The following is a 57671-nucleotide window of genomic DNA, read 5'->3' as shown; positions in this document are numbered from 1 at the left end:
GGGCATCCAGATTGACAGGCATCCCGCTGGCCTGCTCGGGCGCGTGCAACCCGATCGGCGCGCGGGTAAGCGGCGCGTCGGGAATGATCGGCGGGTCCCAGTCCCAACTGATCTCGCCGTCCTTCACGTGCAGATCGGTCGCCAGCGGAATCATCAGCCCCAGCGACAGCGCGTCGATGAAGGGGGGGCAGTGTTTCAGCGTCCGGATCGGCGCGCCGCCCAGCGTTTCGGCCTCGACCTGTCCTGGCATGGCGCGCAGCCAGCCGGGCAGGGCCTGAGCCGCGGGCACGGGCCGGGGCAGCAGCGGTTCGAGCTGCGGGTGACAGCGGGCGATGATCTTCATGCGGGCGACATTAGCCGCGCGTGTCCTTCCTGAGAAGGAAGGTATGCGCCAATGTCGCCGAGACCGTCAGCACGATGATGACCGTTCCCACCGCGTTGATCACCGGCGGATGGCCGTTGGCGTTGCGCGACATGGCGCCAATCTCCGTCGCGAAGGTGCAGGCGCCGCCCTTGGCGAACATGGTGGTGTTGTAATTCTCCATCGACGCCAGAAACGAGATGACGGCGGCCGAGGCCAGCGCCGGCAACAGATAGGGCAAGGTGATGCGGGTGAATACGCGAAACGGGGTGGCGCCCAGATCAAGCGCGGCCTCTTCCATCTCCACCGGCTGGCGCTGCAGGCGCGCCATCAGGATCAGCATCGGAAACCCTGCCACAAACGTCAGCTGCGCCATGACGATGGTAAAAAGGCCCGCATCCACGCCCAGCCGGCTCCAGAATACCAGCGCCGACAGGCCCAGCACGATGCCCGGCGCCAGCATCGGCGAAAGCAGCACCCACCACAGAAACCCGTTTGCGCGGCTGCGCCAGCGGGTCAGGAACACCGCCCCCGCCAGCCCCAGCAGCAGCGCCAGCGGCACCACCGCCCCCGCCACCTTCAGCGAATTGCCGAAACAGCCCACGAACCGGTCACGGTCCAGCGCGCGCAGCACCGGATCGGCGCGCAGCTGATCCTGATCGGCCCAGAAGAACGCATACCACTTGCCCGTCAGCCCCTGCCAGTCGGTGACCGAAGGCGGCGAGACATCGTTGAACGAGGTGACGATCATCAGCACCAGCGGCGCGAACATGAACAGCAGGAAGGCGCCGGTGTAAAGGTTGAGCAGCCGTTGAGAGGTCATTGTACCCTCGCGAAATCTTTCAGGCGGGTGCGCATGGCCCACATGAACAGCCCGACCAATCCGAAACAGACCAGCGTATAGGCAAAGGAATAGGCGGCCCCCACGTTGGAATTCTCGCTCTCGAAGAACTTGTTGTAGATCGTCTGACTGAACCATTCCGCCTGCAGGCCCCGGCTGATGATCCGCGGCACCGAAAACGCGCCCGCCGCCAGCATGAAGGTCGAGATGCAGCCAACGGCGATGCCCGGCTTGGAATGGGGGATGATCACGCGCCAATGCACCCGCCACGGTCGCGCGCCCAGATCCTTCGCCGCCTCGATCTGGTTGCGGTCGAGCGTCGACATCACGTTGTAGATCGGGAACACCATGAACAGTACGTAGGTATAGACGATCACCACGAAGATCGTGCCGGGCATCCGCTTGAACTGGATGGCCTCGCCCGCCTGCATGTCGATCACCCCGATCAGGTCGAAAAACGCGTTCAGCAGGCCCTGATTGTCGATGATCGCGGTCCACGCGTAGATCCGCATCAGCTCGACGATCGCATAGGGGATGACAAGGCCCAGAAACAGCCAGGTTGCGCGCTCGGGCGGGGTGGCCAGCGCCACCTTGAAGGCCATCGGGTAACACATCACCAACGCCAGCGCGGTGGCCATGATCGCAAAGCTCAGCGTGCGGGTCAGGGTGATCAGGCCAAGGCGCTTGTAGACCTCGCCCCCGCGCTCGAACCTCAGCCCCAGAAGCGTGAAGAGACGGTTGGAAAGCTGCCGCGCCTCGATTTCGCGCTGCGCCGGCGACAGCGGGATCAGCGTCGCCCCGGCCAGCGCCCCGAAATTCGAAAGCGTCAGGTTGGAAGAGCGCGCCTCCTCCTCCAGCAACCGCTTGTAAAGCGCGTCGGCAAGGTCGGCGATCTGCCCGGCCGCCGCCATCTGTTCGCGCAGCGGCAGGCTGTCGTCCACCGACAGCAGGGGCAGGTCGTAAAGCGCGTCCAGATAGACGCGCGCACCGGCCCCGCGCACCATCGAGGTATGTGTAGTGGCCCTGTCGCACTGAAGGATATAGGGCCGCGTCGCTCCGCCGGCCGCGCCCCCCGCCGAAGGCACCGCCATCCCGCCCGCCGACGGCACCGACATGCCCGAAGCGGATGGGATCGCAAGGCCGCCGCCGGCCGGGGCCACCGCCGCCGCGTCTGCCTCATAGGTCTCCAGAACGCTGATACAGGTCCGCGCGTCGCGCCCCAGCGCCCCGGCGATGGAACTGTCCAGCTGTCGCTTGGGCGATGTGACGGCGCGCTCCAGCATGGTCAGCTGCGGCAGCACGATCAGCACCAGCACCCAGCCCAGAATGGCGGCGACGAACAGCGCCACCAGCCCGCGCCCGTATCCCCGCAAGAGCGCTTTCATCGCGCGGCCAGATCTTCGCGCCCGGTGCGGGCCAGCGGCCCCTCGGGCAGGATCAGCGCGGCGGTACAGGTAAACCCGATCCGCAGGTCGGTTTCGGCGCTGATCGCCGGACCCTCTCCGCTATTGGTCAGATGCATCGCCACCGGCTGCTCCGCGCCCGCCGCCCGCATCTGCAGATTGATGAAAGCCCCCTCCAGATCGCGCCGTTCCAGCCGGGCGGTCAGATGATTGCCAAAGGGCTCGGGCCGGTCGCCCCGTTCAAAACCCATGTTCTCCGGTCGTACGAACAGAATCGCGCTGTCGCCCGGTGCCAGCCCCGCCGGATTTCGGGCGAACATCCGGCCGACGCCGGTGTCGATATAGGCCATGCCATCCTCCAGCGCGACGACGCGGCCGCGAAACTGATTGACCTCGCCCACGAAAGAGGCGGCAAAGGCTGTGGCCGGTGCGGAATATATCTCGTCCCCCGTGCCCACCTGCTCAATCCGGCCCTCGTTCATCACCGCGATCCGGTCCGACATGGTCAGCGCCTCGCCCTGGTCATGGGTGATATAGATGAAGGTCACGCCGGTCTGCTTCTGGATCGCCCGAAGTTCGGCGCGCATATGCTGGCGCAGCTTCAGATCCAGCGCCGAAAGCGGTTCGTCCAGCAACAGCACCGCCGGCTCCACCGCCAGCGCCCGCGCAATCGCGACCCTCTGCCGCTGCCCGCCGGAAAGCTCGGTGGGCTTCTTGCCGCCCTGGTCCTGCAATGCGACCAGCGCCAGCAACTCATCGGCCCGGTCAAGGCGCGCGCGGCGGGGCACACCGCGCGCCTCAAGCCCGAAGGCCACATTCTCGCGCACGCTCATCAGCGGAAAAAGCGCGAGGTTCTGGAATATCAGCGCCGTGGGCCGCGCATTCGGCGCCCGCCCGCTCTGATCCTCGCCGCCGATCAGGATGCGCCCGGCGCTGGGCTCCACGAACCCCGATACCGCGCGCAGGATGGTCGTCTTGCCACAGCCGGACGGGCCGAGGATCGAAAAGAACTCGCCCGCGCCAACGGTCAGATCGGTCGGATGCACGGCGGTAAACCCGTTGGGATAGGTGATGGAAACCCCGTCCAGCGTAACGTCCCTGCCATGCATGTCTTTCATCTTTCCCTAAATATCCCCGCCGGAGGCTCCCGCGCGCGCCACAGGCGGGCCGGCACCAAGAATGCGGGGCCCCCGGCAACAGGGGCCCCCGTTTCTCGCAGAAAAATCGCGGATCAGGCGTTGGTGATGATCTCGACGAACTCGTTGCGGATCGGGGCGAAGAACGGCGTATCGGCCTGCCACCACCACATGTTGCCCAGAACCTCCGGGGTATAAACCTCGTTGAACTGCGCCTTGAACTCCGCGCTGGCGAAATCGGCGGCGCCGGCCACGGCCGAGTTGTAGCCGGTGTTGTTGGCGAACATGCCGCCCACTTCGGGCTGCAGCATGAAGTTCATGAAGGCCACCGCCTGTTCGGGGTTCTCGGCCTGCTTCAGCATGCCGAAGCTGTCGAGCCAGGTGATGATGCCCTCTTTCGGCGCACGGTAGACGAAGTTCTTGTCCTCGCGATTCAGCAGCAGCCCGGTGGTGTCCCAGGTCTGGCCGATCACACAGCCGGCTTCCTTGAAGGCGGCGGTGGCTTCGGTCGCGTTGTTCCAGAAGGCGCCGATGTTTTCCTTGTGCTCCAGGATCCACTTGGTCACGGCGCCCCAGACGCGGCGCGCGTCGTCTTCGGATTTGTACACGTCCAGCATCCGGTTCGACGGCACTTCGCCGACGGCGTCCAGATAAAGGCCCACGCCCATGATCGCCGATTTCTGGCGGAACGCGGCGGCGCCCTTGGCGGCCTCCTGCAGGAACAGGTCGCCGAAAGAGATATCGGCATCGGCGATCGGCAGCTTGCCGCGGTTCAGGGTGATGCCTTCGGTGCCCCAGTCGAACGGCAGCAGGATCTGCTCGCCCTTGAACTGGCCGCCCAGGCTGGCGCTGTCACGCAGGAAAGAGGGGATCACGTTGCCGGTGTTCACGGCTGCCGGAACGGTCGCGAAATAGGTTTCGCCATTGTCATCGAGATAACCGGCGGAGTTGGTGATCGACGGGAAGACCACGTCGAAGCCCTTGCCGCCGTTGGCGCGCACGGTCGATTCGGCCTCGTCGTTCGAACCATAGGTGGTCAGTTCCAGCTTGATGCCGGTGTCGGCCTCGAATTTCTCGGCGATGTTCGGCTGGATATAGTCCTGCCAGGCAAAGACCTTGACCGAGCCGGACGAGGCCAGCGCGTCGGTGGCTTTCAGGACCGCGGGCGCGGCCAGCGCGGCGCCGGTCAGCTGCAATGCGGTACGACGAGTGAAGTTCATGGATGTGTCCCCTGTGTCAGTATGCGCCTCTCGCGCAGACGGAACCGCCCATAGTGCGGCGAGGTGACAGTGGCTCGACGCTTTTGTTGCGCTTTTGTAAAGCCGTCATTCTTTCCGGCCGCTCCGGCGCGATCGGGCTGGCACTTTCGTGGCGGCGGGCTAGGGTTGACAGGCTTGGGGGGTGTGAATGCTGCTTGACGTGCGAGAAGTCGCTAAAGGGTATGAAGCCGGCGCGGGCCGGTTGCAGGTCTTTTCCGATGTCTCCTTCCGCCTGGATGCGGGCGAGGCCGTGGCCCTGACTGGCGAATCCGGCAGCGGCAAAAGCACGCTCCTGCATCTGTGCGCCGGTCTGGACCGGCCCGATGAAGGCCAGGTGCGCCTGGCCGGCCAGGATCTGGCCCCGCTCGACGATCGCGCCCGGGCCGCACTGCGCCGCGAAAGCGTGGGCCTGGTGTTTCAGCAGTTCAACCTGATCCCGTCGCTGAACGTGTCGGCCAACCTGTCGTTTCAGGCCCGCCTGGCCGGGCGCGCGGATGCGGCCTGGCTGGAGCAGTTGGCCGCACGGCTTGGCCTCTCGCCGCTGATGGATCGCTATCCCGAACAGCTTTCGGGCGGTCAGCAACAGCGGGTGGCGATCGGCCGGGCGCTTGCCGGGCGGCCCCGGCTCATTCTGGCCGATGAACCCACCGGCAATCTCGACGCGGCGACAGGCGACGCGGTGATGGCGCTGTTGCTTGGGCTGGTCGCGGAAACCGGCGCCGGGTTGCTGATGGTCACCCATTCCGAACGGCTGGCCGCGCGGCTGGAGCGGCGCCTGCATCTGGCCGGCGGCGGGCTGGCCTGATGTATCGCGCGGCGCTTCTGGCGCTCTTGTCGCATTGGCGCCGCCAGCCGCTGCAGCTCGCCAGTGTTCTTGTCGGGCTGGCACTGGCCACCGCGCTCTGGTCCGGGGTGCAGGCGATCAACGGGCAGGCGCGGGCCAGCTATGACAGGGCGGCGGGGATGCTGGGGCAGGACCGTCTGCCGCAGCTTGTGGCCGAAGACGGGCAGCGGTTTTCACAGGACGTCTACGTTGCGCTGCGGCGCGGGGGCTGGCGCATCTCTCCGGTGCTCGAGGGGCAGTGGCGGCAGGGCGAAACCCGCCTGCGCGTGATCGGGATCGACCCGGTGACAGCCCCGCAGACCCCCGGGGGTGGCGGCGCGGCGCAGGCCGACGGCGATCTGCGCGCGTTCCTGACCCCGCCGGGCATCGCCTTCGGTGCGGCCGAAACCATCGCCGCGCTGCAAGATGTGCCGGGCCTGCCTGCGCTGCGGGTGGCGGATGACAGCCTGCCCGGCACGCTGATCATGGATATCGGCATCGCCCAGACACTTCTGGCCGCGCCGGGGCAGGTGTCGCGGCTGATCGTGCTGCCGGATCAGCCGCTTCGGCAAACGCCCCTGCAAGACGTCGCCCCCGGCCTGACCCGACGCGCGCCGCAGGCCGAGGCCGACATCGCGCGGCTGACCGACAGTTTTCACCTGAACCTGACCGCCTTTGGCCTGCTGTCCTTTGCCGTCGGGCTGTTCATCGTCCACGCGGCCATCGGCCTCGCGTTTGAACAGCGCCGGGCGATGTTTCGCACCCTGCGCGCGCTGGGCCTGCCGCTGGTCGCGCTCACAAGGCTTCTGGTGGCGGAGGTGCTGATCCTGTCCATCCTTGCGGGGTTGGCGGGCATGGCGCTTGGCTATCTTGTCGCGGCGGCGTTGCTGCCGGATGTGGCGGCAACCCTGCGCGGCCTTTACGGGGCCGAGGTGCCGGGCACACTGATCCTGCGCCCCGGCTGGTGGGCCGGGGGCATGGCGATGGCGGTGCTGGGGGCGGGGGCGGCCGCGGCGCAAAGCCTTTGGCGCGTCTGGCGCCTGCCGCTTCTGGCGCCCGCGCAGCCCCGGGCCTGGGTCCGCGCCACCACCCGTTCGCTCTGGCGGCAGGTGGCGATCGCGGGCGCGCTGGCGCTTGTCGCACTGGGGGCGGCGCGGTTCGGCACCGGGCTGCTGGCCGGGTTCATCCTGCTGGGGGCGCTGCTGATGGCGGCGGCGCTGGCGCTTCCCGCTGTGCTGGCGGCGCTGCTCGCCGGGGCCGCGCGGGCGGGCAGGGGCGTTCTGGCGCGGTGGTTCTGGGCAGACACGCGGCAGCAACTGCCGGGGCTGTCGCTGGCGCTGATGGCGCTGTTGCTGGCGCTGGCGGCGAATATCGGCGTGGGCACCATGGTGGCCAGCTTCCGGCTGACCTTCGCCGGCTGGCTGGATCAGCGCCTGTCGGCCGAGCTCTACGTCAGTGCCGAGACCGAGGAACAGGCCGCCCGGCTGCGCGCCTGGCTGGCAACCCGGCCCGGCGATCTTCTTCCACTCTGGTCGGTCGAGGTGCCGCTGTTCGGCGCGCCGGCCACGGTGCAGGGCATCGCCGATCACCCGACCTATCGCCGGAACTGGCCGATGCTGTCGGCCCTGCCGGATGTCTGGGGCAGGGTCGCTTCGGGTGAGGGCGCGTTGATAAACGAGCAACTCGCCCGCCGTGAAGGGCTTGTGCCGGGGGATCCGCTGATCCTGCCCGACGGGGGGCGGATGATCATTGCCGGGGTCTATTCCGATTATGGCAACCCGCGCGGGCAGGTGATGATCGCGGTAGACCGGCTGACCGCGCTGTTCCCCGATGTGGCGCGGCTGCGCCATGCCGTCAGCATCGCGCCAGAGTCCGCACCCGTGCTGGCCCACGCCTTGATCGACGATTTCGGGCTGCCGGAAGACAATGTCAGCGATCAGGCCGCGATCAAGGTGTTTTCCATGGGGATCTTCGAACAGACCTTCGCCGTGACCGCCGCGCTGAATATCCTGACGCTTGGCGTCGCGGGCTTCGCGATCCTCACCAGCCTGCTGACCCTGTCGGCCATGCGCCTGCCGCAGCTCGCGCCGGTCTGGGCTCTGGGTCTGACGCGGGCGCGGCTGGCCTGGCTGGAGCTTGCGCGCGCGCTGATGCTGACGGCGCTGACGATGTTGGTGGCGCTGCCGGTCGGGCTGCTTCTGGCCTGGGCGCTGCTGGCGGTGGTCAACGTTGCGGCCTTCGGGTGGCGCCTTCCGATGCATGTGTTTCCGGCCGACTGGCTGCGCCTTGGCGCGCTGGCGCTGCTGGCGGGGGGGCTGGCGGCCGCCTGGCCCGCCTGGCGCCTGGCGCGGACAGCCCCGGCGGACCTGTTGAAAGTCTTCGCGCATGAACGTTAGGGCACTGCTTATATTCTTGCTCTGGCTGGCCACGCCCGTCTTCGGGCAGGGCTTTGCGGGGCTGGGCGCGGGGGGCGAGGGGTTTGCCCATCCGCAGCGCGGCGCCGAACTGAGCTTTCCCGCCGATCATGGCGCGCATCCCGATTTTCGCATCGAATGGTGGTACCTCACCGCCAACCTGACAGGCGAAGACGGCCGCGACTACGGCGTGCAATGGACGCTGTTCCGCTCGGCCCTGGCGCCGGGCGGCGGCACCGGCTGGGCGACGCCGCAGGTCTGGCTCGGCCACGCCGGGCTGACCACGCCCGACCGGCATTTTGTCGCCGAGCGGATGGCGCGCGGCGGGATCGGGCAGGCCGGTGTCACCGCCGCCCCGTTCGCCGCATGGATCGACGATTGGGAAATGGCGGGCACCACGCCCGACCGGCTGCGCCTTGCCGCCACCGGCGCGGAATTCGCCTATGACCTGCGGCTTGCCGCGACCGGGCCGATCGTGTTGCAGGGCGAGGCCGGTTATTCGGTGAAATCGGCAAGCGGGCAGGCGAGCCATTATTACTCGCAGCCGTTCTACACCGTGAACGGCGTTCTGGATCTGCCCGAAGGCCCCCTTCGCGTGTCCGGGCAAGCCTGGTTGGACAGGGAATGGTCGTCACAGCCGCTGGACGCGGATCAGAGCGGATGGGATTGGGTCTCGCTCCATTTCGACAGTGGTGAAAAGCTGATGGGGTTCCGGCTGCGCGGGGCAGAGGGCGGCTATACCTCGGGCACCTGGATCGGGGCCGATGGCGGGGCGATGCCGTTTGGCGATGGCGTGCTGCGGATGTCGCCGCTGAACCAAACGCGGGTGGCCGGGCGCAAGCTGCCGACGCGCTGGCGGCTGGAACTGCCCGCGCGCGGGCTCGACATCACCGTGAACGCGCTGAACCCGCAGGCGTGGATGGGCACGCGCTTTGCCTATTGGGAAGGCCCGGTGCGGTTCTCGGGCAGCCACGCCGGGCGCGGCTATCTGGAAATGACCGGCTATGACTAGGCGCGGCGCGGCGTCCCCTTTCATGACGCGGCCCGGACCGCTAAGTCTTGGCGGGTAACATCCAGCGGACGCCAACCCCATGCACAGCCCCCTTCCCCTGACCCGAGACCTGGTGCTGATCGGCGGCGGGCATTCCCACGCGCTGGTCCTGCGCAAATGGGGGATGAAGCCGCTGCCCGGCACGCGGCTGACGCTGATCAATCCCGGCCCGACCGCGCCCTATTCGGGGATGCTGCCGGGGCTGGTGGCAGGGCATTATGCGCGGGATGAGCTGGAGATTGATCTGGTGAAGCTGGCGCGTTTCGCCGGGGCGCGGCTGGTGCTGGGCCGGGCCACCGGCATCAACCGCGACGCCCGGCTGATCGAGGTCGAGGGGCGCGCACCGGTATTCTATGATCTTGCCTCGGTCGATATCGGCATCAGCTCCGACCTGCCCGCGCTGGAGGGGTTCACCGAACACGCCGTGCCCGCCAAACCGCTCGGCCCCTTCGCCGAAAGCTGGGAGAGGTACGTGACACAGGTCAGGGCCGGCGATGCCGCCCCTTGCGTTCTGGTCATCGGGGCCGGCGTCGCGGGGGTGGAACTGGCGCTGGCCTGCGCGCATCGCCTGACACAGGAAGGCGTGGCCGGAAAGGTGACGCTGCTGGAGGCTGCAGACACCGCCCTGCGCGGCATCGGCGACGGTGCGCGCCGGGCGCTGCTGGCGCAGATGGGCGAACAGGGTGTCGATCTGCGCACCGGTATCCGCATCGCGCGGGTCACGGCGGAGGGGGTGGAGCTGGAGGGCGGCGAGGTGCTGACCGGCGGCATCACCATTGGCGCGGCGGGCGCGCGGCCGCAGGGCTGGGTGGCGGACACCGGGCTGCAGCTGACCGACGGGTTCATCGACATCGGCCCCGATCTGCGCACGCTGAACGATCCGCTGATCTATGCGGCGGGCGATTGCGCCCATATGACCCATGCACCCCGCCCCAAGGCGGGGGTGTTCGCGGTGCGGCAGGCGCCGGTGCTGGCCCATAACCTGCGCGCCGATCTGACCGGGGGCGCCCGGCGCGGCTACCATCCGCAAAAGGATTACCTGAAACTGATCTCGACCGGGCGCAAACATGCGGTGGCCGACAAGCTGGGCCTGCGGCTGGAAGGTGATGCGCTGTGGCGCTGGAAAGACCGGATCGATCGCAAGTTCATGGGGAAGTTTCATGATCTACCGAAGATGAACGCCGTTCAAGACATCCCGGCAGAGGCGGCGGCGGGCGTCGGCGAGATGCTGGCCGGGGGCGTGCCGCCCTGCGGCGGCTGCGCGGCGAAGCCGGGGGCAGGCGTGCTGCGGGGCGGGCTGGCCGGGCTGCCGGCACCAACGCGGCCGGACGTGCTGCATGGCGCGGGCGATGACGCGGCGGTTTTGCGCCATGGCGACGGGGTGCAGGTGATCACCTCGGATCACTTCCGGGCCTTCATCGAAGACCCTTACATGATGGCCCGCATCGCGGCGGTGCATGCTCTGGGCGATATCTGGGCGATGGGCGCGCGCCCGCAGGCCGCCCTTGCCACGCTGATCCTGCCCCGCATGCGCGACCGGATGCAGGAGCATACGCTGCGCGAGATCATGGCGGCGGCCAGCGCGGTTTTCGGCGCTGCTGGGGCCGATCTGGTGGGCGGGCATACCTCTGTCGGACCCGAGCTGACGGTGGGGTTCACCGTGACCGGCCTGCATGATGGCACCCCCGTCGGGCTGGCGGGCGCGCGGCCGGGCGATGCGCTGATCCTGACCAAGCCGATCGGCAGCGGTACGCTGTTCGCGGCCGAGATGCAGGGCAGGGCCCGTGGCGCCGACATCGCCGCCGCGCTGGCGCAGATGGCCGCGCCGCTTGGCCCCGCGGCGGGCGTGCTGGCGCCGGTGGCCCGTGCGATGACCGACGTGACAGGCTATGGACTGGCGGGGCATCTGCTGACCATCCTGCGGGCCTCTGGCGCGGGGGCGGATCTGCGGCTGGCGGATGTGCCGCTGATGGACGGGGCGCTGGCGCTGGCCGAGGCCGGGGTGCGCTCCAGCCTCTATCCGCAGAACGCGGTGATGCTGTCGGAAGTGGCGGGGGCGGATGCGGGCGACGCCCGCTGCGCCCTGCTGTGCGATCCGCAGACGGCGGGCGGGCTGCTGGCCGCGGTGCCGGGCGATGATCTGGCCCGCATTCTGGACGATCTGAGGGCCGCGGGTGCGCACGCGGCCTGTATCGGCGAAATCGTGGACGGCCCGCCGCTTATCGCCCTGCGCTGAGCATATGCGCGGCGCGGGCCAGCTCTGGCGCGGCGGCGGCGAGCGCGGCGGGGTCCAGCGTTTCAAGTGCCACCGTGTATGATGGCAGATCGTCGAACCGGCCGCGCTGTTTTTCATAGCGCGGGTCGTAATGCGTGGCCATCAGCGATGCGGCAAGCTGTGCGAACGCGCCCTGCGCCACCAGCGCCAGCCAGCCTTCGACCCGTTCGCGCGGGTGTAGCGGGGCCAGCAGCCGCAGCGTGGCGTCCAGCCGGGCGCGATCCTCTATCATGTCGCCATAGGCGCGGGTCAGATAGGCCGCGCGTGCGGCCAGCGGTGCCTGAACCACCAGCCGTGGCGCGGTTTTCATCGCGGCCCACAGCCCGGCGGGAATGTTGATCTGGCCGATCCTGCTCGATTCCCCCTCGACCACCAGCGGGCGCGACGGGTCCAGCCCGGCGGCGGCCATGGCCAGCGCGGTTTCGAACCCCTTCTGCGCAGGCTGCCCGGCGGTCATCGCCCCGAACAGCGAGCCGCGATGGTTCGCCAGCCCCTCCAGATCGATCACCTGCAGGCCCTCGGCGGCCAGCAGCGGCAAGAGTTCGGTCTTGGCCGTGCCGGTATTGCCATCGAGCACCACGACGGGGCAGGGCCAGGGCTTTTCATAAAGATCCGCCTGCACCAGCCGCCGAAAGCTGCGATAGCCGCCCTCGATCGTGTCGGCCTGCCAGCCCACCTGCCGCAGGATAAGTGTGAACGAGCCCGACCGCTGCCCGCCGCGCCAGCAATAGACCAACGGGCGATAACCGCCGGGCTTGTCGGCCAGGGTGGTTTCAAGATGCCGTGCGGCATTGCGCGCCACCAGCGCCGCGCCCAGCTTGCGCGCCAGAAACGGGCTTTGCTGGGTGTAGATCGTGCCGACGCGGGCGCGTTCCTCATTGCTGAGAACCGGCAGGTTGATCGCGCCGGGAATGCGATCTTCCGCGAATTCGGCGGGGGTGCGCACGTCGATCACCTCGTCGAAGGGCAGGCGGGGCAGATCGGAGAGGGAATGGAGCGTTACAGGCATGCGCCTTGATAGGCCCTGCGCGGGGAAACCGGAAGAGACAGCCGCAAAACGATGCGCGGGCCGCGGCATTCCGCGGCACCCCGCCTGAAACGCTTGGGGGCCGGTCACGAAAGGGTTACGTTCAGCCCACAGGCTGGCGCCTGATCCCGGCAAGGAGGCTGCTCTGATGACGTTGCACACCAATATCCCCTGGACCGATCTGGAGATCGGCATGGAGGCGGAAACCACCCACACCTGCCGGGCCGAGGATTTCTACGTTTTCGCCAATTCCTCGGGCAATTTGAACCCGATGCATCTTCCCAAGGAAGACGGTGACGGGGATGGCAAGCCCGAGGCGGTGGCGCCCTCGATGTGGATGGGGGCGCTGATCTCCGGGGTGCTGGGAAATTTCCTGCCCGGCCCGGGAACGCTTTACAAAAGCCAGATGCTCACCTTTCTGGGCCGCGCCCACGCAGGCGATGAAATCACCGCCAAGGTGCGCCTGCTGTCAAAGGGCGAGGGCAATCTCGCCACCTTCGAGACCTGGGTGGAACAGGCCGACGGCACCCGCATCGCCGAGGGCGAGGCGGTTGTGCTTGCCCCGGAACGCAAGGTGGCCATCGACATCCGCGATGTTCCGGGCCTGACAGTGCAGACCCATGCGCATTTCGACCGTATCCTGGCCCGCGCCGAACCGCTGGAGCCGATGCCGACGGCGGTTGTCGCGCCAGAGGATGACGCCTCGCTCGGCGGTGCGCTTCTGGCCTATCGGCACACGCTGCTGCACCCCATCCTGGTGGGCTGTGCGAAGAAGATCGCCGCCGCCGCCGAAGAGATCGGCGCCGACCTGTCGGGGCTGGAGATCGTGGATATCCCCGATCATTCCGCCGCCTCGGCGCAGGCGGTGAAGATGGTGCATGAGGGCCGCGCCAAGGCGCTGATGAAGGGCAATCTTCATACCGACGATCTTCTGCGTCAGGTGCTCAAGAAGGTCGGCGGGCTGCGCACCAACCGCCGCCTGTCGCATGTTTTCGTGATGGATGTGCCGGGGCTTGATCACCTGCTGATGGTCACCGACGCGGCCATCAACATCGCCCCCGATCTGGAAGAGAAGGTCGATATCGTTCAGAACGCCATCTACCTGGCGCATGCGCTGGGGATCGAGATGCCGAAGGTCGGCATCCTGTCGGCGGTGGAAACGGTCAACCCGCGCATCCCCTCGACCATCGACGCGGCGGTGCTGTCGAAAATGGCCGATCGCGGGCAGATCAAGGGCGGGCTGGTGGACGGGCCGCTGGCCATGGACAACGCCATCGATCTGGAAGCCGCGCGCACCAAGGGCATATCCTCGGCGGTGGCGGGCCACGCGGAAATCCTTGTCGTGCCCAACCTCGAGGCGGGCAACATGCTGGCCAAAGAGCTGACCTTCATCGCCCATGCCCAGGCAGGCGGCATCGTGCTTGGCGCATCCTGCCCGATCATCCTGACCAGCCGGGCCGATGACGAACAGGCGCGGCTGGCCTCTTGCGCGGTGGCGGTGATGATGCGCGAATGGGGGCGCAGCCGGGGCTAGGGCGCGGGCACCAGCCGCCGGGCGGGCGGTTTCGGCGCGGCCGACAAAAGCTCTTGCGTATAGGGGTGGGCAGGCGATGCCATCACCTGCTCCGCCGGTCCCTGTTCGACGATCTCGCCGCCCTTCATGACGATCACATGGTCGCACAGCAGGCGCACCACATGCAGGTCGTGGCTGACGAACAGATAGCTCATCCCCAGTGCCGCGCGCAGATCGGCCAGCAGGTTCAGCACCACCGCCTGGATCGAGACGTCAAGCGCGGCGGTGGGTTCGTCGAGGATCAGAAACCGGGGGTTCAGCGCGATTGCCCGCGCGATGCCTACCCGCGCCTTCTGCCCGCCCGAAAGCTGATGTGGAAACCGGTCGAGCAGCGTTCGCGGCAGGCCGGTCAGATCGGCAAGCTCGTCCACACGCGCGGCCAGTTTCGCCCCTCCCATCCCGCCAAGCCGGCGCAGCGGGTCGGCGATGGTCTGACGGGCGCTGTGGCGGGGGTTCAGGCTGTCGGTCGCATCCTGAAACACCATCTGAATGTCGCCCCGGCGCGGGTTGCGGGCAAAGCGCCCGGCCGGAATACCCGCGATATCCTGCCCGTCGAACAGGATCTCGCCGCTGGTCGGATCGAGCAGCCGCACCAGCATTTCCGAGGTCGTGGATTTGCCGCAGCCGGATTCCCCGACCAGCCCCACGCTTTGCCCCTCTTTCACCTCGAAGGATATGCCACGAACCGCATGAACCGGCCCGGATTTTCCGCGATAGGTTTTGGTCAGGTCGCGCACCGCCAGAATCGGGCGCTCATGCACCTTGTGGGGCAGGTCGGGCGTGCGGATCTCGGCGGGCAGCAGGCTTCGGATGCTCTCGCCCGCGCGCGGGGTCGCGTCGACCAGCTTGCGGGTATAGGCGTGCCGGGGCCGGGCAAACAGCGCCTCCGGATCGCCGGTCTCGACGATCTGCCCATCTTTCATCACCACGATCCGGTCGCAATATTGCGCGGCCAGCCCAAGGTCATGGGTGATCACGATCGCGCCCATGCCGCGTGCCCGGATCAGCGCGCTGACCAGTTCCATCACCGCCTTCTGGGTGGTGATGTCCAGCCCCGTTGTCGGCTCGTCGGCGATCAACAGGCGCGGATCGCAGGCCAGTGCGATGGCGATCACGACCCGCTGGCACATGCCCCCCGAAAGCTCGAACGGATAGGCGTCATAGCGGGCCTCGGCATCGGTGATCCGCACGGCCTCCAGCGCCGCGATCGCCTTTTGCCGCGCGTCCTGCCGGGTGGCCTTTGCGTGGCGGCGCAGCACATCCTCGATCTGATGGCCAACCTTGCGGATCGGGTTGAGCGCGGCGCGCGGGTTCTGGAAGATCATCGAAATCTCGCGCCCGCGAATATCGCGCATGTCGGCTTCGGAGGCGCGGCGCAGGTCGAGCCCGGAATAGCTGACATCGCCCGCCGTGATCGCCCCGCCCGCATCGAGGATGCGCATCAGCGCATAAGAGGTGACCGATTTGCCGGACCCGCTTTCGCCGACGATACCCAGAACCTCCCCCGTGGCCACATCGAAGCTGACCCCGCGCACGGCGTTCACCGCGCCCCGGCGGGTCTGGAAGGAAACGGCAAGATCGCGGATCGACAGCATCGCGTTCACGTCCTTTTGCGCGGATCGACGATGTCGCGCAACCCGTCGCCCAGCAGGTTGAAGGTGAAGACCGCGAACATCAGCCACAGGCCCGGAAACACCGCCAGCCACCATTCGCCCGACACGATGAAATTGGCGCCTTCGGCCACCATGATCCCCCATTCCGGCGTCGGCGGGCGCACGCCCAGCCCGATGAAGCTGAGCCCGGCCGCATTCAGGATCGCCCAGCCCAGATTGAGCGAAACCTGCACCATCATCGGCGGCAGCGCGTTCGGGAAGATATGCAGCGCCAGCACGCGCAGGTCTGAATTGCCCGACAGGCGCGCCGCCAGCGCGAAGCCCGCCCCGCGCCGGATGTTGACCTCGGCCCGCACCAGCCGCGCGTAAAACGGCACGTTGATGATGGCGGTGGCGTAGATGATATTCTCGATCGTGTTGCCCATGGCCGCGACGATCCCCATCGCCAGCACGAACAGCGGGAAAGCCATGATCGTGTCGAGGATGCGGTTCAGCACCACGTCGATCCAGCCGCCCCAATAGCCAGCGACAGCCCCCAGAACCGACCCCAGCACGAACGACAGCGCCACCGCCGCGACCGAGATCACCAGATCCAGCCGTGTGGCCACGATCACCCGGCTGAAGACGTCGCGGCCCAGGCTGTCGGTGCCGAACCAATGCGCCGCAGAGGGGGCCTGGAGCGCGTTGGCCGCATCCGATTGCAGCGGGTCATAGGGAACGAGTGCCGGGCCGAACAGCGCCGAGATCACGATCAGCGCGAACATCACGAAGGCCAGCAGCGTGACCGGATTGGCCTTCAGCACATAGATCAGGTGGTCAAGCGCGCCGCTCGAACGGGGCCGTTCCGCGCTGTCTGGCGATACCTGTGTCATTTCGCGGCAAACCCGATGCGCGGATCGATCAGCGTATAGGCCAGGTCGATCACGAGGTTGAGCAGGACGAAGAGAAACGCCATCGCCAGCACAAAGCCCTGAACAGCGGCATAATCCGACACCACCAGCGCCTCGACCGCGTAAGAGCCGATGCCGGGCCAGGCGAAGACCTTTTCGACCAGCACATTCGCCCCGAGCGTGAAGGAAAACACCATGCCCAGAGTGGTGACGACAGGCAACAGCGCGTTGCGGAAGGCATAGCCGTATAGCACCGTGCGGTTGGTCAGCCCCGCCGCCCGTGCCGTGCGCACGAAATCGGCGCTGAGCGCGCCCAGCATCGCCGCGCGGGTCATCCGCGCGATCGGCGCCATGGTGAACAGCGCCAGGGTGATCGCGGGCAGCACAAGCTGTTTCAGCGCGCCCAGAAATGTCTCGGCATCCCCGGCAAGGGCCGCGTCGATCAGGTAAAAGCCGGTCACGTGATCGGGTTCGATATAGATGAAGTCGAGCCGCCCTAGCGGCGACGGCGCGATGCCCAGCAGGTAGTAGAACACATAGATCAGCAAGATGCCGGTAAAGAAGGTCGGCAGCGATACCCCCGCCGTGACCAGCACCCGGCACAGGTGATCGACGGGCGAGCCCGGCCGCGTTGCGGCCAGCACCCCCAGCGGCACCGCCACCGCGCAAGACAGCAGCAGCGCGCTCAGCGTCAGTTCCAGCGACGCGGGCAGCCGGCTGGCCAGATCCTCGGCCACCGGCCGCCCGCTGGAGATCGACTGCCCCAGATCGCCGCGCGCGAGATCGCCGACATAGATGATGAACTGCCGCAGCATCGGCTTGTCGAGGCCAAGTGCCTCGCGCACCTCGGCGATCGAGGCCTCATCCGCCGCCGCCCCTGCGAAATACACGGCCGGGTCGCCGGGCAGGGCGCGGGTCAGCACAAAGCTGATGACCACGACCCCGATCACCACCGGGATGGCCTGCGCGATGCGCGAAAGAACAGAGGTCAGGCGCGCGGACATTCCGGTTCACGCCCCTTTCAGCGGCCGGATGTCGAGCTGGCGGTGGAACCAGAACTCATACCCTTCGGCCCCGTTCGCGGCGACGTTCAGCGCCGGCTGCCAGAGCGGGATGCGCGGCAGGTCTTCGAAGGCGATCGCGAACATGCGCTTGATGTTGGGCATATACTGCGGATCCTCCATCGACATGTGCAGGGTTTCGTCGACCAAGGCCTCGATCTCGGGGTTTTCATAATTGGACGAATTGAACAGATGCCCCTTCTGATAGGCCCAGAAGAAATAGTAATCAGGCGTGTTCAGCCAGCCGCCGAAGTTTTCCAGGTGCAGCGGCAGCCGCTTTTCAACCAGTGCCGCGGTGCGCCAGTTGGCGCCGGGGATCTTTTCGATCTCGCTGGTGATGCCAAGCCCGGCCAGGCTTTCCTGAATAAGCAGCGCCGTGGGCTCCATCCAGTCGGCCAGGCTGAGGCTGATGGAGAACGGCACGTCGAACCCCTTGGCGAAGGCCGATTTTTCCAGATGGCTGCGGGCCATGTCCATGTCGGTGTAATAAGGCGATTTGCGCGGCCATGCGATATCGTCGATCTCGGTGCTGCCGCCCCAGAGCGGCGCGCCACGGCCATAGGCGGCGGTCTGGAAGATATCCTCATAGGGAATGGCATAGGCGATGGCCTTGCGCACGTCAGGATCCTGGAACGGCTCGAACGTGGTGTTCAGGCCGACCACGTGCATGCAATTCTCGATCGGGGTGGAATAGACCGTGACCTTGTCGGCCAGTTCGGCGGCATCCTTGTTGGGGATGTCGAAGGAAAGCTGCACATCGCCCCGCTCGATCAATGCGCGGCGGGTGGCGGGGCTGGGCACTTCGCGCAGGATGACGCGCTTGGGCCCCGGCAGCGGGCCGCCGGCCCAGTCGTCGTTCCGCTCATAGACGAGCTGTTCGCCCGGCGCCCATTTCGCCACCTTGAACGCGCCGGACCCGGCCGGGGTCTTGTGCAGATATTCCATCGCCCAGGGATCTTCGGCGGTGGCATTGGCCATCGCGACCTTGGAATTGATGACGAACGGCACCGGCACCGCCAGATCGGGCAGGCTCAGCTTCGACGGTCTTTCAAGGTGGATCACGAACGTTTCGTCATCGACCGCCTCGAATTGCTCGGGCGCGATCAGGCCGCCGGCCTTCATCTGTACGGTCGGGAAGCCGCCCACCGAAACGGCGCGGTCGAACGACCATTTCACATCGGCGGCGGTCACCTTGGTGCCGTCCCAGAATTTGGCCTCCGGCTTGATCTTGAAGGTCATCGTCAGCCCATCGTCGGAGATGGTCCAGCTTTCGGCCAGTTCCGGCTCGATGACCGAATAGTCATAGGAAAGCCCGCCGCCCGGGGCCTCTTTGGTGCCGAAGGACACCAGCCGGTCATAGCAGTTCACCGCCACCTGATAGGAGGCGCGGTTGGTGCCGGTCCGGTGCAGATCGAGGCTGTTGATGGTCTGGCCGGTCACGGCGACCAGAACGTCGCCGCCCGCGGCACGGGCCGGCAGTGCCTTCAGAAAGGGCAGCATCGAGGCGCCGATCACGCCGCTGCCGTATTTCAGAAAATCGCGTCTTGAGGTGGTTCCTGTCATCTGTGTTTTCCCCTGTGGCTGAATTGTGCCACGGGCGAAGCGTGGCGCGAGCATGGGCCGAGCCTGCGCTGTATTAATGTTTACTTCTAATGCTATAATTTCACATTACCGGTGCAAAGAATGCACCGCCAAGTAATCCTGTTTGAAATCAATCAGTTAATAATTCCTCCCTGGTTCTCTGCGATGTGGGCATTTGGCGGCAGGGAAGGCGCGGATTGGCGGGTGGTCAACCAAGCTCCAGCGTGGCCACCCCGTGGAACGGGGCGTAGGCGGTTGCGGGGGCGGGCCCCCGGTACATCCGCGCGGTTTCGAAGACCGGTGCAAAGCCGCGACCGGCCAGCAGGTCGTGAAAGTCGTGGCAACTGTCGGGTACGTCGATGAAAAGCTGTGCCCGGCCAATGATCCGCGCAAGCCCGGCCATCAGGTCCGAGGCATCACCCGCGCGGAGGGCCATGAACGGACCGATCTTCGCCCCCGCCCGACAGGCGCGCACGGTGCCACAGGCGGCGATGGCGCCGTTCCTCTCGATAACCAGGCCCTGCCGGGTGGACGTGGCGGTCAGCCAGGCGGAAAGATACCTGTCACGCCGGGTGCCCGTCTGCGCCGCGTCAAGCGCGAGGATCGCGGGGATATCCGAGGCCCGCATCGGGCGAAGGTTGGCCGCGTCGCGCCCGTTTACCCGGCCTTCGTAGCGAATGGTCCGGCCCGCGCGCACAAAGCCCGAGCGCACATAATTCTGCTGTTGCGCCGGCACACCGTCAAGGCCCACCGTCCGGCCGCCGGCATGGGCCAGCCCGGCGTTCCAGACATCCAGCCCATGACCCATCCCGCGAAACGCGGGGGCGCAGATGTAAAGCCCGAGAAAGGCGTAGTCATCCGAGTGGTTGACGACCGAAACCGCCGCCGCCGGCGCGCCGCCGACCCGTTTCAGGAAGAACCCCTCGGGGTCTGCAGCCAGAAACGCCTCTGCGTCATCCAGGCCAGGATTCCAGCCCTCATCAGCCGCCCAGCCCAGAACGCATTCCAGATCCGCGCGGGTCATATGCTCAACCCGGTCCAATCAGCGCCTCTTTCAACGAGCGGGGCGCGGCGCCTTTTTCACGCAGGTCCAGCGCCGAATGCAGATCCACCAGATGGCTGCGCATCAGCTCTTCGGCCTGCTTGGCGTCATTGGCAGCGATCGCTTCCAGCAGCGCGTGATGCGCATGGCTTTCGCACAGCGCGCTTTCACGCCGCCAGTACAGCGCGATGATCAGCGAAGAGCGCGCGATCAGGGTTTCGATGAACCCCGCGATGGTGTTCTGATCCGCGATCCGCGAAATCTCGATGTGAAACAGACCCGACAGGCGCACGGCCCGGCCACTGTCGGATGCGGCAAGGGCAGCATGTTCATCTTCGATATGCCGGCGCAGACGCTCGATATCCTCGGGGACGGCGCGCAGTGCCGCGGAATGGGCGGTGCGGGGTTCCAGCAGCTCGCGTGCCTCGAACACCTCGCGCGCCTCGCGCAGGCTGGGCTGTGCCACGAACGCGCCGCGGTGGCGCTCGATCTGAACAAGCTGCTCATGCGCCAGTGCCTGCAAGGCAGAGCGTACGACGGTGCGGGATACGCCATAGATCTCGCCGATCTCGTCTTCGCCCAGCTTGGTGCCGGGGGCCAGCCGGTGTTCGTGAATGGCAAGCTCCAGCCCTTCGGCGACGGTGGCACTGGCCGCGTTTTGCTTGAGTTCCTTGGGGGCCGGACGGGCGGGCTTGTTCATATCACTGATCCTCGTTCCGATCATGTGCCAGACCTGGCATGGGTCGACAAGCGGCGCCGATTTTGCATCCGTAATATATCCTTATTGTATACAACACTGTGTTCGATAATTAATCGGCGCAATCAACTTTTGCTTAAAAACGCGCCAACTCGCGGCATGGCCCGGTCCCCGGCGCTGTTCGTCATTGTCGCGCGCCATGTTGCGCGGCTCAAAAGAACGCAACAAGCGCGGGGGGCCGATGGAAAACGCCAAACTTGATCTTGAACTGGTGTCGCTGACCAAGCGTTACGGTACGACCGTGGCGGTGGATGCGATCAACCACCGGTTCAAACCGGGCACCTATGCCTGCCTGCTCGGCCCCTCGGGCTGCGGCAAATCCTCGACCCTGCGGATGATCGCCGGGCACGAGGCGGTTTCGGACGGATCCATTCTGCTGGGCGGGCGTGATATTTCGGCGCTGCCGCCGGCAAAACGCGGTACCGCGATGATGTTCCAGAGCTATGCACTGTTTCCGCATCTCAGCGTTACCGACAATGTCGCCTTCAGCCTGAAGATGAAGGGCGTTTCCAGCGCCGAGCGCACCGCCAAAGCGGGCGAGATGCTGGAGCTGGTGGACATGACCGCCTTTGGCGACCGCATGCCGGATCAGCTTTCGGGCGGTCAGCAGCAGCGGGTCGCGCTGGCCCGCGCCCTGATCACGCGGCCGCAGGTGCTGCTGCTGGATGAACCGCTTTCGGCGCTGGACCCGTTCCTGCGTATCCGCATGCGCAGCGAGCTGAAGAAGCTGCAGCGCGAGCTTGGCATCACCTTTCTGCACGTTACCCACGGCCAGGACGAGGCGCTGGCCCTGGCCGACGAGATCGTGGTGATGAACAACGCGGTAATCGAACAGGCCGGCCCCGCGCGCGAGGTCTACAACGCCCCGAAGACGGAGTTCGTGGCGCGGTTCATGGGCGGGCACAATGTTGTCGGCCTGCCGGAGGGGACGTTCGCCATCCGCAGCGACGCGGTGCAGGTGACGGGCCCCGGCACCGGGCTGGTCGAGGCCAGCGTCACGGGCATCGAATATCAGGGCACGCATGTATCGCTGAACGCGCGGATCATGGGGGATCAGGAACTGGTCGCCCAGGTGCCCGAAGCGATCTTTTTCAACAATCCCAGACAGCCGGGCGACCGGATCGGTCTGACATGGGAGACAGGGCAGCTTCATCCCTTGAAGGCCTGACCGAGCAAACGCGAAAACCAACAGGAGAACAGCATGACGATAACGACAGGGAAACTCAGCCGCCGCAGCATTTTGAAAGGGGCCGCAACCGCCGTGGGCGCCAGCACGCTGGGCGCGCCGATGATCTGGGCGCAGAACATCAAGGACGTGACGCTGCGCCAGTTCGGCACCGGGGTGTCGAACCTCAATGAGGTGGCCGACAAGGTGAAAGAGGATCTGGGCTTCACACTGGAGATGACGGCGCTCGATTCCGACAGCGTCACCCAGCGCGCCGCGACCCAGCCGGGCAGTTTCGACATCGCCGATATCGAATACTGGATCTGCAAGAAGGTCTGGCCGACCGGCAACCTGCAGGCGATGGATACCGGCAAGATCAAGAACTACGACAAGATCGTGGGCATCTTCCGCAACGGCAAACTGACCCCCGAAAGCGAGATCGCCCAAGGTACGGCGCCCCACACCGTGGGCTTTGTCGAGGGCCCCGGCGGCACTGAATTCGTGGACTACGAATCAGGCTGGATGACGCTGATTCCGACGATCTACAATGCCGATACGCTGGGCATCCGCCCCGATCTGATCGGCCGCCCGATCAATACATGGGCAGAGCTGCTGAACCCGGAATTCAAGGGCAAGGCCAGCATCCTCGACATCTCGTCGATCGGGATCATGGACGCGGCGATGGTCTGCGAGGCGATGGGCGAGATCGCCTATGGCGACAAGGGCAACATGACCCGCGAAGAGATCGACAAGACCATGGCGATCTTCACCGAGGCCAAGAAGGCCGGCCAGTTCCGCGCCTTCTGGAAAAGCTTCGACGAATCCGTCAACCTGATGGCCTCGGGCGAGGTCGTCATCCAGTCGATGTGGTCGCCCGCGATCACCGCGGTAAAATCCAAGGGCATCCCCTGCGTCTATCAGCCGCTGAAGGAAGGCTACCGCAGCTGGGGCGGCGGTATCGGCCTGTCGAAGAACCTGACCGGGCTCGAGCTGGAAGCGGCCTATGAATACATCAACTGGTATCTCGACGGCTGGGTCGGCGGCTTCCTGATGCGTCAGGGCTATTATTCGGCCGTGCCCGAAACCTCCAAGAACTACATGACGGCCGATGAGTGGGGCTTCTGGTTCGAGGGCAAGCCGGCAGAGGGCGATATCACCAACCCCTTCGGGCAGGTGATGGAAAAGGCGGGCGCGGTGCGCGACGGCGGTTCGTTCTACGACCGTATGGGCGCCGTCGCCTGCTGGAACGCGGTGATGGACGAGAACCAGTATATGGTTCGCAAGTGGAACGAGTTCATCGCGGCCTGATCTCACAACCGGGGGCGCCCGTGCGGCGCCCCCGATCCACCTTCCGCTGGATGATCCCATGCAAAGATTTCTGTCGCGTCCGACCGTTTCGGGATGGCTTCTGGCCTCTCCGCTCACGCTGGTGCTGACCCTGTTTCTGGTTCTGCCGATCGTGATGATCGTGATCGTCAGCTTCTGGCAGGCGACTGAATTTTCCATCGTCCCGGCGTTCGACTTCGAGAATTACGAATTCCTGTTCGGCTCTCCCGTCACCTACAAGGTGTTCCTGAACACGTTCAAATACGCGGTCATCACCTGGGCCTGCACCCTGCTGATCGGGTTTACCGTGGCCTATTTCCTGGCTTTCCATGTGCGCAGCCAGACCTGGCAGATCGCGCTGTTCCTGCTGTGCACGATTCCGTTCTGGACCTCGAACATCATCCGCATGATCTCATGGATCCCGTTTCTGGGGCGCAACGGTATCGCCAATTCGGCGCTGATCTCGGCCGGGGTGATCGACACGCCGCTGGATTGGCTGCTCTATTCCGATTTCGCGGTGATCCTGGCGTTCGTGCATCTTTACACGCTGTTCATGGTGGTGCCGATCTTCAACACGATGATGCGGATCGACAAATCCCTGATCGAGGCCGCGCGCGACGCGGGCGCCACCGGCGCGCAGATCATGTGGAACGTGATCATCCCGCTGTCCAAGCCGGGCATCATGATCGGCACCATTTTCGTAGTCACGCTGGTGATGGGCGATTTCATCACCGTGCGCTTCATGTCGGGCAGCCAGTCGGCCAATGTCGGGCGGCTGATCTCCAACGACATCGCGCTGCTGCAATACCCCTCGGCCGCGGCCACCGCCGTGGTGCTTCTGGCGACGGTGCTGATCGTGATCGGCCTGCTGCTGCGCTTTGTCGATATCCGAAAGGAGCTGTGATGGAACCGCGCCCCCGGTCTTTCTACGTTCTCGCCGCGTTTTTCTGCCTGTTCCTGCTGTTTCTCTACGGCCCGACGCTGACCATCGGCATCCTGTCGTTCCAGGGGCCGAACGGGGGGCTGACCTTCCCGATGAACGGGGTATCGACCCATTGGTTCTTCAACCTGTTCGAGCAGCAGGCGGTGGGCGATATCTGGGGCTCTTTCGCGCGCAGCCTCGTGCTGGGGCTGATGGTGATGGTGACCACGGTCGTGGTCTCGGTGATGGGCGGGCTGGCGTTCCGCAAGCGCTTTGCGGGCTCGAACGTGGTGTTCTATCTGATCATCACGGCACTGGTGATCCCGTCGATCCTGATTTCGCTCGGGGTGGGGCTGATCTTTTCGCAGCTCGGGCTGACCGTGCACTGGGCCACCTCGGGCTTTGGCGCGCAGCTGACATGGACGCTGCCCTTCGGCCTGCTGATCATGTTCGCGGTCTTCAACCGCTTTGACAAAAGCTATGAGGAAGCCGCCCGCGATCAGGGCGCGACCGCATGGCAGACCCTGCGCCATGTGGTCATCCCGATCATCGCGCCCTCGCTGATCGGCGTGGCGCTGTTCGGCTTTACCCTGTCCTATGACGAATTCGCGCGCACCCTGCTGACCGCCGGCAGCTACAACACCCTGCCGCTGGAGATCTACGGGATGACGACGAATGTCACATCCCCCGTCCTCTACGCGCTGGGCACGCTGACCACGGTGTTTTCGCTGTTCATCATCGCCGTGTTCCTGCTGACCGCGCGGATCGCCACCCGGCGCCGGTCTCGGGCAGGGTCGGACGCGGGCAAGGGCATGATCTGACCGGGCATGACCATCGTCTTCATCAACCCCAACAGCACCCAGGCGATGACCCGCGCGATGCTGGCATCGGCCCGTGCCGCCGTGCCCGGCGCGGCTTTCGAGGGCTGGACATCCACCGGTGGCCCCGCCGCGATCGAGGGGCCGCAGGATGGCGACCGGGCGGTGCCGCCGCTTTTGCATCTGGTGCAAAAGGCATCGGATGATGGCGCCGCGGCGATCGTGATCGGCTGTTTTGACGATACCGGCCTGGCCGAGGCGCGCGCGCTGGCGGCCTGCCCGGTGATCGGGATCGGGCAGGCGGCCTATCACCTTGCCGCGCTGGCCGGGGCAAGGTTTTCGGTGGTGACAACGCTGAGCGTGTCGGTTCCCATTCTTGAAAACAACATCCGCTCTTACGGCCTGTCCGGCGCCCTGGTCCGGGTGCGGGCGAGCGGGGTTCGCGTGCTTGATCTGGAAGACAACCCGGCCGAGGCGGCCCCCCGCGTGCTGGCCGAAATGCGCCGCGCGGTGGAAATGGACGGCGTCGAAAGCGTGGTGCTGGGTTGTGCCGGAATGGTGACCCTGCTTGAGACCGCGCGGGCCGAGATGCCGGTCAACGTCATCGACGGTGTCGAGGCGGCCGCGCGGCTGGCCTGGGCGCTCAGCATGGTCCGGCAGTAGGATCACCGCAATCGCGGGCCAGTTGATTTGACTCAAGGCACCGGATCCCGAAGCATGTTTGGTGACACCGGATCGCAACCAGTCACACGAGGGCCCGATGCCGCATCCGCCAAAGCCCGCAGCACTGGAACCGGCGGCCCTGTCCGCAGGTTTCGACAAAGGCGCCTTTGCCTTTGACACAACGCGGGATCTGCCGCCGCTCGACGGCTGGCTGGGTCAGGACCGCGCGCTTGATGCCATCCGCATGGCCGCCGAGACGCGGCACAGCGATTTCAACCTGTTCGTGCTGGGCACGCCCGGAAGCGGCCGCCACGATGCCACGCGCGAGGTTCTGGCGCCCGCCGCACAGAAACGCGCGGTGCCCGACGACTGGGTCTATGTCAACAACTTCGACGCGCCGCACAAGCCACGGGCGATGCGGTTGGCCCCCGGGATGGCGCAGCGCCTGAAGCACGCCATGGAAACGCTGATCGACGATCTGGCCAATGACATTCCCACGCTGTTCGAATCCGACGATTACCAAAGCCGCCGCCATGCCATCGAGCAGGAATTCTCGGAAAAGCACGAAGCGGCGATGGGCGCGCTGTTCGAGCGTGCGCGCGGCCGCGACGTGGCAATCCTGCGCACCCCGATGGGCTATGCGGTGGCCGCGATGCGCGACGGGGCGGTTATTTCGCCGGACAAGTTCGAAAAGCTGCCCAAGGCGCGGCAACAGGAGATCGAGAAGCAGGTCGATCAGACCCGGCGCGAGATGGAGGAGGTTATGAAAGAGCTTCCCCGCTATCAGAAGGCCAGCCGGGCACGTGTCGAAGAGCTGAACCTGGCGCTGGCCGAGGAAGGCGTGGATGCGGCCATCGCCCAGGCCTTTCACGATCTGCGCGGCGTCGAGGTGATCGAAAAATACATTGCCGGGGTGCGCAAGGATCTGATCGAAAACCCCGAACTGTTCCTGATCCGCGAGGATGGCCCGCAGGCCGGGGCGTTTCCCGTCGCCACGAGCCGGCATTTCGCCAAACCCCAGTTCCGGCGCTATGTCGTCAACCCGATGGTGTCGCATACCGCGGATGATCCGGCCGGCGCGCCGATCGTCGAGGAAAGCCTGCCGACCCTGGCCAATCTGATCGGCCGGGTCGAGCATGCCAGCCAGATGGGCGCGTTGTTCACCGATTTCACCATGATAAAGCCGGGCGCGCTGCAACGCGCCAACGGCGGCTATCTGATCCTGGACGCGCGCGCCCTGCTGAGCGAGCCTTTCGCCTGGGGCGCGCTGAAGCGCAGCCTCAAGACCGGCAAGATCAGCATCATCTCGGCGGGCGAGGAGATGAGCCTCATCTCCACCGTCTCGCTCGAGCCGGACCCGATTGCGCTGGACGTGCGGGTGATCCTGGTGGGGGACCGCGTGCTTTACTACCTGCTGGCGGCGGTCGATCCGGACTTCGCCACGCTGTTCAAGCTGCAGGCCGATTTCAATGATGCGGTGCCGCGCACGCCCGAGGCCACCGATCACTACGCCCGGCTTCTGGGCTCCATCGCGCGCAAGGCGGGGATACGGCCGCTGTCGGCGGCGGGTGTGGCGCGGGCGCTGCTGGAAAGCACCCGGATTGCCGATGACAGTGAACGGATGACGCTGAATATCGACCGGATCTCCGACATTCTGCGCGAGGCTGATTATTGGGCGGGCCGCACGGGTCAGCCCGCGATCCGCGATGTCGAGATCGATCAGGCCGTCGCCGCCGCCGAAATCCGCGCCGGCCGGGTGCGAGAGTTGAGCCATGAGGCGATCACCCGCGATATTCTTCTGATTGATACCGAAGACGCGCGGGTCGGCCAGATCAACGCGCTCTCGGTGCTGGAACTGGGCGGCTTCCGCTTCGGCCGGCCGTCGCGGGTCACGGCGCGGGTGCGCGTGGGCACCGGCAAGGTTGTGGATATCGAGCGCGAGGCAGAACTGGGCGGGCCGCTGCATTCCAAGGGCGTGATGATCCTGTCGGGCTTTCTTGCCACGAATTTCGCGCCGGACATCCCGATGTCGCTCTGGGCCAGCATCGTGTTCGAACAAAGCTATGGCGGCGTGGATGGTGACAGCGCCTCTGCGGCGGAACTTTTCGCGCTGTTGTCGGCCCTGTCGGGCGTGGCGATCGATCAGTCCTTCGCGGTGACCGGATCGGTCAATCAGTTCGGTGATATACAGGCCATCGGCGGCGTGAACGAAAAGATCGAGGGGTTCTTCGATATCTGCGCCGCGCGCGGGCTGACCGGGCGGCAGGGCGTGCTGATCCCGCATGCCAACATCCAGCATCTGGCGCTGCGCCAACGGGTCGTCGACGCGGTCGCCGAGGGGGCGTTCCGCATCATCCCCATCCGCACCGTGGCCCAAGGGCTGACCCTGCTGACGGACCGCCCCGCCGGGCAGCGCCTGCCCGATGGTCTGTATGAGGGCGACAGCATCAACCGCCTCGCCGAAGACAGGCTGCGCGCCTTCGCCGAGGCCCGGAAGGGATTCATCGCGACACCCCGGCAGGGTAATTCCGACGGGGGCGAGGCATGATCACCCCCGCGCCAACCGGCCGCATCATCCTTGGCGCGACCTCTTTCGCCGATGCCGAAGGCGCGATCGGCTTTGCCGTGGGGCTCGCACGGCAGACCGAGCGCGAGCTTGTCGGCCTGCTGATCGAGGAAGAGGCGATCCTGTCCTGCGCGGCGGGGCGGGGGGCGCAGGCGGTTGGCGCGGCGCCGCTGAGCCTGGAGCGGATGCTGGCCGCCTATCGCCGGGATGCAGAGGCGTTTCAGGCGCGGCTGGCGCAAAGCGGCGCGCTGCGCTGGTCTTTTTCGCGGCGGCGGGGACAGGTGCTGCCGCTGCTGTCGGAAATCGCGGGGCAGGGCGATCTCATCCTGCTGGGCCATCGACGCGCGCCCTTGCGCAGTGGCGATGTCGTATTCATTCCCGGGGGTGCTGCGGATGATGCCGCGCTGGGGCTGGCGGTGCAGGCGGCGCGCGATATCGGCCGCCCGATCACCGTGCTTGCGCCGCGCGCGCTGCACGCCGGTATCGCCGCCGCCGCGGCACGCTTGGGGGCCGGGGCGGTTTCGATGCGGGACGCGGCCGATCCCGGCGCGGTGATGGCGCATCTTGGCCGGGCCAGCGTCTCCGTCGTGTTTCTTGGGCAGGCCGGGCTTGATCCGGCGACGCTGGCCCGGCTTGTCGATGCGGCCCGCGCGCCGGTTGTCTTTCCCGCCGGTGTCATCCTGCCGCCGGGGCCGGCAGACGGCGGCGCGCACCCTCCCGGATTTTGATGCAGATCAGCGAAACAGTTCCGCGACTCGGCCATGGATTTCTCACGTGTTTGATTCTCTAGGAGGACATCGCATGACCTACCGTGACTGGCTGCCCACATCCTGGCTTGGCGGCAAAGAAGACACCGACAGCCCGTTTTATTCCCTGCAAAAGCAGATCAACACGCTGCTCGATGATTTCGGCAGCGGGCCGTTTCCGAAGGATCAGGGTTTCACGATCCGCTCGAACGTCAGTGAGACAGACAGCGAGGTTTGCATCACGGCAGAGCTTCCCGGCATCGCGATGGAGGATGTCGACGTGTCGGTGACCGGAAACCGCATCACGATCAAGGGCGAGAAGAAATCCGAGAAGGACGAAAAGAAAGAGGAAGAGGGTCGCCAGTTTCACCGGATCGAGCGTTCCTCTGGCTCGTTCTACCGGATGATGACCTTGCCCTTCGAAATTGATCCCGATTCGGTCAAGGCAGGGGTCAAGGACGGCATTCTGACCGTGACCGTGCCCAAGCCCTCCGAGATCGTCGAGAAGACAAAGAAGATCAAGGTCGAGAAAGAGGGCTGAGCCTATCCCGCCGGGGGCCGCAGATGCGCGCCGAACCACCCGGCGGCAAGATGGATGACCGCAGCCAATGTTCCCGGCTCCTCGAACAGATGCGTGGCGCCGGGAACGATCTCCAGCCGTTTTTCGCAGGTCAGCCGCGCGAGCGCGGCCTCGTTCAGTGCGATGACGCCATGATCCGCGCCGCCTACGATCAATAACGTGGCGCAGCGCACGTCCGGCAGCGCGGCGCCTGCCAGATCGGGCCGCCCCCCGCGCGACACGACAGCCGAAACCGCGCCCTGCATCCGGGCCGCCGCCACCAGCGCCGCCGCAGCGCCGGTGCTGGCCCCGAACAGCCCGATCGGCAGATCGGCGGTTTCCGTGTCCGCGCGGGCCCAGCCAACGGCGTCGGCCACGCGCCGGCCCAGCAGGGTGATATCGAACACATTGGCGCGGTCGGCGGCCTCTGTTTCGGTCAGAAGGTCGAACAGAAGGGTTGCGAAGCCATGCGCCCGCAGGCTTTCAGCCACGGCCCGGTTGCGCGGGCTGAACCGGCTGCTGCCGCTGCCATGGGCGAAAATCACCAGCCCGCCCGGCGCGGGCGGCAGTGCAAGATCGCCGGGCAATACGACGGTTCCGCGATCGACGGCGATGGCAACGGGGCGCGAGTTTTCGGGCATCATTTGATCAACATAGTCGATGCGAGCCGGGGCGCCTTGACCGGAATCAATGACAGCGGAGGAAGCCGGTGCATGCGTCGGATACATGCCGCGACGGGCTGCGACGCTATGGCCAATTGCCTTATTTTCCGAGCAAAAAACTCGGATTGACAATCCTTATTGTTTAAGTCAGATTTAAAAATGTTCCAGCCACCCTGCTCGTTCCGACGGGGAAGCCCGAATCGAAAGATGAAAGGTTTTCCGCGATGAAACGCGTTCAGAACGATCACAGGGTGCGCGAGTACGACCAAACGAAGCCGGGGTGCGACCGGTCCGAACTGCTTGCTCTGGCTGTGGGGGCGGGGCTGACGGGCCGGTTCTGCCTTGAATGGCTTATCGACCATTTTGAACAGCCGGGAAAGTCAGGGTGATGGCGGCGGATTCCGTACATAACTCCCCGCAGGCGCGGGACGGCGATCTGCCCTGCTACCGGGCCGAGGATCTGACCCGGGGCGGGGTTCAGGCCCGGATCGTGCTGGACGAACAGGTCTACACCCTGCGCATCACCCGCGCCGGCAAGCTGATCCTGACCAAATGACCGGGCCGGGATCACATCGTGGCGGCGTGCCCGTCGGCCACATCACCGAGCTGGGGCCGGTCGAGGCGGGGGCCGTCTTCTATCTGCGGCTCTGGTGCAGCGGCCCGGCGGCGCAGGATCAGGTGCGCAGCGATTTCACCCTGGCGCTTGGTGCCGATCAGGGGCAGGCGGCGGCGATGACGCTGGAGCAGTTGTGTGATCTGTGCACCCGCCACGGCCGGCGCCCGCTCATGCGGCACGACATTTCCTGCCGTTGCCTGGGCGCCGACGAAAGCTGTTTCGCCAATTTCGTGGCCTGTGCCGCCGATGGGTGCCGCGAGGACGCGCTGCTGATCGCCACGCTGATCGTTCGGTGCGATCTGGCGCCCTGCATCGCCGCGCTGGCCGAGGATCTGGGGCTTGCCCTCAAACGCATGGCGCTGAGCGGCGGGGCGGATGCCTTGGCGCCGCAATCGCCGACATCGAGACTACATTGAAAGGACAACCACCGATGAAACCTCTTCTTCCGGCAGCCGTGGCCCTGTGCGCCTCACTCGGCACCGGCGCGATGGCCCAGGACAAGGCCGCCGTTCTGGAAACCTATGCCGACATCGCCGCCGCGGCCTATGGCGACAGCCTGATCACCGCGCAGCGCCTGCAGGTGGCGGTCAATGCCCTTGGCACCGCGCCCTCGGCCGAAGCGTTGCAGCAGGCCCGCGCCGCCTGGCTTGCCGCCCGCGTACCCTATCAGCAGACCGAGGCGTTCCGCTTCGGCAACCCGATCGTTGACGACTGGGAGGGCAAGGTGAACGCCTGGCCGCTGGATGAAGGGCTGATTGACTATGTGGATGGCTCTTACGGCGGGCCGACCGACGAAAACGCCTTTGCGGTGCTGAACGTCGTGGCAAACCCCGGCTTCACCCTGTCGGGCAAGAGCATTGACGCGGCAGAGATCACGCCCGCGCTGCTGGCCGACACGCTGCACGAAGCGGACGGGATCGAATCCAACGTGGCCACCGGCTATCACGCCATCGAGTTTCTGCTGTGGGGGCAGGATCTGAACGGGCACGCCCATGGGGCCGGTAACCGGCCCTGGACGGATTACGCCACCGGCGACGCCTGCACCGGCGGCAATTGCGATCGCCGCGCGGCCTATCTTCAGGCGGCGACGGATCTTCTGGTCAGCGATCTGGAATGGATGGCGGCGCAATGGGCCGATGGCGGCGCGGCACGCAATGCCCTGACGGCGCATGAAGATGCCGGCCTCTCGGCCATCCTGACCGGGATGGGCAGCCTTTCCTATGGCGAGCAGGCGGGCGAACGCATGCGCCTTGGCCTGATGCTGAACGACCCCGAGGAAGAGCATGATTGTTTCTCGGACAACACCCACAACAGCCACTACTATGACGGGCTGGGGGTGCAGAACGTCTATCTGGGCGAATATGTCCGGGTTGACGGCACGCTGGTGTCCGGTCCGTCTCTGTCTGATCTTGTGGCCGCGACGGATGCGGATCTCGATGCCGAGATGCAGCGCAAACTGTCGGCCACGATGAGGGCACTTGGCCGGATCAAGACGGCGGCCGAGGCAGGGTTTTCCTATGATCAGATGCTGGAGCGGGGCAATCTCGCGGGGGAAACCCTGGTCATGGGCGGGGTCGAGGGGCTGATCGACCAGACCCGGACGATCGAGCGCGTCGTCACCACGCTCGACCTTGACCAGATCGCCTTCGAAGGCTCCGACAGTCTGGACAACCCCGGCGCCGTGTTCCAGTAATCGCTAACCGCCGGGGCGCGGCCCGTGCCCCGGCCCCAACAAGGCGGCTGACAGAGGGACGCCTCGGTGTCAGCCGGTCCCCGTATGAAAAGACCGATGGCAAGACCTGAGCAGGATATCGCGCCGCGCAGATGCAAATCTGCCGGCTTTGCCCTTTGGGGCGTTTTGGCGTTTTGGGCGCCCGCCGCTCTGGCGGGCGACCCTCATCTTCCCGTTGTCCCGCGCACCGAGGACGAGGCGGCCCGGATCGCGATGGTGACCGCCCCGGCCCATGATTTCAGCGCGCCCGAGAAATTCGAGGCATTGCCGGCCGGGTCGGCCACGGTGCGCCGGCGGACGAACGCGGATGCGTTTTCGCAGCCATCGGGCAACATCAGCTTTGAGCGCGAGCTGGATTTCAAGGTCGGCAACGGGTTGTTCAAGAAGCTCTGGGTGTCGTCCCCGTCATCGACCCTGGCCTCCGACGGGCTCGGCCCGCTCTACAACGCCCGCTCCTGCCAGCGGTGCCACATAAAGGACGGGCGGGGCCACCCGCCCGAGGGGCCGCAGGACAGCGCCGTTTCCATGTTCCTGCGCGTGTCGATCCCCGCCGACCCCGGCACCGCGATGACCGGGATCGAGGACTATCTGGGCGCGCTGCCCGATCCCACCTACGGCACGCAGCTTCAGGATTTCAGCGTGGCGGGGCACCCGGCCGAGTACCGGCTGCAGATCACCTATGAGGAGATCGAGGTCGCGCTGTCCGAGGGGGAAACCGCGACCTTGCGCAAGCCCAGCTATACGGCGGCGGATCTGGGCTATGGCCCGCTGCACCCCGACGCGATGCTGTCGCCCCGGGTGGCGTCGCAGATGATCGGTCTCGGGTTGCTCGAGGCGATCCCGGCCGAGGATATCCTGGCCGGGGCAGACCCGGATGACCGCGACGGAAACGGGGTATCGGGCCGCGCCAACACCGTCTGGTCGGTGGAATTCGGGCGCCCGATGCTGGGCCGGTTCGGCCATAAGGCCGGCGCCCCGACCATCCGCCACCAGTCGGCCGCCGCCTTTGCCGGTGACATCGGCATTTCCAGCCCGCTGTTTCCAGCGGGCTGGGGAGATTGCACCGAAGCGCAGGCCGATTGCCGCGCGGCCCCCGATGGCGGCGACGCCGCGCATGACGGGCTGGAGATCGACGCGCAGGGGCTGGACCTCGTCACCTTCTACAGCCGCAACCTGGCCGTGCCCGCCCGGCCCGATATCGCCGATCCGCAGGTGCTGCACGGCAAGCATGTGTTTTATGAAACCGGCTGCATTTCCTGCCACACCCCGAAATTCGTGACCCACCGTCTGACCGATCAGCCGGAGCAGAGCTTTCAACTGATCTGGCCCTATACCGATCTTTTGCTGCATGACATGGGCGAGGGCCTGGCCGATCACCGCCCCGAGGCCCGCGCCAGCGGGATGGAATGGCGCACCGCACCGCTTTGGGGGATCGGTTCCACCCAAACCGTCAGCGGCCACAGCTATTTTCTGCACGATGGCCGCGCCAGATCCCTGCTGGAGGCGATTCTGTGGCATGGTGGCGAAGCACAGCCGATGCGCGACGCCGTGGTGGCCATGCCGAAAGCCGACCGCGCCGCGCTGATCCGTTTTCTGGAGAGCCTCTGACATGCGTTTCCTGATCCTCCTTGCCTTTGTGATCACGCCTCTGACCGGCTGGGCGCAAGACCGGTCTGCCACGATACAAGATGTGGTCGAGGCCCATATCCTTCCGGGCTTTACCCGGCTGGCGTCGGCCTCTGCCGCCCTGTCGCAGGCGGCGCAGGCCGATTGCGCGGCGGCGTCGGAGGGCCTGCGGGGCGCCTTCAACGATGCCTTCGACGCCTGGATCGGGGTCAGCCATCTGCGCTTCGGCCCGACCGAGACCGGCAACAGGGCCTTCGCGCTGGCGTTCTGGCCCGATCCCCGCAGCGCCACGCCAAAGGCGCTGTCGGCCATGATCGAAGCCGAGGATCCGGTGGTGGAAAGCGCCGACGCCTTCCAAACCGTTTCGATCGCGGCGCGCGGGTTCTATGCGCTGGAGTTCCTGCTCTACGACCCGCAGATCAGCGCGCTGGGGTCGGGCGCCTATCGCTGTGCCCTGATCCGGGCGGTTGCCGCCGATGTCGACAATACCGCGCAGGCCATCCTGACGGACTGGCAGGATCACTATGCCGCCCTGCTGATCTCGCCTGAGAACAGCGATGTCTACCGCTCGGACGAGGAGGTGCTGCAGGAGCTGTTCAAGGCGCTGACCACCGGACTTCAGTTTACCGCCGATACCCGGCTCGGGCGGCCGCTGGGCACGTTCGATCAGCCCCGCCCCACCCGCGCCGAGGCCCGCCGCGCCGGCCGTTCCCTGCGCCATGTGCAGCTCTCGCTGATCGCCCTGCGGGATCTGGCGCAGCGCCTTGCATCCATCTCGCCCGAGGCGTCGGCGACGCTCGACGCGGCCTTCGCCCAGTCTCTCGATCTGACCGAGCGGCTCGACGATCCGGTTTTCGCCGGGGTGGCGGACCCGCAGGGCCGGCTGCGCGTCGAGGCGCTGCAACAGTCGATCGGGCGGATCAGAGAGATTGCGGCAGCCGACCTTGGCCCGGCGCTTGGCGTCGCGGCGGGATTCAACGCATTGGATGGAGATTGACATGACCACACGCCGGGGATTCATGGCAGGCATGCTGGCCACCGGGCTGGCGCCGAAACCAAGCTGGGCCGATGCCGGAAACCCGGCCTATCTGTCCGCCGCGAAACGGCCTGACGGCAGCTATCACCTGTACGGGCTGGACGAGTTGGGAGCACCGCTTTTCAGTGTTCCGCTGCCCGACAGGGGGCACGCCGCTGCCGCGCATCCCTCCCGGCCCGAAGCGGTCGCCTTTGCCCGCCGCCCGGGGACCTTCGCCATCGTGCTCGATTGTATCTCCGGCGGCATCCGGTCGCGGATGGAGGCGCCCGAGGGGCGGCATTTCTACGGCCACGGGGTGTTCTCCGCCGACGGATCGCTGCTGTTCACGCCAGAGAACGACTACGAGGCGGGGCAGGGCCGTATCGGCGTCTGGCAGGCCGGCACGGATTACATCCGTATTGATGAGTTTTCCTCGGGCGGGGTCGGCCCGCATGACATCGCCCGGCTGCCCGGAACCGATACCATGGTCGTGGCCAACGGCGGGATCGAGACCCACCCGGATGCGGGCCGTGCCAAGCTGAACCTGCCGGTGATGCGGCCCAACCTGACCTATCTGGATGGCATGGGGCAGGTCACCGGCCAGATCGAACTGAACGCCGATCTGCACCTGAACTCGATCCGTCATCTGGCGGTGCGGGACGATGGTCTGGTGGCATTCGCCATGCAGTGGCAGGGCGACGGCGCGGTTCACCCGCCGCTTCTGGGCCTGCACCGTGATGGCGACGACGTGCTGCTGCTGCAGGCGCCGGACGATTTGCACCGCCGGATGGAGGGCTACGCCGGCAGCGTTGCGATCTCGTCGGACGGCGGTTCGGTTGCGATCACCTCGCCCCGGGGCGGCGCCATTCAGATGTTCGACACGGACACCGCGGTTTTCGCGGCCGAACTGCCGCAAGGGGACGTTTGTGGTATCAACGCGGGGCCGGAGGGGTTTGTGGCGACGACAGGAAACGGCACCGTGATCCATATGGAGCAGGGCCGGGTTCTGGGGGCCGAAAGCCACCGGGTCGCCTGGGACAACCATCTTATTCGGTTGTAAGCCGTAGCCTGCCTGGTGCGATGCGGTGATGCCCGGCGCGGCCTGCCTGTTGCGGAGGACGCGGCCGCGCCTGTGCCGCATGTTGGCATCCTCGTTTTGGCAATCGGCAAGCTGGTACCTTCGCGCGTTTTGTTCCGCATCATCCATCTGCGCCGTCGACCGGATCTTCCGAGTTTTCATCGGCCCGCATGGCCTAGATCAGCAATATAAAGTAGCGCTGGCATTCTTAACCAAACGGGCAGAATGCGCCCTGGCGTCGTAGCGATGAGCACATTTCTGCCCAACTCGTGAGCAAATTGATGTGCAACTGCGTTGTGTGGGCAAGCTTAGTATGATCGAATGTTGGTGATTTTGAGCAGATGTGTATAGCATATAAATTAGGATTTTTGAGGGCAGAAAATGAATCTTATACAAGCCAGATTGCAGTTAACTTCATATAGTTTCCTTCTGGTTTTCTTTATTTCTTTGTTCGTGGTTATAATTGAGCCAGCTCCATCGGATCTTGCTTTTGTGGTCTCCTTTCTGGCTCTCTTGCTGTCCGGTCGGATTTTCGTCAGCAGGTATCTAAAATTCTTCTTTTACCTTGTCGCCGCCTATCTGTTCGCCAACTTAGTCTCTAGTTTCGCGTGGAAAAGCGCAACTTTTGGTGGTCGATATGTCGCGATCACGATATATATGCTTCTTATACCACTTCTGATGGCGCACTTTACCGACGCTTTGGGTGAAGACGCCGTAGAGAAGTTTTACAAGTTTTTCTTCATTGCAGCTGGCGTGTCTGGGTTCATCGGCATGTTGGCGGTTTTTCGAGTGGCCCCCGGACCAATAACTTTGTACTTCAAGGCGGATGACGGGCTGAGGCTTTCCCCTCTTTTTAAGGATCCAAATGTCTACGGTCCCTTTATGGGGTCTGCCGGGCTGCTGATGTTGGGGAACGCCCTTCGTCCCGATGTGGGCAGGCAAGCGTTAAGGCTCATATCCTCATTCTTTCTACTTGGTATGATGTTCTTGACATTCTCCCGCGGCGCTTGGCTGGGTACAGGTGTTTCTATTTTTGTCATGTCAACTTTGATTTTGCTATTTGCAAGAAGGCGCAAGACGCTAGTAACATTTATTGCATTGAGTACGGTGGGAAGTGCCGCTGCTATCAGCGCCGGTGTATACATGTTGGAGAAGCTAAATTTGGTGGACTTTCTGTTTAAGCGGTTCCAACTCCAATCATATGACAGTCATCGCTTTCAAAACTGGGCGAACGCATTGCAAGTAGTTGAAAGAAAGCCACTAGGTGTCGGGCCTGGCCATTACGTTGGAAGAACCCATTTCCCAGATAGTGACTTTGGACTTGCTACCCATAATATCTATCTAAAGGTCGCTGTGGAAAATGGCTGGTTTGGCTTCGCAACTTTTTTTGGTGCTATATGCGTTCTTATATATTTGTTGTTCCGGAGCATAAAGGCGCAAGATGATCGCCAACCCATTCGTATTGCTGTTTTAGCCGCTATTGTCGGGCAGTTTGCAAGCAGCGTGGTTGTTGACTCCTTGCACTGGCGTCATCTTTTCGTGTTGTTTGGATTCGCATGCTGCGAAATCATCGTTTTTCAGAAACAAAAGCATATCAAGCGATTATCTCTTTCGTATCCACCAATGCCAGCGTTTCAAAGAAGCAATAACCTTTCTACTTCTTAGATGCCACTTAGCCATCCTTCCGCTCTAGTCTGGAGGGAGCATCAAGCTGTAAGCCTGCCACCGCAGGCGGTTGGGGATCGTATGAAGGCGCTGGCGCTGGAACGCCCGGCCCACATGGCTCAACTTGGCCGAGCCAGTGCCCTCGTGGCTCTTCGCGCCCAACACCAACTTGAACCCATTCCATCATGTGTAAAGATTGTGCGGTCGCGGAACCCTGTCTGCGAAAGACGCGGCAGCAAGAGCGAAGCGACGCGCTGAGGGGTAAGCAATCTCAACTTTTGCTAGCCAAGCGGGGGGCGCGACTCTTACCTACACCTGAGTATAGCTGGAGATAGAACATGAGATCGTCACGAGACCGAATCAAAGTGCTCCATTTCTGCGAAACCGCTATGGGCGGCGTGGGCACCTACCAAAAAGGCCTCGCCGAGATGGATGCATCCGCTTTCGATCAGGTGTTTCTCATGCCCGCGAAACATGCTGCTATCATGGGTGACGAGTCGAGGGTGATAACCTATCCGCTGAAAAAGCGGGGGGCGATGGCGATTTTTGCGCAAATCCGAGCCTTCCGGAATCTGGCTCGCACGCAGCGCCCCGACGTGGCCTTCTTCCACTCCTCATTTTCATTGCCTGTCTTATTGGCCATGCGAGTTTTGGGTGGGCTTCCACGCACGATATATTGTGCCCATGGATGGGCCGCATTGCAGTATGGCGAGAGTTTTCGCGCCCGCGTGGTACGGGCGATCGAGGGCCGGCTGTGTGGTTTGGCGGACGTGGTAGTGAACGTTTCGATCCATGATCTCGAAGTGGCAACGACAGGGAACTACGGCGGACGTCAGATACTCATAGAAAATGCCGTACCGCCGCCTGCCGCCGATGTGAGATCCGACTTGTTTGCAGGCGAACCAGACAAGCTTCATCTTTTGTTTGTTGGCAGGTTCGACCGACAGAAAGGGCTCGATATTCTTTTCGCAGCGTTAAGAAAAATCCGGGAAAAGCGCCCGGATATTGTATTGCATGTGATCGGAGCGGCGGTACGTGAGGCGGATCAACCTGAGGTTCCGGACGGGGTAGACATGGTCGGTTGGGTCGATCGGCGGGATATCGACAGTTGGTACGCCTCTGCGGACGCATTGGTGGTGCCGTCACGCTGGGAGGGGCTGCCACTTGTCATTCCAGAAGCCCTGCGCAATGGCACACCTGTTATCACCTCGCGGCGCTGCGGGATGGAACAATTGTTTGAGGAAGGAAAATCAGGCATCGCCTTTGAGGCGAACGACGAGGCCTTGGCGAAAACCTTGATGAGCCTGAACAAGCACAGTTTGCGTGAGATGCGTGCAAACTGCAGTGCGCTGTATGGGGCTCGCTACTCGATGGATAGGCTTTTTCGGGAAGTTGCCGAGGTGTATGCTGAATAGGTGGTGTTCATATGGCCTTCTGACTTTTGCCAGATGCCGCGTGAACAGGCTCATCGCAGATGAAAGTGCAGATCCTGCCGGGGCGTTGCGCCTTAGTGCTATGGTTTCATCCCCTGGATGTGCTCACAAACGATATCCCGGTCTGTGCCTGCATCGAGAGGATTCGGGTATCACACGCCTTCTGCTATCTTGCGGATTGGCGCCGCAGCCCGCCCCGCTACGGTCAGCTCGCAATCAGTTTCCAAGCCTCCGGCACCCTTCTTTGGTGGAGCTGATTGCACCTCGACTCTGGCCCGAGGGGCTTGACCACCGCGCGAGTTGTCGGGGCGCCGCTACCTTTCCGGAGTTTCCGCCAAATTACTGTGCTCACTAGGTGGAATTTTTTGAAAATACGCGACTTTGGCGCCGCCAAACTGTACACCGAGCGTTGCCTCCTTTAGTTGTGAAAGAATAGGCATCGATGATTGCTCTCAAGGGGCGCTTAGTGACGTAGACAAGCAACTTGCCGCAAAGCTCCATGTGGACCTTTCGGTCGGGGATTTGGGATCTGATATCCAATGGGAATTGTCGACACAGCAAAAAATGTGCGTTTAGCTCTGGCCGATGCCGCGATACCAACGCGCCTTGTCTTTCATCATGTCCCCAAATGCGGAGGAACCTCGGTGGGTAGGGCGCTGCGCAAGCGATATATTCTTTCGCAGGCGACAGTAAGGCCTGATGAAAGTTTTCGTGCTTTTGAGGCGTTTTCTGCGCGTTCTGACCGTGCGGCTATGCTGATCGATGTAGCGGACCTGCGCGAGCAAATGTTGCTCTACCATCTTTTCGACGACGTGCGCTGCATCTCTCTGCACGTGGCCTTTTCGGATGTCGCGTATGAGCGTTTTTACGATCGCTATAAGTTCGTGACCATTCTGCGTGAGCCCGTGGCGCGTTTTGTGTCACATTACTTTTGGAGTTACGGCAAACAGGGCGACCATGCCATCATTGACGAGGGTTTTGCCGATTTTCTGCAAACGGACCGTGCGCGGCGTCTCGGGGCGAGCTATGTCGAGTACTATTCCGGACAACCGAAAGCTCCCGATCTTGCCGACCCCGCTCTGATCAAAAAGGCAATCGCCAATCTGCGCGAAAAGTTTAGCGTGGTGGGTCGCCTTGAGGATCTTCCGGGCTTTACTGCCGACCTGAAGCGCGAGCTGGGCGTGCGAGTGCGTGTCGGTCATGAAAACAAGGGGCGTCAGTCAAAAGACACGCGGAAGTCCACAATCACACCCGAACTGATGGAGCAAGTGCGCAAGCTTTGCGCACCGGATATCGCCATCTGGGATGCGTATTTCAAGCCAGGGCAGACCCATGGTTGACGTCCCTTCAGGAGAGGCGAAGGTCAGACTGCGCAGGCTGGTCGGATGGGGGCTGCTGGGGCAAATTTCCTATGTCGTCTGCCAGTTCCTCATCCTTGTTGCTCTTGCGCGGTTTGCCAGCGTGGAAGATGTCGGGCGCTTCGGCCTTGCCAGCGCAATCATCCTGCCGATTTACTGGTTCTTCAATCTTGGCGTTCGCGCAAATCAAGCGACTGACGCGCGCTCCGAATTCAGCTTCCGCGAATTCAGGATGTTGCGAATCGTCGCGAGCGCTGTCGCCTACGGTATCATCGTTGCCATAGTGCTTGTTTTCGTCGGGCCGGAAATGCGGCCGGTGATGCTTGTCTTGGGCGCGGCGAAGGGCATCGAGACTTTCTCCGATCTGTGTTACGGCATGTTCCAAAAGGGCGAGCGGATGAACTATGTGGCCCGTTCGCTAATCTTGCGCGGGTTTGGAGGAGCGGCTCTGTTCTGGGGGGTGATCGTCCTTACAGGCTCCACCACCGCCGCCTACGGCGGGTTGCTGGTTGCGTGGGCGCTGATCACCCTCGGTCTCGATCTTGGCAGCGCGGGGCGGCTGGCCCGTGCTACTGGTGACAACGGATTGCTGCGAGCGCAAAAGGTGCGCTTGCTTGCCGTCACCTCGTTGCCACTTGCCTTCAACGCGTTACTTTCGGCGCTTCAGGCCTCGACCCCGCGCTACATGATCGGCCATCTCCTTGGTCTTGCGGCGCTTGGTCAGTTCACCGTGGTCGCCTATGCGATGCAGGCTGTAACGACAGTCACCATGGCCATCGGTCAGTCCATCGTTGCCCGCTTGGCGCACTATTCGGTTGTCGGAAACAAACGTGCATTCGGCCGTACCCTGCGCCAGCTTGTCGCCCTGATCGCCGGGTCTACCGCCGCCGGGGCTGTTGTGGCGCTGGTCATTGGGGAATGGGTGCTGGTGACGGTGTTCGGGCCGGCCTATACCGGACTGGCCATCCAGCTTGCCCTATGTCTGGTGGCTGCGGGCGTATCTGCCTCCGCCACGATTTTGCAATCAGGGCTCCTGGCTACCCGCAATTTCGGGATCAATCTTCAAATTCGCATTGTAACCTTTTGCGCGATAGTGGCGCTGACTGCCGCAGGCGCATATTACGCCGGTCTTTCCGGAGTGATCACAGGCATGATCATCGCATCTTTGCTGCAAGGCGTTCTGCTGGGCCGGGCGCTTGTTGGCCTGCCATTCGAAACCGACGCGGACGGGCTGAAATGAACCGCCCGCGCCTCGCCTTTGTGCTTCAGGATGCGCTTGGATGGCGGACCTATCGCGCCCAGCTCGAGCGGGTGCTGCGTGGGCGCGAGGATATCGAAGCGCGGGTGGTTTCGGTCTCGCTCAGCCGTTGGGATACGCTCCTGCACAAACGCAACAACATGCGCCAACGCGACCATCTGTTCCGGCGGATCGACCCGATCGACGCCTTTTCGGGGCGAAGTGGGCGCACCGTCCGCGCCATGTTGAGCACTTTCTCACCTGATGCCGTGCACTTTGCGGCGCACTGGCCCGCTGCCGCCATCGCCCAGGCCCCGGCGGCGCCCCCTTTCACAGTCACACTCGACAACACCCGCGCCGGTATCGAGCGTGACCTGCCGCGCGACGCCTGGAATCCGAAAGACATGGCACGTGAGGCTGCACTCCTGCGGGGCGCCGCCCACATGTTTCCGATGAGCCGCTGGGCGGCCGGATCGTTGCGCGACGATTGTGGCGTAGCGGATACGGCGATCACCGTGATGCCGCCGTCCATTGATTTGAAGCGGTTCCGACCAGAGGCCAGATCAGACAACGCGCCGGGCAAGTTGCGGGTAGTCTTCATTGGCAACGATATCCGTCGCAAGGGGGCGGCCCGTCTCGTCGAGTGGATCAAGGGACCGCTGGCTGATATGGCCGAGCTGCATATCGTGTCCGGGGATCCGGCCTCCAGATCCCTCGCGGATCATGCGATCGTGCATGGCCGGGTGCCGAACGACCGGCTGGTTGGGGAGCTGTTGCCGTCGATGGACGTGCTCTGCCTGCCCACGCGGTCCGATATGTCGCCACAGGTGCTGGCCGAAGCGGCAGCGGCGGGCCTCCCGGCAGTGGCAAGCGCCATCGGTGGCATTCCCGATCTGGTGATTGATGGCCAGACCGGGTTCACGCCTGACGCTGCGGACGATGTTGGGTTCGTCCAGGCATTAGGGGGCCTTGCCGAAGATCGGAGGCTTGCACGGCAGATGGGCGATGCTGCGCTAAAACATGCCCACGCGCACTTCGATGCCGCGCGTAACTTCAATGACTTGATCGATCGGTTGGTGAGTCTTGCCTCGGTTGATCGCGGCAAGGAGTTATCATGAGACCGAGAGAGTTAGCCCATCTTACTGGCTTCGGACGACGCTATTTCATAGCCTTTTGGTCACGGGGCCTGCCGATTTACGCCGCGCCCCGCGAGGTACAAGATGTTTCCGGCGCAATTTTCGTTCACATTCCCAAAACGGCGGGGATAAGTGTCTGCGAAGCTGTGTACAACACCGACCAATTGTTCGGCCATGCCCCGGCAATCGGTTGGCGCTCACGTGACGTTGAGCGCTTTGAGCGTCTTTTCACCTTTTCTCTGATGCGGGATCCAACAGATCGCTTTTTTTCTGCATTTTACTATCTTAAAACTGGGGCTTTGACCGATAAAGATAACGCTTTCGCGGCTCGCTATCTCTCTGCCTTCGACACGCCCGACGCTCTTTTGACTGCAATGGCACGGAACCCGTTCCTGCGGGCAAGGATCATGTCCTGGGTCCATTTTACCCCTCAAGCCTGGTACCTTACCGATCGCCAGAGCAAGGTTATCGTAGACTACATTGGCCGCGTTGAAACCTTCGACGAGAGTATGAGCGAAATCGCAACGCGTCTTGGCAAGACGTATGCCCCGACCCACAGCAACAAGTCCAAACGCCCCCGCGACCTTGCGCTCGGACCTCAGGCCAAGACCTTTCTCGAAAACCTCTACGCGGATGATTTCCTTATTTACCACGACCGTTTCGGGAACACTTAGCATGGCGCAGTTGGACACCATCGTCATTGCCACCGACAGCGCCCGCCTCAACGGCGGTACTGCAAAGGTGGCATTCATCGAGGCAAAGGGGCTGGTGGCGATGGGTTACCGGGTGATCTTCTTCGCCCCCACCGGTCCGGTCGACCCCGATCTTGCGGCAAGCGGCGTGGAAGTGATCTGCCTTAACGAACCAGACGTGCTCGATGATCCGAACCGCCTGCGCGCGATGCGACGCGGGATCTGGAACGTGGGGGCGGCGCGTGCCCTGCGCGCTACTCTTGCCCCACTCGACCCCGTGCGCACCGCGATTCATGCGCACAGCTTCTCTCGCGCGCTTTCTCCTGCGCTCGGACCCGTGCTGACCGGAGCGGGGTTCCCCTCACTTTTCACAATGCACGAATATTTCCTCGCCTGCCCGAATGGCGGGTTTTACGATTATCGCAAGGAAGAGATCTGCACCCGTCGTCCGCTTGGTCCGCGCTGCATGAGCACCAATTGCGACGCTCGGTCGGGGCTGCAAAAAGGGTGGCGGGTGGCCCGGCAGGTTGCGCTGTGGGGGCCGGGTGGATTGCCGCGCAAGCTGCGCCATATCGCCTATATTTCGGAAACGCAGCTGGCTGCGATGCGTCCCTACCTGCCCGCAGGGGCGCAGCTACATCATATTCTGAACCCGGTCGAGATCGACCTGAACGCCCCGCGCGTCGCGGCCGAGAACAATGACGTCTTCCTGTTCATCGGTCGGCTGATGCCCGAGAAGGGCGCGCTGGATTTTGCCCGCGCGGCAAAGGTGGCAGGGGTGCGGGCGGTGTTTCTGGGTTCAGGCCCGCAGGAGGCCGAGATCCGCGCCGCCAATCCCGAGGCCGAGCTGGCGGGCTGGGTCAGCCCCGCCGAGGTTGCACAGTGGCTGGCGCGCGCACGGGCGCTAGTGTTCCCCAGCCTGTGGTACGAAGGTTACCCGCTAGTGACATGCGAGGCGCTTGGTGTGGGCGTTCCATGTATTGTCGGAAAGTGGTCTGCTGCCCACGAAATGGTCGAGGATGGTGTTAATGGGATTGTCTACGATCGGCGCGAGGCGCTCGCCGGGGCGCTCGGTAGGTTGCGCGATACCGCGACCGTCGCTGCGATGTCGCGGGCGGCCTACGCCCGGCGCGTGCACTATGCCGCGTCGCCAGAGACCCATTGCGCACACGTGATCGAAGTGCTTGAGGAGGTCATCAGCATAAGAGGATGAGCTTGAGAGACATTGCGGTGGAACGTCTGTTCCGCCGGTCCAGTGTTTTGGTGAGTGCGTTCGGGCTTTGGCTGCTGCGCCTTTCTCTTGGGTTATTGTTCGTCCTCAGATTGGGGCGGACTCTAGTCGACGCTGGAGGGAAAATCCCGTGGCAGGTTATGCCGCAGCGCAGAAGGCCGATCAGGCTAAGCCCGATCACATTGACCAACCCGGAAAATAGTTTGACTGTCTGACGTCAGCGCCAATGGGCCAGTTTAGGGTGATATGACACCCCCCGCGAAGCGCTGGGTCAGTGGGCGATGAATCGCCCAAGTGCTTCGATTTTATGGGGAAAATCCCTTGAGGGGATATGGTAGCGGAGGAGGGACTTGAACCCCCGACACGCGGATTATGATTCCGCTGCTCTAACCAACTGAGCTACTCCGCCAAGAGCGAGGGCTAGGTAAGCGAGGGACGGGGGGGCGTCAAGAGGGAATTGCCGGAATGCCGCTGATTGGCGGGCGTTTTCGCCGCATGAAAAAGGGCCCGCCGAAAACGGCGGGCCCCCGTGTCATTCAAAGGCCGTTACTGACCGGCGCAGGCGCGGATCTTTTCGATATCCGGGCCGTTCGGCGTGCGGCCCAGGTTGAACGGGGCCGAGGCATCGCGCCAGCTTTTATAGTCGTTCAGATACTCGAGCTGGCTGAGATAGACCTTCGCCGAGGTGGGGCTGGCGCAGGCGGCATCCTCGATCACCGAATTGGCGATGGTCTGGATTTCGGCAAGGGTTTCATCATCCATACGGGTGATCTCGACCCCGGCTTCCTGGAACTTGCCATAGGCTTCGGTGGCCCGCTTCTCGGTGAACGCGAGCGACCACAGCATCGTCGCGTCAGCGGCGATCTTCAGCTTTTCCTGCGCGCCGGGCGAAAGGGCGTCCCACGCGGCCTTGTTGATCATCACGCCGAATACCGACGAGGACTGGTGCCAGCCCGGTGTCGACCAGTATTTCGTCACCTGGTGGAAGCCGCCGGAATAGTCGACATTCGGGGTGGAGAATTCTGCCCCGTCGATCACGCCGCGCTCGAGCGACTGATAGATCTCTCCGCCGGCCATCGAAACCTGGTTGCCGCCGAGCCGCTCCAGCAGCTGCCCCTGTTCAAGCCCGGACAGGCGCAGGCGCTTGCCCTTCAGATCTGCGGTGTTGCGGATCGGCGCGTTGGTGCGGAAGCCCGATTCGTTGTTGGTGACGGTATAGGGCAGGTAAACCATGCCGAAACGGCCGTAGACCTCGTTATAGATGTCGGCACCGCCCCATTGCTGGATCCAGTTCACGTAATCGACGGCGTTGAACAGGCTGGCGTGCGTCGCCAGGGGCGAGAACGCGGGGTCGCGTCCGGCCCAATAGCCGGGCCAGTCAGCCCCGGCCTGAATGGTGCCGGATTCAACCGCGCCGAACACCTCGCCTGCCGGCACCAGGCTGCCGCCCTCGTAGAAGTCGATTTTCACCTCGTCACCGGCCAGCTTGTTCGCCAGATCGACGAAGTGCTTGTCCATCTCGATCAGTTCGAGCGACGACGGCCAGGTGCTGGTCATGGTCCAGCTTTGCTGGGCCATGGCCGGGCCGCAAAGCGTGGCCACAAAGGCCGCGCCCGCAAGAATTCCGGTTTTGATAGTCATGTCTTCCTCCTCCGTTTATTTGGGTCCGTAGAGATTTTCCGGCAGCCAGGTCACAAGGGACGGGAAAAAGGCGACCAGAAGGCACATCGCGATGATGAGGCCGATGAACGGCATCACACCGGCGATAATCTCGGATGTCTTCACGCTGGAGGGCGCGATGGCCCTGAGATAGAACAGCGCATATCCGAATGGCGGCGTCAGGAACGAGGTCTGCAGCACGATCGCCATCAGCACGACGAACCACAGCAGGCTGATCCCCATCTCCTGCACGATCGGCAGGAAGATCGGGAACGACAAAAGCACGATCCCCGTCCAGTCCAGAAACGCGCCCAGAATGAAGACGATGAACATCATCACCGCGATCAGCATCCAAGGCGCCATGTCGAGGCCGCGCATCACGTCCTGCACCGCTCGCAGGCCGCCGGTGATGTTGAACACCCCGGTAAAGGCCGTGGCACCGACCACGATGAACAGGATCATGGCCGAGGTGCGCCCGGTTTCGAGAAGCGCGCCATAGAAGGTCTTCCACTCGAACTTCCGGCGCATGATCACGATGACAAGCGCCAGCGCCGCGCCGATGGCCGAGGCTTCGGTCGCCGTGGCGACACCGGCAAGCATGGTGCCCAGAATGCCGATGATCAGCACCAGGGGCGGCACCGCCTCGACGGCCAGCATGCGCCACAGGGCGCCGCGGCTGATCTTTTCATCGGGCTGTACGGCGGGGGCCATGTCGGGGCGGACGATCGCCACGATCGTCACCCAGCCGGCGTACAGCAGGCCCAGCAGAACACCGGGCACCATCGCGCCGGCGAAAAGCTCGCCCACCGACAGCGGCGAGTAGCTGGACATCAGGATCAGCATGATCGACGGCGGAATGAGAATGCCGAGGCACCCCGAAGATGCGATGACACCCGCGGTCAGCGACGGGCTGTAGCCATATTGCAGCATCGGACGCAGCGCCATCACGCCCATCACGGTGATCGAAGCGCCGATGATGCCCGTCGTCGCGGCGAGCAGGATCGAGATGAACACCACCGCCAGCGCCAGACCGCCGCGCACCTGCGCAAGCAAAAGCCGCAGCGATTCAAACATTTTGTCGGTCACGCCGGAATCCGACAAAAACCGTGCCATCAGCACGAATAGCGGAATGGCGATCAGGGTGAAGTTATCCAGCACGTCGCCGAAGATGCGGTTGATGATGATGCCGAGCACCATCGGCTTGCCGGCGATGACCGCGCCAAGAACCGCGGTGCCGCCCAGAACGAAGGCCAGCGGATGGCCCATGAACAGCCCGATCACAAGCAGGCCGAACATGACGATGGCGATAAGCTCAGGCGAAATCATTTTTGGCCTCCTTGTGAAGAACGAGCTTCAGCACCTCCGAGATGCCCTGGATGAACAAGAGCCCGGCGGCCACGGCCATTGCGATTTTCAGCGGGTATACCGGCAGTTGGACCGAACCATACGTGGTTTCCCCCTGGTTCCACGATCGCTGCGCGAATTCGATGGAACGGGTCAGGAAAACCCAGGTGAACGGAAAGAAGAAGATGAAGTAGCCCGCGATCTCCACCCAGCGGCGTGCGCCGGCGGAAAGATGCTCAATCAGCAGATCGACCCGCACATGGGATTGATGCCGGAGCGCGTATCCGCCAAGCATGATGAAATAGAAGCCATAGAGCTGTCTCGTCACGTCAAAGGCCCAGCGGGTGGGCGCATTGAAGACATAGCGCATGACGACATCGTAGATGATCATCGCGGCAAAGATGATCGCGACCAGTGAAACGATACGCCCCACGATCTCGTTAATTCCGTCGATCAGACGAATGAGCATTCACGGCTCCCCCCCAAAGCTGCAAGATTTTTGTCATGCGGACGTTTCCAGCTTTGAAGGGCGATGTCAATTGCGCATGGTATTGGAAAGTAAGGTGTAAGAGTCTGGCGGCACTCAAAAAATAGGATGTCGCGCCTTGCCTCGGGCGGGATTCGGGCTAGCAGGGCCGGCGCCTCCGTCAATGCGGCGCTGCAGCGCTGCGCATCCGGGCTTCGGCATGTTCGCCTTGGCATATCCGGCGTCCGGCGATTGCCCCCGCCGTGTCTTCATCGTTTCCGCCTGGCCGGCTGGTCCCCGGGGACGACCGGTCGCAGGCCGCGACCGAACTGTGTTGCACGCCGGGAAATCGGGTGGTTCAGAGCGAGAGTGCGGTTTTCGCGGGCGCGCTTGAGTTTTTGTCTAATTTTTAGACGCAGGTGAATCTTTTTTAGCGCTTCCTGAGGGTTCGACAGATATGCAGGCGTTAGAAAGTGCCGCGATAATATCAATAATATCACATTCGCCGGCATAGCGGCCCGCATCTGCCCGAAAAGAGGGGGCGGTTGTTTGTCGCTTTGTTAGGGTGGAGAAAAGAATTAGGTGGATCGGGGCAGATCCGTATGGCCATTTTCTATCGACGCGCCAGTTGGGCAGGCATGGCGTGCATTCTAACCCTTGGCATACCCTCCGACTGGGGGGGCGCGCAGTCTCGTCCGGTGTTGTCGTTCTACGGCACCACCGGCCTGATGGACACGCCCACGGCGGAAAGCATGCCTGACGGTGCGTTGACGCTCACCGTCGGGCATTTCGGCGAGACTCTGCGAAATACCCTGAGCTTTCAGATCACCCCCCGGCTTTCCGGCAGCTTCCGGTATGCCACTCTCGACGGGTATCGGGACGGCACAAACACGTTTTATGACCGAAGCTTTGACCTTCAGTACCGCTTTGCCGACGAGGGGCGGTATTTTCCGGCGGTGGCCCTCGGGCTTCGCGATTTCGGCGGAACGGGCGTATACGGGGCGGAATATTTTGTCGCGACCCGGCATCTCACGCCATCGGTAAAGCTTTCGGGCGGCATCGGTTGGGGCCGGTTGGGCACCTATGGTGGCTTTTCAAATCCATTATCCGTGTTTTCCGACCGGTTCGACAATCGCCCACCATGGGCCGGAACCGGCGAGGTCGAGACGGGCCGGTTTTTCCGCGGTGACGCTGCTTTTTTCGGTGGCGTGCAATGGGACTATTCGGATCAACTGGCGCTGTTGTTCGAATATTCATCCGATGACAACGTCAGCGAAGTCAGGAACATGGGCCTGGATCACCGATCCCCGTTCAACTTCGGCGCCAACTACAGCTTCAAGAACGGGTTCGATCTGGGCGCCTACTATATGTATGGCTCAGAGCTTGGTCTGGTGCTGAGCTACACCCTGGATCCGAAGAGCGCGCCCTATCCGGGCGGCATCGAAGAGGCCCCGCCGGCGATCCTGCCGCGCGACGCGATCGCGGCGGCGAGTTGGGGCGTGACGGGCAGGCAGGAACTTTCTCAGGGGGAGGAGCGCCTGCGATCGGCGCTCGCGCGTCAGGGGATGGCGCTCGAAGCGCTGGATCTGAGCGCCGGTTCCGCCACGGTGCATTTGGCCAACTGGCGCTATGACGTGGGCGCGCAGGCCATCGGGCGTGCCGCGCGGGTGCTGGCCAACACCCTGCCGCCGTCTGTTGAAACCTTCACCATCGTGCCGGTGGCAAACGGCGTGCCGATGTCCAGCGTCACGATCAAACGCCGCGATCTCGAAGAGCTGGAGCATGAGCTGGACGGGAGCTGGAAAAGCTATGTGCGCGCCGACATTTCGGATGCGGGCGGGCTGGACCGGACCGAGGCTCTTGCCGGGGTCTATCCGCGTTTCGCCTATGGGCTGAACGGTTATCTTTCCCCGTCGCTGTTCGATCCCGATGATCCGGTCCGGGCCGATATCGGCGCCGAACTCAGCGCGTCCTTCGCGCCGATGCGGGGGCTGGTCTACTCGGGGAGTTTGCGTCAGCCGATCATCGGCAACCTGGATGAGGCGACGCGTGTCTCCGACTCGGTTCTGCCGCATGTGCGGTCGGACGTGGTGCTCTACAACACCCAGTCGGATCTCGAGTTGACGCATCTGACCCAGGAGTACTTCTTTCGACCGGGCGAAAATCTCTATGGGCGGGTAACGGCGGGGTATCTTGAGCGCATGTACGGCGGTCTTTCCACCGAACTGTTGTGGAAGCCGGTGACCGGGCCGCTCGCCCTCGGGGCAGAGCTGAACTATGCGGTCAAACGCGATTATGACATCGATTTCGGCTTTCAGGATTACGATGTCATGACCGGCCACGCCTCTGCCTATTACGATTTGGGCGCGGGCTATCTGGGGCAGGTCGATGTCGGCCGCTACCTTGCCGGCGACTGGGGCGCGACATTCAGCCTAGACCGCGAATTCGGAAACGGGATCCGGGTGGGGGCCTTTTTCACGCTGACGGATGTATCCTCTGACGAGTTCGGGGAAGGCTCCTTCGACAAGGGCATACGCATTCAGATTCCGCTGTCCCGGCTCTCTGGCGAGCCGTCGCAGCGCGGGTTCGGCACCGTGATCCGCCCGGTAACGCGCGACGGTGGCGCGCGGCTTGATGTGCGCAACCGGCTTTATGAGGTCACGCGCGGCTATCACGCCCCCGAGCTGCAGGAACATTGGGGAAGGTTCTGGCGATGAGACAGCTTTTCCTTCTGGCGATGCTGGCGGCGGGCCTTGCGGGGTGCTCCTCTACGGAAGGTGTCAATCCCGAGCTCCGCAAGTGGCTGTCGCAGGATGATGACGTTTCGGATTTTTCGGCCGAGTTCGAAGCGCTCTCTCAATCCGGTGTGCCGGCGTTGATCGTCGCGGTCGAGGATCGCGAGCAGACCGCCGTCTTCCTGCGGCGTGTCAGGCGCGACGGGGTGGAGAACTGGATCAGCGCGGATGAGGTGAGCCTGGATTTCCGCTCCGGATTCCTGGTCGGGTCACGCGGGCTGGGCGGCGATCTCATGACGGCGGACGTCGCGCAATCGCGCGCGCTGGTTCTGTCGGGGCGGGCCGGCACCGCGAAACGGTTCCACAGCTATCTCGGCGGCGAGGATCAGGTCGAGATCCGAACCTACGTCTGCGAGATCGCCAGCCGCGGCGCCCGCGACGTGGATCTGGGCAAGCGCGTGGTCGCGACCCGGCTGATGCAGGAACGTTGCCAGGGCGCGGATCAGTCTTTCCAGAACCTATACTGGGTCGATCCGGGGCGGGGGGAAATCATGCAATCCCGCCAATGGGCCGGCGCGGAAATCGGTCCTTTGGCATCCAGACAGGTGCTGAGATGATGCGGTTCGGTTCGATTTTGCAAAGTATCTGTTTTTACGCTATATTTTTGATCAGGCGGCGTGCCTGCTCTTACCCTTCGCGGAGGTCTTGCTCATGCGTATTCTGACTGTTTCCTGTCTCGCTCTTCTTCTCTCGGGCTGTGGCTTGGCATATCAAAGCCCCGCCGTGAGAAGCGGCGCGGGCGAGGCATCGAAGGTGCGCGTTGTGCCCATCACGTCGGAAAGCGTGATGCTTGCGAACCAGTCGGCCTATCGGCCGCTGGCCCTGCCGGGGGTGTTCTCTCAGACGGCGGGATCCGCGGGCACCCTGCGCGGCGCGGGCGCCCTGCCGGAACCGGCGTTCCAGGCAGAAAACCGCCCCGCGGCGCTCGAAACCCGAATTCCGCCGCCCGCCGATCCCGGCCCCTATAAGATCGGCGTGGGCGATGTGGTGCTTTTGGCGACGCCGCAGGCGGGTACCACGATCGAGGAGCTTTCCGGGTTGCTGGCCGCCCAGAACCGCCGTCAGGGCTATACCGTTCAGGATGATGGCGCGATCGCCATTCCCGATGTCGGGCGGATCCACATCGCCGACATGACGCTGGAAGAGGCCGAGGCCGAACTGTTCCAGCGCCTGGTGGAAAATCAGATCGACCCGTCGTTCAGCCTCGAGATTGCCGAATTCAATTCCAAGAAGGTCTCGATCGGGGGGGCGGTCGCCTCGCCCACGGTTGCGCCAATCGCGCTGACCCCTCTGTATCTCGACGCCGCGCTGGCGGCGGCTGGCGGGGTCACGGTGACCGATCAGGATTACGCCTCGGTCCGGCTGTACCGCCAGGGTACACTCTATCAGATCCCGCTGTCCGAGCTTTACGCCCGCAGCGGGTTGCAGCGTATCCAGCTGGTGGATGGCGACAGTATCTTCGTCGATACCGAATACAGGCTCGAACAGGCACAGGCCTATTTCGAGGAGCAGATCCGCATTGCCGAGTTCCGTCAGAAGGCGCGCACCGATGCCCTGACCGAACTGAGCGCCGAGGTGACGCTGCGCCGCGCCGCGCTGGAAGAGGCACGCAGCAATTATCAGACCCAGCTCGATCTGGATGCGGTCGCGCGGGACTATGTCTACCTGACCGGCGAAGTCGGCAACCAGAGCCGCTTTCCGCTTCCCTTCGATCGGCAGGCGACGCTAGCCGACGCGCTTTACAACGAAGGCGGTGGCATTCCGACACAAACCGGGAATGTGCGTGAAATCTATGTGCTGCGCGGTTCGGCCGACCCGCGAGAGTTCGCCTCGGTTACCGCGTGGCAGCTTGACGGGCGCAATGCGGCGAATTTTCTGCTGGCAACGCGGTTCGAGCTGCGCCCCAACGATGTGGTCTTCGTTGCCGAACAGCCGATCACGCGTTGGAACCGCGTGATTCAACAGCTTACACCGTCGCTGCTGAGCACGTCCGTCGCGGCGACGCGGTAACGGATCAACCGGGCGCCGCCACCAGCCGGGGCGGCGCGGCCGTGATCTGACGAACGCGGCAGCTATCAGTTGCGGTAGTATTTCGTGCCATAGGCGGCATAGGATCCGTATTTGCCGCCATAGCCATAACGCTTCATCCCCTTGGGATCGATCTGGTTCAGGATCAGGCCCGTCACCTTCTGGTTGACGCTTTCGAACATGTGCAGCGCTTCCTCCACCTGCTGTTTCGAGGTGGAATCCCATTTCACCGTAAACAGGATCGCATCGGCCACCTGCGCGATCACCCGCGCGTCCGGAACAATCAGAACCGGCGGCGTGTCGATGACCAGAAAATCATAGCGCGCCGACATGTCCCGGATGAAAGAGCGGAAGCTTTCCGATGAAAACAGATCGGCGGCGTTGGTCGTTGTCCGCTCGCCGACCAGAAGATCGGCCCCCAGCCTGCTGTCGTGATGCAGCACATCCTCCAGCCTGGCCTCGCCGGACAACACTGAAATCAGGCCGCGCTCGGGCACGCCTTCGAAATACTCGCTGAATGCCCGCCGCCGGATGTCGCCCTCGATCAGCAGAACCTTCTTGCCCATCCCGACAAGGTTTTGCGCAAGCGCCATGGAATTGTTTGTCTTGCCCTCGCCGGGCAGGGACGAGGTCACGAGGATAACCTTGGGCGGTGTGTCGACATTCGACAAAAGAATCGAAGTACGCAGGTTTCGCACCGCTTCCGCCGCGGCGGAGGTGGGCTTCTCGGCCAGATAGCTCAGAACGCTTTTCCGGTTTCGTGCCGGAATAAGCGGGATTTGCCCCATCACCGTATAGCCTGTGTGCTGCTCCAGCTCGCGCGACGACCGGAACGAATTGTTACGCGCCTCGCGCAGCAGTACCGTGCCGCTGCCGAGCATCAGGCCCAGAATGCCCGACATCGCCAGAATCAGGGATTCGCGCGGCGCCGACGGGCCCCGGGGCACCACCGCGTTCGACAGGACGCGGCTGTCGGCCTGCTGGATGCCCTGCTGCGCCGAGGTCTCTTTCAGGCGGGCCAGGAAATACTCATAGAGGATACGGCTGGCCTCGGCTTCACGGGTCAGTTGCTGCAAGGTGATCAGATCCTGACTCTGACGTTCGATCTGAGCTTCAAGCTCTGCCTGTGACGTTCTCAGCGCCCGGAGCTGGCTCAGCGCGCGAGATGCTTCGAGTTCGGCCCGAATCTCGATCTGTGCGAACCGGGTGTCGAAAGCCTGCGCGGTGGCAGGGTCCGTATCGGCGCGGGCAATCAAGCGGTCCAACTGGGTGTCATCGGCAACCTCGGCCTGTGCGGGACGCGATGTGGCGGCCCTGAGCGCGGCAACACGCTGCCGCGCGTTTTCTTCGGTGATGGCGGCAGAGTTGACGCGATCCCGCAGCTCCTTCAACTGCCGCTCAAGGCCCTGAAGCGCCTCGACCGAGATCAGATCCGCGTCGGCATTGAAATCCTTGACCTTGGCTTCGGAGGCCTCCAGCTCGACCTGCAGTTCCGCCACGCGATCCGACAGCCAGCTCGTGGCCTGCTCTGTCGCCTCGAACTTCACCTCCAGCTGATTGAGGATGTAGACATCCACGATCGTATCGGCGATCCGGGCCGCTTTCCGGGCGTCTTCCGATTCAACCGTGATCTGGAACACAAGGCTGGCCGGGACATTGCGAATGCTGACCTTGCCCAGCAGCGTGTCTATGGTGCTGTCGGTGGTGCGTTTGGCCACATCTTCACTGGGCAGCGCCGCCGCCGGCTGCGACAGCCGCAGCAGGCCCTTGATCTGGCTTGACAGCCCGCCTTTGATCCTGCTTGACAGTTTCGGCGTCTGCAGCGTGGTGTTGAATTCCGGATCATTGGTCAGGTCGAGCCGTTGCACGACCTTCCCCATCAGCCCGCGCGATTTAAGCACCTCGACTTCGGAATTCACCACCGAAGTCTCATCGGACAGCCCGCCCAGCACACTGTCTAGGTTTACAATGCTCTCTTCCCGGGTTTCCAGAATGACGACGGCGGTTGATCGGTAGAGCGGCGTTGCGACGAAAAACGCGAAATAGCCGCCGATCAGAACGGCGATCGCGGCGACCAGGATGATCAGCCACTTCCCGCGCCATAACGCTGCCAGCAACGCGCCGAGATCGATCACATCTGCATCTTCGGGTTGCGTCTGCGCCGAAAGCTTGGGGCTGAAGTTTTGAAAATTCTGTGTCATGGAAAACTGAGGGGCCTTCGTTAGGGGCGCATGAATTCACGCACGATCAACAGACACTGTAAACGTGGCCCAGAGCCGTTGCAGGGTCAATTTTTCATTTACTATGCTGCAATTATGGCGCGTAAGAAAGAGAGCAAAAGTGGCTGGACGCTGCATTTGCAAAGATTTCCACAGACGGCCGCGCCAACGGGCTAGGGCGGGCAGGGCGCGTCTTTATCGTGGCGTCGGGCCTGCTGCTCTGGGGGAAAGCTGCCGGAATAATGCGGCGAAGGAGCCCGCCGGTGTTAGGTGCAGCTTCGGGTGGCTGCCCCGGGGGGTGAGGGCGCAGATACCATGTTGGATGCCGCGGCGCAGGGCTGCGGCCAAATCGTAGAAAACGGTGTTTGGGCGAAACTGCTCAATAAGGTTGCAGATTGGCGGCCGGCGCGCGGAATTTCGGCGAAAAATTATCTGCTTTACGCGTGTGATTCGCTGTCTTGCGGGCCAGATTTCTGATATACAGAAAGCGAAAATAGATACCGGAGATTGCCATGAACATTCAGAATGTTATTGCCGGGCTGGTTTTGATCGTCTCAGTGGCGCCGGCGACGGCGCAGAGCGTTTCGAGTTCCGATGAGCTGTTGAAGCTGCCCCCGGCAGCGGGTGCGACGAACTTTATCGGCTCCCTTTCGCCGGCCTCCTCGGGTGGCGGCGTTGCGGGGCTGCTCGCCGGTGCCTCTGGCACGACAAATACGACGAATACCACCAGCACGACAAGCACCACGGGGGGCTGATCCCCTCGTGCGATCGGCTATGGCGGAGTTTTCGGATTCTGCCGGCCGCCCGGTATCAGATACTCGCGGGACGGCCCAAGCGGTGATGCGCTCAGTCGCCCGAGTATAGATTTGCGCTGTTCAGCACCTTGGGATTCCCATGCGAATGAGATCCCGCCCGCGCAACAGGAAATGGGTCGTGATCCGGGTGCGGCCTTCCTGCATATACCAGGACCGCAGCGGTTCCGGGTAATGCGATGCGATCACGTTGGACCAGTATTCAAAATCCCGCGGGCTGAGTTTGGCGCCGAAATAGGATGGTCCGTGAAACCCGAAACGAGTGCCGGGCGTCACACAGGCCTTCGGTAGGCCTAGGTACATCGTGCAGGAAGAAAGACAGACCCCCCCGCGAATTTCAACCCGATCACCCTTGGCGCGAAGGCGCTCGATCTCGGCGGCACGCGCGCCGACCTGCCCGCCACGATCGTCGGTGATGACAATGACATTGCCGCGCGGCGTGGCCGCAGCCTGTGCGGCCTGAACCGGTGGCGCGGCAGGGGCAAACGCCAGTGCGGTACTCAGGATCAGCAGCGCCGCGCCACGCCAGAGCCCTCTGGCCGAGCCGGCGCCAGCATCGCATGGGTCTTCGGGCGGCAAGATCACCGGTTTTCGCTTCATCCTGAGTTACCCCGCGTGGAGACAAGGGCGCACGACGCCGGGCGTTTTTCCCCGGCGCGCCTGGGACAGGTCGCGCACCCCCGGGACGGCGCGTTTTCAACACCGGCCTATCGGAAAAGCAGTGCCCGAATGAGGTGAAAGCGGCGCCTTTTTGAGGCAAATCGCCGGCGCGCTCGCGTCCGCAGAATCAGTTCGTGCTGCGAATGCGAAGCGAAGGGCGTGTTGGGGCGCGCAAAAAATGCGCAGAACCGCTCTATCGGGGCGGGATAATTAAATTTTTTGTAAAAAATGGCGCTAATACCGCCCCCGCTGTGTCTTGCTGCGGGTGCATCCTGTAGGCTGTCCTAAAGTACAAGTCGACTTGATCGGTCCTTGGTCCTCTGGGCCCAAAAAAC

Annotated in this window: 48 protein-coding genes and 1 tRNA gene (1 of these 49 cut by a window edge); 30 read left to right on the top strand and 19 right to left on the bottom strand. The window is 63.9% G+C overall.

What is annotated here, in order from left to right:
* From GGR17_RS16435 to GGR17_RS16415, 5 genes are all read right to left on the bottom strand, one after another.
* On the bottom strand, positions 1-343 hold the 5' portion of the coding sequence (locus tag GGR17_RS16435) for a hypothetical protein (protein ID WP_054539645.1). 353 nt of this gene lie to the left of the window's left edge; 343 of the gene's 696 nt are visible here — the first part of the coding sequence; the start codon lies at positions 341-343; the stop codon falls past the left edge of the window.
* A 10-nt stretch (positions 344-353) separates the two neighbouring features.
* Complete coding sequence (locus GGR17_RS16430; RefSeq protein ID WP_054539644.1) at positions 354-1184, bottom strand: ABC transporter permease; 831 nt, start codon at positions 1182-1184, stop codon at positions 354-356.
* Positions 1181-2587 (bottom strand): ABC transporter permease, encoded by a 1407-nt coding sequence (locus GGR17_RS16425; protein WP_054539643.1) that lies wholly within the window; start codon positions 2585-2587, stop codon positions 1181-1183. Before GGR17_RS16425 ends, GGR17_RS16430 begins: the two co-directional genes overlap by 4 nt.
* Complete coding sequence (locus GGR17_RS16420; protein ID WP_054539642.1) at positions 2584-3714, bottom strand: ABC transporter ATP-binding protein; 1131 nt, start codon at positions 3712-3714, stop codon at positions 2584-2586. Before GGR17_RS16420 ends, GGR17_RS16425 begins: the two co-directional genes overlap by 4 nt.
* Before the next feature lie 122 nt (positions 3715-3836).
* Complete coding sequence (locus GGR17_RS16415) at positions 3837-4961, bottom strand: extracellular solute-binding protein (protein ID WP_037207102.1); 1125 nt, start codon at positions 4959-4961, stop codon at positions 3837-3839.
* A 187-nt stretch (positions 4962-5148) separates the two neighbouring features.
* On the opposite strand from GGR17_RS16415, the gene GGR17_RS16410 reads away from it, so the two are divergent.
* The 4 genes from GGR17_RS16410 to selD all read left to right on the top strand — a co-directional run bounded on the left by GGR17_RS16410 (position 5149) and on the right by selD (position 11524).
* Positions 5149-5805: an ABC transporter ATP-binding protein gene (locus tag GGR17_RS16410; RefSeq protein ID WP_082386656.1), complete on the top strand. Its 657-nt coding sequence runs from the start codon at positions 5149-5151 to the stop codon at positions 5803-5805.
* Positions 5805-8219 (top strand): ABC transporter permease, encoded by a 2415-nt coding sequence (locus GGR17_RS16405; protein WP_054539641.1) that lies wholly within the window; start codon positions 5805-5807, stop codon positions 8217-8219. Before GGR17_RS16410 ends, GGR17_RS16405 begins: the two co-directional genes overlap by 1 nt.
* Entirely contained in the window at positions 8209-9249 is a 1041-nt protein-coding gene (locus tag GGR17_RS16400) for a lipocalin-like domain-containing protein (RefSeq protein ID WP_054539640.1), read from the top strand. The genes GGR17_RS16405 and GGR17_RS16400 overlap by 11 nt, the downstream gene beginning before the upstream one ends.
* A gap of 79 nt (positions 9250-9328) precedes the next feature.
* Positions 9329-11524, top strand: a complete 2196-nt coding sequence (selD, locus tag GGR17_RS16395; RefSeq protein WP_054539639.1) for a selenide, water dikinase SelD — start codon at positions 9329-9331, stop codon at positions 11522-11524.
* On the opposite strand, the gene mnmH is transcribed toward selD, so the two are convergent.
* Positions 11508-12572 (bottom strand): tRNA 2-selenouridine(34) synthase MnmH, encoded by a 1065-nt coding sequence (gene mnmH, locus GGR17_RS16390; RefSeq protein ID WP_054539638.1) that lies wholly within the window; start codon positions 12570-12572, stop codon positions 11508-11510. The genes selD and mnmH overlap by 17 nt on opposite strands.
* Before the next feature lie 166 nt (positions 12573-12738).
* On the opposite strand from mnmH, the gene GGR17_RS16385 reads away from it, so the two are divergent.
* A complete protein-coding gene (locus GGR17_RS16385) occupies positions 12739-14124 on the top strand; it encodes a bifunctional enoyl-CoA hydratase/phosphate acetyltransferase (protein ID WP_173585965.1) in 1386 nt (461 codons plus the stop codon).
* Here the strand turns inward: GGR17_RS16385 and GGR17_RS16380 are convergent.
* The 6 genes from GGR17_RS16380 to GGR17_RS16355 all read right to left on the bottom strand — a co-directional run bounded on the left by GGR17_RS16380 (position 14121) and on the right by GGR17_RS16355 (position 21050).
* Positions 14121-15758 (bottom strand): dipeptide ABC transporter ATP-binding protein, encoded by a 1638-nt coding sequence (locus GGR17_RS16380; RefSeq protein WP_054539636.1) that lies wholly within the window; start codon positions 15756-15758, stop codon positions 14121-14123. The two genes, GGR17_RS16385 and GGR17_RS16380, sit on opposite strands and share 4 nt — an antisense overlap.
* 5 nt (positions 15759-15763) lie before the next feature.
* Entirely contained in the window at positions 15764-16648 is an 885-nt protein-coding gene (locus tag GGR17_RS16375) for an ABC transporter permease (RefSeq protein ID WP_054539635.1), read from the bottom strand.
* A complete protein-coding gene (locus GGR17_RS16370) occupies positions 16645-17670 on the bottom strand; it encodes an ABC transporter permease (protein WP_054539634.1) in 1026 nt (341 codons plus the stop codon). The genes GGR17_RS16375 and GGR17_RS16370 overlap by 4 nt, the downstream gene beginning before the upstream one ends.
* 6 nt (positions 17671-17676) lie before the next feature.
* The gene (locus tag GGR17_RS16365; protein ID WP_054539633.1) at positions 17677-19290 is read right to left on the bottom strand and encodes an ABC transporter substrate-binding protein; all 1614 of its coding nucleotides are present in this window, start codon (positions 19288-19290) and stop codon (positions 17677-17679) included.
* Positions 19291-19516: 226 nt separating this feature from the next.
* Complete coding sequence (locus tag GGR17_RS16360) at positions 19517-20350, bottom strand: GNAT family N-acetyltransferase (protein ID WP_235974515.1); 834 nt, start codon at positions 20348-20350, stop codon at positions 19517-19519.
* Positions 20337-21050 carry a GntR family transcriptional regulator gene (locus tag GGR17_RS16355; protein ID WP_037208525.1) on the bottom strand — a complete coding sequence of 238 codons (714 nt, stop codon included), beginning with the start codon at positions 21048-21050 and terminating at the stop codon, positions 20337-20339. The genes GGR17_RS16360 and GGR17_RS16355 overlap by 14 nt, the downstream gene beginning before the upstream one ends.
* 238 nt (positions 21051-21288) lie before the next feature.
* Here GGR17_RS16355 and GGR17_RS16350 point away from each other — a divergent pair, with 238 nt between their 5' ends.
* From GGR17_RS16350 to GGR17_RS16315, 8 genes are all read left to right on the top strand, one after another.
* The gene (locus GGR17_RS16350) at positions 21289-22275 is read left to right on the top strand and encodes an ABC transporter ATP-binding protein (protein ID WP_054539631.1); all 987 of its coding nucleotides are present in this window, start codon (positions 21289-21291) and stop codon (positions 22273-22275) included.
* Between the two features lie 33 nt (positions 22276-22308).
* Positions 22309-23580 carry an ABC transporter substrate-binding protein gene (locus tag GGR17_RS16345; RefSeq protein WP_054539630.1) on the top strand — a complete coding sequence of 424 codons (1272 nt, stop codon included), beginning with the start codon at positions 22309-22311 and terminating at the stop codon, positions 23578-23580.
* 58 nt (positions 23581-23638) lie between these two features.
* The gene (locus GGR17_RS16340; RefSeq protein WP_054539629.1) at positions 23639-24502 is read left to right on the top strand and encodes an ABC transporter permease; all 864 of its coding nucleotides are present in this window, start codon (positions 23639-23641) and stop codon (positions 24500-24502) included.
* Positions 24502-25341 carry an ABC transporter permease gene (locus tag GGR17_RS16335; protein WP_037208533.1) on the top strand — a complete coding sequence of 280 codons (840 nt, stop codon included), beginning with the start codon at positions 24502-24504 and terminating at the stop codon, positions 25339-25341. The genes GGR17_RS16340 and GGR17_RS16335 overlap by 1 nt, the downstream gene beginning before the upstream one ends.
* A 6-nt stretch (positions 25342-25347) precedes the next feature.
* Positions 25348-26001, top strand: a complete 654-nt coding sequence (locus GGR17_RS16330) for an aspartate/glutamate racemase family protein (RefSeq protein WP_054539628.1) — start codon at positions 25348-25350, stop codon at positions 25999-26001.
* Between the two features lie 97 nt (positions 26002-26098).
* Positions 26099-28549, top strand: coding sequence for a Lon protease family protein (locus GGR17_RS16325; protein WP_054539627.1), 2451 nt, complete (start codon positions 26099-26101; stop codon positions 28547-28549).
* Entirely contained in the window at positions 28546-29295 is a 750-nt protein-coding gene (locus tag GGR17_RS16320; protein ID WP_054539626.1) for a hypothetical protein, read from the top strand. Before GGR17_RS16325 ends, GGR17_RS16320 begins: the two co-directional genes overlap by 4 nt.
* A 73-nt stretch (positions 29296-29368) precedes the next feature.
* Complete coding sequence (locus tag GGR17_RS16315) at positions 29369-29854, top strand: Hsp20/alpha crystallin family protein (RefSeq protein ID WP_054539625.1); 486 nt, start codon at positions 29369-29371, stop codon at positions 29852-29854.
* Between the two features lie 2 nt (positions 29855-29856).
* On the opposite strand, the gene GGR17_RS16310 is transcribed toward GGR17_RS16315, so the two are convergent.
* Entirely contained in the window at positions 29857-30513 is a 657-nt protein-coding gene (locus GGR17_RS16310; RefSeq protein WP_054540454.1) for a dienelactone hydrolase family protein, read from the bottom strand.
* Between the two features lie 409 nt (positions 30514-30922).
* On the opposite strand from GGR17_RS16310, the gene hemP reads away from it, so the two are divergent.
* The 13 genes from hemP (at position 30923) to GGR17_RS16245 (ending at position 45335) form a co-directional block, all read left to right on the top strand.
* On the top strand, positions 30923-31090 hold the full coding sequence (gene hemP, locus GGR17_RS16305; RefSeq protein ID WP_082386655.1) for a hemin uptake protein HemP: 168 nt from the start codon (positions 30923-30925) through the stop codon (positions 31088-31090).
* Positions 31087-31566: a hypothetical protein gene (locus GGR17_RS16300; RefSeq protein WP_037208540.1), complete on the top strand. Its 480-nt coding sequence runs from the start codon at positions 31087-31089 to the stop codon at positions 31564-31566. Before hemP ends, GGR17_RS16300 begins: the two co-directional genes overlap by 4 nt.
* A gap of 14 nt (positions 31567-31580) precedes the next feature.
* Entirely contained in the window at positions 31581-32843 is a 1263-nt protein-coding gene (locus GGR17_RS16295; RefSeq protein ID WP_054539624.1) for an imelysin family protein, read from the top strand.
* A 96-nt stretch (positions 32844-32939) separates the two neighbouring features.
* Positions 32940-34490, top strand: coding sequence for a di-heme oxidoreductase family protein (locus tag GGR17_RS16290; protein ID WP_082386654.1), 1551 nt, complete (start codon positions 32940-32942; stop codon positions 34488-34490).
* A 1-nt stretch (position 34491) separates the two neighbouring features.
* Positions 34492-35505 (top strand): imelysin family protein, encoded by a 1014-nt coding sequence (locus tag GGR17_RS16285; protein ID WP_054539623.1) that lies wholly within the window; start codon positions 34492-34494, stop codon positions 35503-35505.
* Position 35506: 1 nt separating this feature from the next.
* On the top strand, positions 35507-36583 hold the full coding sequence (locus GGR17_RS16280) for a DUF1513 domain-containing protein (protein WP_054540452.1): 1077 nt from the start codon (positions 35507-35509) through the stop codon (positions 36581-36583).
* A 399-nt stretch (positions 36584-36982) separates the two neighbouring features.
* Complete coding sequence (locus tag GGR17_RS16275; RefSeq protein WP_054539622.1) at positions 36983-38266, top strand: O-antigen ligase family protein; 1284 nt, start codon at positions 36983-36985, stop codon at positions 38264-38266.
* A gap of 338 nt (positions 38267-38604) precedes the next feature.
* Entirely contained in the window at positions 38605-39681 is a 1077-nt protein-coding gene (locus tag GGR17_RS16270; RefSeq protein WP_082386653.1) for a glycosyltransferase family 4 protein, read from the top strand.
* A gap of 557 nt (positions 39682-40238) precedes the next feature.
* Positions 40239-41039, top strand: coding sequence for a sulfotransferase family 2 domain-containing protein (locus tag GGR17_RS16265; RefSeq protein WP_082386652.1), 801 nt, complete (start codon positions 40239-40241; stop codon positions 41037-41039).
* The gene (locus GGR17_RS16260; RefSeq protein ID WP_054539619.1) at positions 41032-42297 is read left to right on the top strand and encodes a lipopolysaccharide biosynthesis protein; all 1266 of its coding nucleotides are present in this window, start codon (positions 41032-41034) and stop codon (positions 42295-42297) included. Before GGR17_RS16265 ends, GGR17_RS16260 begins: the two co-directional genes overlap by 8 nt.
* Positions 42294-43412 (top strand): glycosyltransferase family 4 protein, encoded by a 1119-nt coding sequence (locus tag GGR17_RS16255; RefSeq protein ID WP_054539618.1) that lies wholly within the window; start codon positions 42294-42296, stop codon positions 43410-43412. The genes GGR17_RS16260 and GGR17_RS16255 overlap by 4 nt, the downstream gene beginning before the upstream one ends.
* Positions 43409-44104, top strand: a complete 696-nt coding sequence (locus GGR17_RS16250; RefSeq protein WP_054539617.1) for a sulfotransferase family 2 domain-containing protein — start codon at positions 43409-43411, stop codon at positions 44102-44104. The genes GGR17_RS16255 and GGR17_RS16250 overlap by 4 nt, the downstream gene beginning before the upstream one ends.
* A gap of 1 nt (position 44105) precedes the next feature.
* The gene (locus tag GGR17_RS16245; RefSeq protein ID WP_162231831.1) at positions 44106-45335 is read left to right on the top strand and encodes a glycosyltransferase family 4 protein; all 1230 of its coding nucleotides are present in this window, start codon (positions 44106-44108) and stop codon (positions 45333-45335) included.
* 350 nt (positions 45336-45685) lie between these two features.
* On the opposite strand, the gene GGR17_RS16240 is transcribed toward GGR17_RS16245, so the two are convergent.
* From GGR17_RS16240 to GGR17_RS16225, 4 genes are all read right to left on the bottom strand, one after another.
* Positions 45686-45762: transfer RNA gene (locus tag GGR17_RS16240), tRNA-Met, on the bottom strand.
* A gap of 137 nt (positions 45763-45899) precedes the next feature.
* The gene (gene dctP / locus GGR17_RS16235; protein ID WP_054539615.1) at positions 45900-46994 is read right to left on the bottom strand and encodes a TRAP transporter substrate-binding protein DctP; all 1095 of its coding nucleotides are present in this window, start codon (positions 46992-46994) and stop codon (positions 45900-45902) included.
* Positions 46995-47009: 15 nt separating this feature from the next.
* Complete coding sequence (locus GGR17_RS16230) at positions 47010-48308, bottom strand: TRAP transporter large permease (protein WP_054540450.1); 1299 nt, start codon at positions 48306-48308, stop codon at positions 47010-47012.
* Positions 48309-48324: 16 nt separating this feature from the next.
* Entirely contained in the window at positions 48325-48825 is a 501-nt protein-coding gene (locus tag GGR17_RS16225) for a TRAP transporter small permease subunit (RefSeq protein ID WP_037208557.1), read from the bottom strand.
* A 599-nt stretch (positions 48826-49424) separates the two neighbouring features.
* On the opposite strand from GGR17_RS16225, the gene GGR17_RS16220 reads away from it, so the two are divergent.
* The 3 genes from GGR17_RS16220 to GGR17_RS16210 all read left to right on the top strand — a co-directional run bounded on the left by GGR17_RS16220 (position 49425) and on the right by GGR17_RS16210 (position 53627).
* On the top strand, positions 49425-51539 hold the full coding sequence (locus GGR17_RS16220; protein ID WP_082386648.1) for a YjbH domain-containing protein: 2115 nt from the start codon (positions 49425-49427) through the stop codon (positions 51537-51539).
* Complete coding sequence (locus GGR17_RS16215; RefSeq protein WP_054539614.1) at positions 51536-52174, top strand: YjbF family lipoprotein; 639 nt, start codon at positions 51536-51538, stop codon at positions 52172-52174. Before GGR17_RS16220 ends, GGR17_RS16215 begins: the two co-directional genes overlap by 4 nt.
* A 94-nt stretch (positions 52175-52268) precedes the next feature.
* Positions 52269-53627: a polysaccharide biosynthesis/export family protein gene (locus GGR17_RS16210; RefSeq protein ID WP_173585964.1), complete on the top strand. Its 1359-nt coding sequence runs from the start codon at positions 52269-52271 to the stop codon at positions 53625-53627.
* Positions 53628-53692: 65 nt separating this feature from the next.
* Here GGR17_RS16210 and GGR17_RS16205 read toward each other — a convergent pair whose 3' ends face one another.
* The gene (locus tag GGR17_RS16205) at positions 53693-55846 is read right to left on the bottom strand and encodes a GumC family protein (protein WP_054539613.1); all 2154 of its coding nucleotides are present in this window, start codon (positions 55844-55846) and stop codon (positions 53693-53695) included.
* 530 nt (positions 55847-56376) lie between these two features.
* Between GGR17_RS16205 and GGR17_RS16200 the strand changes: the two genes are divergently transcribed.
* On the top strand, positions 56377-56619 hold the full coding sequence (locus GGR17_RS16200) for a hypothetical protein (RefSeq protein ID WP_054539612.1): 243 nt from the start codon (positions 56377-56379) through the stop codon (positions 56617-56619).
* A gap of 120 nt (positions 56620-56739) precedes the next feature.
* Here the strand turns inward: GGR17_RS16200 and GGR17_RS16195 are convergent, their stop codons facing one another.
* The gene (locus tag GGR17_RS16195) at positions 56740-57276 is read right to left on the bottom strand and encodes a hypothetical protein (RefSeq protein ID WP_235974514.1); all 537 of its coding nucleotides are present in this window, start codon (positions 57274-57276) and stop codon (positions 56740-56742) included.
* Positions 57277-57671: the final 395 nt, after the last annotated feature.

The sequence above is a fragment of the Actibacterium naphthalenivorans genome, assembly GCF_014196965.1.
Taxonomy (GTDB): domain Bacteria; phylum Pseudomonadota; class Alphaproteobacteria; order Rhodobacterales; family Rhodobacteraceae; genus Actibacterium_A; species Actibacterium_A naphthalenivorans.
Note: the sequence above shows the minus strand (reverse complement) of the source record. Positions and strands in the feature narration are given on the sequence as shown.

What these genes read in the sequence shown, in the direction of transcription:
- GGR17_RS16430 (WP_054539644.1), bottom strand. Translation starts at nt 1,184, where the DNA reads ATGACCTCTCAACGGCTGCTCAACCTTTACACCGGCGCCTTCCTGCTG.
- GGR17_RS16425 (WP_054539643.1), bottom strand. Translation starts at nt 2,587, where the DNA reads ATGAAAGCGCTCTTGCGGGGATACGGGCGCGGGCTGGTGGCGCTGTTC.
- GGR17_RS16420 (WP_054539642.1), bottom strand. Translation starts at nt 3,714, where the DNA reads ATGCATGGCAGGGACGTTACGCTGGACGGGGTTTCCATCACCTATCCC.
- GGR17_RS16415 (WP_037207102.1), bottom strand. Translation starts at nt 4,961, where the DNA reads ATGAACTTCACTCGTCGTACCGCATTGCAGCTGACCGGCGCCGCGCTG.
- GGR17_RS16410 (WP_082386656.1), top strand. Translation starts at nt 5,149, where the DNA reads ATGCTGCTTGACGTGCGAGAAGTCGCTAAAGGGTATGAAGCCGGCGCG.
- GGR17_RS16405 (WP_054539641.1), top strand. Translation starts at nt 5,805, where the DNA reads ATGTATCGCGCGGCGCTTCTGGCGCTCTTGTCGCATTGGCGCCGCCAG.
- GGR17_RS16400 (WP_054539640.1), top strand. Translation starts at nt 8,209, where the DNA reads ATGAACGTTAGGGCACTGCTTATATTCTTGCTCTGGCTGGCCACGCCC.
- selD (WP_054539639.1), top strand. Translation starts at nt 9,329, where the DNA reads ATGCACAGCCCCCTTCCCCTGACCCGAGACCTGGTGCTGATCGGCGGC.
- mnmH (WP_054539638.1), bottom strand. Translation starts at nt 12,572, where the DNA reads ATGCCTGTAACGCTCCATTCCCTCTCCGATCTGCCCCGCCTGCCCTTC.
- GGR17_RS16385 (WP_173585965.1), top strand. Translation starts at nt 12,739, where the DNA reads ATGACGTTGCACACCAATATCCCCTGGACCGATCTGGAGATCGGCATG.
- GGR17_RS16380 (WP_054539636.1), bottom strand. Translation starts at nt 15,758, where the DNA reads ATGCTGTCGATCCGCGATCTTGCCGTTTCCTTCCAGACCCGCCGGGGC.
- GGR17_RS16375 (WP_054539635.1), bottom strand. Translation starts at nt 16,648, where the DNA reads ATGACACAGGTATCGCCAGACAGCGCGGAACGGCCCCGTTCGAGCGGC.
- GGR17_RS16370 (WP_054539634.1), bottom strand. Translation starts at nt 17,670, where the DNA reads ATGTCCGCGCGCCTGACCTCTGTTCTTTCGCGCATCGCGCAGGCCATC.
- GGR17_RS16365 (WP_054539633.1), bottom strand. Translation starts at nt 19,290, where the DNA reads ATGACAGGAACCACCTCAAGACGCGATTTTCTGAAATACGGCAGCGGC.
- GGR17_RS16355 (WP_037208525.1), bottom strand. Translation starts at nt 21,050, where the DNA reads ATGAACAAGCCCGCCCGTCCGGCCCCCAAGGAACTCAAGCAAAACGCG.
- GGR17_RS16350 (WP_054539631.1), top strand. Translation starts at nt 21,289, where the DNA reads ATGGAAAACGCCAAACTTGATCTTGAACTGGTGTCGCTGACCAAGCGT.
- GGR17_RS16345 (WP_054539630.1), top strand. Translation starts at nt 22,309, where the DNA reads ATGACGATAACGACAGGGAAACTCAGCCGCCGCAGCATTTTGAAAGGG.
- GGR17_RS16340 (WP_054539629.1), top strand. Translation starts at nt 23,639, where the DNA reads ATGCAAAGATTTCTGTCGCGTCCGACCGTTTCGGGATGGCTTCTGGCC.
- GGR17_RS16335 (WP_037208533.1), top strand. Translation starts at nt 24,502, where the DNA reads ATGGAACCGCGCCCCCGGTCTTTCTACGTTCTCGCCGCGTTTTTCTGC.
- GGR17_RS16330 (WP_054539628.1), top strand. Translation starts at nt 25,348, where the DNA reads ATGACCATCGTCTTCATCAACCCCAACAGCACCCAGGCGATGACCCGC.
- GGR17_RS16325 (WP_054539627.1), top strand. Translation starts at nt 26,099, where the DNA reads ATGCCGCATCCGCCAAAGCCCGCAGCACTGGAACCGGCGGCCCTGTCC.
- GGR17_RS16320 (WP_054539626.1), top strand. Translation starts at nt 28,546, where the DNA reads ATGATCACCCCCGCGCCAACCGGCCGCATCATCCTTGGCGCGACCTCT.
- GGR17_RS16315 (WP_054539625.1), top strand. Translation starts at nt 29,369, where the DNA reads ATGACCTACCGTGACTGGCTGCCCACATCCTGGCTTGGCGGCAAAGAA.
- GGR17_RS16310 (WP_054540454.1), bottom strand. Translation starts at nt 30,513, where the DNA reads ATGCCCGAAAACTCGCGCCCCGTTGCCATCGCCGTCGATCGCGGAACC.
- hemP (WP_082386655.1), top strand. Translation starts at nt 30,923, where the DNA reads ATGGCGGCGGATTCCGTACATAACTCCCCGCAGGCGCGGGACGGCGAT.
- GGR17_RS16300 (WP_037208540.1), top strand. Translation starts at nt 31,087, where the DNA reads ATGACCGGGCCGGGATCACATCGTGGCGGCGTGCCCGTCGGCCACATC.
- GGR17_RS16295 (WP_054539624.1), top strand. Translation starts at nt 31,581, where the DNA reads ATGAAACCTCTTCTTCCGGCAGCCGTGGCCCTGTGCGCCTCACTCGGC.
- GGR17_RS16290 (WP_082386654.1), top strand. Translation starts at nt 32,940, where the DNA reads ATGGCAAGACCTGAGCAGGATATCGCGCCGCGCAGATGCAAATCTGCC.
- GGR17_RS16285 (WP_054539623.1), top strand. Translation starts at nt 34,492, where the DNA reads ATGCGTTTCCTGATCCTCCTTGCCTTTGTGATCACGCCTCTGACCGGC.
- GGR17_RS16280 (WP_054540452.1), top strand. Translation starts at nt 35,507, where the DNA reads ATGACCACACGCCGGGGATTCATGGCAGGCATGCTGGCCACCGGGCTG.
- GGR17_RS16275 (WP_054539622.1), top strand. Translation starts at nt 36,983, where the DNA reads ATGAATCTTATACAAGCCAGATTGCAGTTAACTTCATATAGTTTCCTT.
- GGR17_RS16270 (WP_082386653.1), top strand. Translation starts at nt 38,605, where the DNA reads ATGAGATCGTCACGAGACCGAATCAAAGTGCTCCATTTCTGCGAAACC.
- GGR17_RS16265 (WP_082386652.1), top strand. Translation starts at nt 40,239, where the DNA reads ATGGGAATTGTCGACACAGCAAAAAATGTGCGTTTAGCTCTGGCCGAT.
- GGR17_RS16260 (WP_054539619.1), top strand. Translation starts at nt 41,032, where the DNA reads ATGGTTGACGTCCCTTCAGGAGAGGCGAAGGTCAGACTGCGCAGGCTG.
- GGR17_RS16255 (WP_054539618.1), top strand. Translation starts at nt 42,294, where the DNA reads ATGAACCGCCCGCGCCTCGCCTTTGTGCTTCAGGATGCGCTTGGATGG.
- GGR17_RS16250 (WP_054539617.1), top strand. Translation starts at nt 43,409, where the DNA reads ATGAGACCGAGAGAGTTAGCCCATCTTACTGGCTTCGGACGACGCTAT.
- GGR17_RS16245 (WP_162231831.1), top strand. Translation starts at nt 44,106, where the DNA reads ATGGCGCAGTTGGACACCATCGTCATTGCCACCGACAGCGCCCGCCTC.
- dctP (WP_054539615.1), bottom strand. Translation starts at nt 46,994, where the DNA reads ATGACTATCAAAACCGGAATTCTTGCGGGCGCGGCCTTTGTGGCCACG.
- GGR17_RS16230 (WP_054540450.1), bottom strand. Translation starts at nt 48,308, where the DNA reads ATGTTCGGCCTGCTTGTGATCGGGCTGTTCATGGGCCATCCGCTGGCC.
- GGR17_RS16225 (WP_037208557.1), bottom strand. Translation starts at nt 48,825, where the DNA reads ATGCTCATTCGTCTGATCGACGGAATTAACGAGATCGTGGGGCGTATC.
- GGR17_RS16220 (WP_082386648.1), top strand. Translation starts at nt 49,425, where the DNA reads ATGGCCATTTTCTATCGACGCGCCAGTTGGGCAGGCATGGCGTGCATT.
- GGR17_RS16215 (WP_054539614.1), top strand. Translation starts at nt 51,536, where the DNA reads ATGAGACAGCTTTTCCTTCTGGCGATGCTGGCGGCGGGCCTTGCGGGG.
- GGR17_RS16210 (WP_173585964.1), top strand. Translation starts at nt 52,269, where the DNA reads ATGCGTATTCTGACTGTTTCCTGTCTCGCTCTTCTTCTCTCGGGCTGT.
- GGR17_RS16205 (WP_054539613.1), bottom strand. Translation starts at nt 55,846, where the DNA reads ATGACACAGAATTTTCAAAACTTCAGCCCCAAGCTTTCGGCGCAGACG.
- GGR17_RS16200 (WP_054539612.1), top strand. Translation starts at nt 56,377, where the DNA reads ATGAACATTCAGAATGTTATTGCCGGGCTGGTTTTGATCGTCTCAGTG.
- GGR17_RS16195 (WP_235974514.1), bottom strand. Translation starts at nt 57,276, where the DNA reads ATGAAGCGAAAACCGGTGATCTTGCCGCCCGAAGACCCATGCGATGCT.